At 39.7% G+C, this 57,671-nt stretch carries 49 protein-coding genes (1 of these 49 cut by a window edge); 9 read left to right on the top strand and 40 right to left on the bottom strand.

Translation table 11 applies throughout. The features are described 5' to 3' along the window. Positions 1 to 600: 600 nt before the first annotated feature. The 13 genes from MKX49_RS09160 to MKX49_RS09100 all read right to left on the bottom strand — a co-directional run bounded on the left by MKX49_RS09160 (position 601) and on the right by MKX49_RS09100 (position 16,632). A complete protein-coding gene (locus tag MKX49_RS09160) occupies positions 601 to 1,596 on the bottom strand; it encodes a 5-oxoprolinase subunit C family protein (RefSeq protein ID WP_340876183.1) in 996 nt (331 codons plus the stop codon). Then, the gene (pxpB, locus tag MKX49_RS09155; protein WP_340876182.1) at positions 1,593 to 2,351 is read right to left on the bottom strand and encodes a 5-oxoprolinase subunit PxpB; all 759 of its coding nucleotides are present in this window, start codon (positions 2,349 to 2,351) and stop codon (positions 1,593 to 1,595) included. The genes MKX49_RS09160 and pxpB overlap by 4 nt, the downstream gene beginning before the upstream one ends. A 22-nt stretch (positions 2,352 to 2,373) precedes the next feature. Then, complete coding sequence (locus tag MKX49_RS09150; protein ID WP_340876180.1) at positions 2,374 to 3,165, bottom strand: putative hydro-lyase; 792 nt, start codon at positions 3,163 to 3,165, stop codon at positions 2,374 to 2,376. A 90-nt stretch (positions 3,166 to 3,255) separates the two neighbouring features. After that, on the bottom strand, positions 3,256 to 4,395 hold the full coding sequence (locus MKX49_RS09145; protein WP_323598155.1) for an NRAMP family divalent metal transporter: 1,140 nt from the start codon (positions 4,393 to 4,395) through the stop codon (positions 3,256 to 3,258). Between the two features lie 121 nt (positions 4,396 to 4,516). After that, positions 4,517 to 5,275, bottom strand: a complete 759-nt coding sequence (gene pxpA / locus MKX49_RS09140; RefSeq protein WP_340876179.1) for a 5-oxoprolinase subunit PxpA — start codon at positions 5,273 to 5,275, stop codon at positions 4,517 to 4,519. Between the two features lie 257 nt (positions 5,276 to 5,532). Continuing rightward, positions 5,533 to 6,657, bottom strand: a complete 1,125-nt coding sequence (gene solA, locus MKX49_RS09135; RefSeq protein WP_340876178.1) for an N-methyl-L-tryptophan oxidase — start codon at positions 6,655 to 6,657, stop codon at positions 5,533 to 5,535. A 94-nt stretch (positions 6,658 to 6,751) separates the two neighbouring features. Then, complete coding sequence (gene hutH / locus MKX49_RS09130) at positions 6,752 to 8,311, bottom strand: histidine ammonia-lyase (RefSeq protein WP_340876176.1); 1,560 nt, start codon at positions 8,309 to 8,311, stop codon at positions 6,752 to 6,754. 82 nt (positions 8,312 to 8,393) lie between these two features. After that, on the bottom strand, positions 8,394 to 9,779 hold the full coding sequence (locus MKX49_RS09125; protein ID WP_251539159.1) for an MFS transporter: 1,386 nt from the start codon (positions 9,777 to 9,779) through the stop codon (positions 8,394 to 8,396). 214 nt (positions 9,780 to 9,993) lie between these two features. Next, entirely contained in the window at positions 9,994 to 10,146 is a 153-nt protein-coding gene (locus MKX49_RS09120; protein WP_174878728.1) for a hypothetical protein, read from the bottom strand. A 225-nt stretch (positions 10,147 to 10,371) separates the two neighbouring features. Further along, positions 10,372 to 11,670, bottom strand: a complete 1,299-nt coding sequence (gene hutI, locus MKX49_RS09115) for an imidazolonepropionase (protein WP_251539157.1) — start codon at positions 11,668 to 11,670, stop codon at positions 10,372 to 10,374. After that, positions 11,667 to 13,343 (bottom strand): urocanate hydratase, encoded by a 1,677-nt coding sequence (gene hutU / locus MKX49_RS09110; protein ID WP_340876171.1) that lies wholly within the window; start codon positions 13,341 to 13,343, stop codon positions 11,667 to 11,669. Before hutU ends, hutI begins: the two co-directional genes overlap by 4 nt. 196 nt (positions 13,344 to 13,539) lie before the next feature. Further along, entirely contained in the window at positions 13,540 to 15,009 is a 1,470-nt protein-coding gene (locus MKX49_RS09105; RefSeq protein WP_340876170.1) for a helix-turn-helix transcriptional regulator, read from the bottom strand. 303 nt (positions 15,010 to 15,312) lie between these two features. Continuing rightward, positions 15,313 to 16,632: an MFS transporter gene (locus MKX49_RS09100; RefSeq protein ID WP_340876169.1), complete on the bottom strand. Its 1,320-nt coding sequence runs from the start codon at positions 16,630 to 16,632 to the stop codon at positions 15,313 to 15,315. Positions 16,633 to 17,073: 441 nt separating this feature from the next. Between MKX49_RS09100 and MKX49_RS09095 the strand changes: the two genes are divergently transcribed. The 3 genes from MKX49_RS09095 to MKX49_RS09085 all read left to right on the top strand — a co-directional run bounded on the left by MKX49_RS09095 (position 17,074) and on the right by MKX49_RS09085 (position 19,830). Further along, complete coding sequence (locus MKX49_RS09095; protein ID WP_034312657.1) at positions 17,074 to 17,679, top strand: TetR/AcrR family transcriptional regulator; 606 nt, start codon at positions 17,074 to 17,076, stop codon at positions 17,677 to 17,679. A 154-nt stretch (positions 17,680 to 17,833) separates the two neighbouring features. After that, positions 17,834 to 19,276, top strand: coding sequence for an FAD-binding protein (locus tag MKX49_RS09090; RefSeq protein WP_445670120.1), 1,443 nt, complete (start codon positions 17,834 to 17,836; stop codon positions 19,274 to 19,276). Next, positions 19,273 to 19,830, top strand: coding sequence for an MFS transporter (locus tag MKX49_RS09085; protein ID WP_340876168.1), 558 nt, complete (start codon positions 19,273 to 19,275; stop codon positions 19,828 to 19,830). Before MKX49_RS09090 ends, MKX49_RS09085 begins: the two co-directional genes overlap by 4 nt. A gap of 242 nt (positions 19,831 to 20,072) precedes the next feature. Here MKX49_RS09085 and MKX49_RS09080 read toward each other — a convergent pair whose 3' ends face one another. Together MKX49_RS09080 and MKX49_RS09075 are read right to left on the bottom strand one after the other, a co-directional pair. Continuing rightward, positions 20,073 to 20,957: a DMT family transporter gene (locus MKX49_RS09080; protein WP_340876167.1), complete on the bottom strand. Its 885-nt coding sequence runs from the start codon at positions 20,955 to 20,957 to the stop codon at positions 20,073 to 20,075. Then, on the bottom strand, positions 20,957 to 21,913 hold the full coding sequence (locus MKX49_RS09075) for a DMT family transporter (protein ID WP_340876166.1): 957 nt from the start codon (positions 21,911 to 21,913) through the stop codon (positions 20,957 to 20,959). Before MKX49_RS09075 ends, MKX49_RS09080 begins: the two co-directional genes overlap by 1 nt. Before the next feature lie 115 nt (positions 21,914 to 22,028). Between MKX49_RS09075 and MKX49_RS09070 the strand changes: the two genes are divergently transcribed. Beyond that, complete coding sequence (locus MKX49_RS09070) at positions 22,029 to 23,372, top strand: aminotransferase-like domain-containing protein (RefSeq protein ID WP_340876165.1); 1,344 nt, start codon at positions 22,029 to 22,031, stop codon at positions 23,370 to 23,372. Between the two features lie 138 nt (positions 23,373 to 23,510). Here MKX49_RS09070 and MKX49_RS09065 read toward each other — a convergent pair whose 3' ends face one another. The 10 genes from MKX49_RS09065 to MKX49_RS09020 form a co-directional block, all read right to left on the bottom strand. After that, positions 23,511 to 24,110 (bottom strand): nitroreductase family protein, encoded by a 600-nt coding sequence (locus MKX49_RS09065; protein WP_340876164.1) that lies wholly within the window; start codon positions 24,108 to 24,110, stop codon positions 23,511 to 23,513. Between the two features lie 99 nt (positions 24,111 to 24,209). Continuing rightward, positions 24,210 to 25,187 carry a ring-cleaving dioxygenase gene (locus MKX49_RS09060; RefSeq protein WP_318291611.1) on the bottom strand — a complete coding sequence of 326 codons (978 nt, stop codon included), beginning with the start codon at positions 25,185 to 25,187 and terminating at the stop codon, positions 24,210 to 24,212. A 413-nt stretch (positions 25,188 to 25,600) separates the two neighbouring features. Then, entirely contained in the window at positions 25,601 to 26,524 is a 924-nt protein-coding gene (locus MKX49_RS09055; protein ID WP_340876163.1) for a DMT family transporter, read from the bottom strand. A 403-nt stretch (positions 26,525 to 26,927) separates the two neighbouring features. Continuing rightward, positions 26,928 to 27,371 carry a MaoC/PaaZ C-terminal domain-containing protein gene (locus MKX49_RS09050; protein ID WP_048682384.1) on the bottom strand — a complete coding sequence of 148 codons (444 nt, stop codon included), beginning with the start codon at positions 27,369 to 27,371 and terminating at the stop codon, positions 26,928 to 26,930. 196 nt (positions 27,372 to 27,567) lie between these two features. Further along, entirely contained in the window at positions 27,568 to 29,034 is a 1,467-nt protein-coding gene (locus MKX49_RS09045) for a GntP family permease (RefSeq protein ID WP_072272878.1), read from the bottom strand. Between the two features lie 249 nt (positions 29,035 to 29,283). After that, a complete protein-coding gene (locus MKX49_RS09040; RefSeq protein ID WP_340876161.1) occupies positions 29,284 to 30,078 on the bottom strand; it encodes an enoyl-CoA hydratase/isomerase family protein in 795 nt (264 codons plus the stop codon). Positions 30,079 to 30,254: 176 nt separating this feature from the next. Then, a complete protein-coding gene (locus MKX49_RS09035; RefSeq protein ID WP_340876160.1) occupies positions 30,255 to 31,808 on the bottom strand; it encodes an acyl-CoA synthetase in 1,554 nt (517 codons plus the stop codon). 361 nt (positions 31,809 to 32,169) lie between these two features. Continuing rightward, positions 32,170 to 33,540 carry a sigma-54 interaction domain-containing protein gene (locus tag MKX49_RS09030; protein ID WP_445670119.1) on the bottom strand — a complete coding sequence of 457 codons (1,371 nt, stop codon included), beginning with the start codon at positions 33,538 to 33,540 and terminating at the stop codon, positions 32,170 to 32,172. A 270-nt stretch (positions 33,541 to 33,810) separates the two neighbouring features. Next, positions 33,811 to 34,794, bottom strand: a complete 984-nt coding sequence (locus tag MKX49_RS09025; RefSeq protein ID WP_340876158.1) for an alpha-ketoacid dehydrogenase subunit beta — start codon at positions 34,792 to 34,794, stop codon at positions 33,811 to 33,813. A gap of 12 nt (positions 34,795 to 34,806) precedes the next feature. Continuing rightward, positions 34,807 to 35,802 (bottom strand): thiamine pyrophosphate-dependent dehydrogenase E1 component subunit alpha, encoded by a 996-nt coding sequence (locus MKX49_RS09020; RefSeq protein WP_072272874.1) that lies wholly within the window; start codon positions 35,800 to 35,802, stop codon positions 34,807 to 34,809. A 531-nt stretch (positions 35,803 to 36,333) separates the two neighbouring features. Between MKX49_RS09020 and MKX49_RS09015 the strand changes: the two genes are divergently transcribed. Genes MKX49_RS09015 through MKX49_RS09005 form a run of 3 tightly spaced genes read left to right on the top strand, consistent with a single transcriptional unit; the run spans position 36,334 to position 40,390 of the window. Beyond that, positions 36,334 to 36,813, top strand: coding sequence for a MarR family winged helix-turn-helix transcriptional regulator (locus MKX49_RS09015; protein ID WP_202310400.1), 480 nt, complete (start codon positions 36,334 to 36,336; stop codon positions 36,811 to 36,813). Continuing rightward, a complete protein-coding gene (locus MKX49_RS09010) occupies positions 36,810 to 38,534 on the top strand; it encodes an ABC transporter ATP-binding protein (RefSeq protein ID WP_340876155.1) in 1,725 nt (574 codons plus the stop codon). Before MKX49_RS09015 ends, MKX49_RS09010 begins: the two co-directional genes overlap by 4 nt. Beyond that, the gene (locus tag MKX49_RS09005; protein WP_340876154.1) at positions 38,531 to 40,390 is read left to right on the top strand and encodes an ABC transporter ATP-binding protein; all 1,860 of its coding nucleotides are present in this window, start codon (positions 38,531 to 38,533) and stop codon (positions 40,388 to 40,390) included. The genes MKX49_RS09010 and MKX49_RS09005 overlap by 4 nt, the downstream gene beginning before the upstream one ends. Before the next feature lie 52 nt (positions 40,391 to 40,442). Here MKX49_RS09005 and MKX49_RS09000 read toward each other — a convergent pair whose 3' ends face one another. Further along, positions 40,443 to 40,895 carry a MarR family winged helix-turn-helix transcriptional regulator gene (locus MKX49_RS09000; protein ID WP_048682413.1) on the bottom strand — a complete coding sequence of 151 codons (453 nt, stop codon included), beginning with the start codon at positions 40,893 to 40,895 and terminating at the stop codon, positions 40,443 to 40,445. Between the two features lie 122 nt (positions 40,896 to 41,017). Between MKX49_RS09000 and MKX49_RS08995 the strand changes: the two genes are divergently transcribed. Further along, positions 41,018 to 41,458 (top strand): GNAT family N-acetyltransferase, encoded by a 441-nt coding sequence (locus MKX49_RS08995; protein ID WP_340876153.1) that lies wholly within the window; start codon positions 41,018 to 41,020, stop codon positions 41,456 to 41,458. 345 nt (positions 41,459 to 41,803) lie between these two features. Here the strand turns inward: MKX49_RS08995 and MKX49_RS08990 are convergent, their stop codons facing one another. Together MKX49_RS08990 and MKX49_RS08985 are read right to left on the bottom strand one after the other, a co-directional pair. Beyond that, positions 41,804 to 43,072 carry an erythromycin esterase family protein gene (locus MKX49_RS08990; protein ID WP_340876152.1) on the bottom strand — a complete coding sequence of 423 codons (1,269 nt, stop codon included), beginning with the start codon at positions 43,070 to 43,072 and terminating at the stop codon, positions 41,804 to 41,806. A gap of 29 nt (positions 43,073 to 43,101) precedes the next feature. Continuing rightward, on the bottom strand, positions 43,102 to 43,455 hold the full coding sequence (locus MKX49_RS08985) for a hypothetical protein (RefSeq protein WP_323598157.1): 354 nt from the start codon (positions 43,453 to 43,455) through the stop codon (positions 43,102 to 43,104). A gap of 304 nt (positions 43,456 to 43,759) precedes the next feature. Between MKX49_RS08985 and MKX49_RS08980 the strand changes: the two genes are divergently transcribed. Continuing rightward, the gene (locus tag MKX49_RS08980) at positions 43,760 to 44,248 is read left to right on the top strand and encodes a divergent PAP2 family protein (RefSeq protein WP_134782410.1); all 489 of its coding nucleotides are present in this window, start codon (positions 43,760 to 43,762) and stop codon (positions 44,246 to 44,248) included. Between the two features lie 202 nt (positions 44,249 to 44,450). On the opposite strand, the gene MKX49_RS08975 is transcribed toward MKX49_RS08980, so the two are convergent. The 12 genes from MKX49_RS08975 to MKX49_RS08920 all read right to left on the bottom strand — a co-directional run. Then, complete coding sequence (locus MKX49_RS08975) at positions 44,451 to 45,158, bottom strand: GntR family transcriptional regulator (RefSeq protein WP_034312712.1); 708 nt, start codon at positions 45,156 to 45,158, stop codon at positions 44,451 to 44,453. A 251-nt stretch (positions 45,159 to 45,409) separates the two neighbouring features. Further along, positions 45,410 to 46,462 (bottom strand): YeiH family protein, encoded by a 1,053-nt coding sequence (locus tag MKX49_RS08970; protein ID WP_340876151.1) that lies wholly within the window; start codon positions 46,460 to 46,462, stop codon positions 45,410 to 45,412. Positions 46,463 to 46,495: 33 nt separating this feature from the next. Next, entirely contained in the window at positions 46,496 to 47,245 is a 750-nt protein-coding gene (locus tag MKX49_RS08965; RefSeq protein WP_340876150.1) for a PIG-L family deacetylase, read from the bottom strand. A 152-nt stretch (positions 47,246 to 47,397) separates the two neighbouring features. Then, entirely contained in the window at positions 47,398 to 48,750 is a 1,353-nt protein-coding gene (locus tag MKX49_RS08960) for an aminotransferase (protein ID WP_218013328.1), read from the bottom strand. A 144-nt stretch (positions 48,751 to 48,894) separates the two neighbouring features. Beyond that, positions 48,895 to 50,658: a sulfoacetaldehyde acetyltransferase gene (gene xsc / locus MKX49_RS08955; protein ID WP_054396365.1), complete on the bottom strand. Its 1,764-nt coding sequence runs from the start codon at positions 50,656 to 50,658 to the stop codon at positions 48,895 to 48,897. A gap of 174 nt (positions 50,659 to 50,832) precedes the next feature. Beyond that, a complete protein-coding gene (gene phnX, locus MKX49_RS08950; RefSeq protein ID WP_340876148.1) occupies positions 50,833 to 51,663 on the bottom strand; it encodes a phosphonoacetaldehyde hydrolase in 831 nt (276 codons plus the stop codon). Between the two features lie 69 nt (positions 51,664 to 51,732). Then, the gene (locus MKX49_RS08945; RefSeq protein ID WP_340876147.1) at positions 51,733 to 52,191 is read right to left on the bottom strand and encodes a hypothetical protein; all 459 of its coding nucleotides are present in this window, start codon (positions 52,189 to 52,191) and stop codon (positions 51,733 to 51,735) included. Between the two features lie 164 nt (positions 52,192 to 52,355). Further along, a complete protein-coding gene (locus tag MKX49_RS08940) occupies positions 52,356 to 53,768 on the bottom strand; it encodes an amino acid permease (protein ID WP_034312733.1) in 1,413 nt (470 codons plus the stop codon). A 368-nt stretch (positions 53,769 to 54,136) separates the two neighbouring features. Beyond that, a complete protein-coding gene (locus MKX49_RS08935; RefSeq protein ID WP_318290944.1) occupies positions 54,137 to 54,769 on the bottom strand; it encodes a YitT family protein in 633 nt (210 codons plus the stop codon). A gap of 544 nt (positions 54,770 to 55,313) precedes the next feature. Next, complete coding sequence (tatC, locus tag MKX49_RS08930; protein ID WP_439126777.1) at positions 55,314 to 56,015, bottom strand: twin-arginine translocase subunit TatC; 702 nt, start codon at positions 56,013 to 56,015, stop codon at positions 55,314 to 55,316. Positions 56,016 to 56,163: 148 nt separating this feature from the next. Then, positions 56,164 to 56,376 (bottom strand): twin-arginine translocase TatA/TatE family subunit, encoded by a 213-nt coding sequence (locus tag MKX49_RS08925; RefSeq protein ID WP_034312740.1) that lies wholly within the window; start codon positions 56,374 to 56,376, stop codon positions 56,164 to 56,166. 70 nt (positions 56,377 to 56,446) lie between these two features. Further along, a protein-coding gene (locus tag MKX49_RS08920; RefSeq protein WP_340876145.1) for an alkaline phosphatase D family protein crosses the window boundary here: on the bottom strand, positions 56,447 to 57,671 show its 3' portion. It continues 518 nt past the right edge of the window; the window shows 1,225 of its 1,743 coding nt (coding positions 519-1,743); its start codon lies beyond the right edge, outside the window; the stop codon is at positions 56,447 to 56,449.

The raw sequence follows: 57,671 nt of genomic DNA, 5'->3' as shown, positions 1-57,671 counted from the left end.
TAGACAAAAGGTCAACGATAATCCATATGTGTTTCAGCTTCTTCAATCGTTTTACACATAGAACGAATATCGAAGGTATAATGATTGAAAAATAACAGGATCAATAATTGGGCGTCCTACCTCTGCATACATATCTTTCACCAAGTCATAAATGAAAGTGAAGTCAAGGAAGCCTCAATTTTACCAACCAAATGGTTCGGTGGCACCAGTTGATCTAAAGTAATCATTTTAAGTTGATCTCGCTGAATAGAATCATGTTTAGAAAGCATCCTGATCACCTCAAGTTTTTATAGATCTATTTTAAAACAAAAACGACTCTAAGCAAAAGTGTTCTATCTAAAAGTTAAAACAAAGTTGATTGGAACGGAAGGTACGAGACTCCTGCGGGAAAAGCGTGTCCAGGGGAGACCCCGCAGGCGAAAGCAGAGGAGGCTCCCGGACCGCCCGCGGAAAGCGAGTGCCTGGAGTGGAAATCAACGTCCAAATTGTACAAGCTATAAAAAAATGTAGACAAACTCGACTTTCACCGAGTTTGTCTATAGTCTGAAGAAAGCACTCTTTAAGAGTACTTTCTCATCTTTTGCGATAATTGCAGAAGCATTATATATCCAGCCATTTTTTCAAGGCCAATGAAATTGAAATTTGCAATTCCTTCAATTGCCGTTCTTTTTGAAGGAACAGCCGTTCAGCCTCCTTTAAATTCACCCGTGAGAACTGAATCGATTCCCCTGGTTTAACCTGAGCGATAATTGGTAAATCCGCCGTAATAACCTGAGCTATCTTAGGATATCCGCCCGTTGTTTGGCTATCTGAAAGGAGGATGATCGGATTTCCATCTGGAGGAACCTGAACGGACCCATTTGTAACCGCTTCGGATAATAACTCCCCATTATTCTTTAATTTCAGTGCAGGGCCCGATATTCTATATCCCATGCGGTCGGATTGATTGGAAACTTTAAATAACCTCTCTACAAAACTATCTTTACTTGAGTCTGTGAAATATTCATATTGGCTTCCATCGATGAAACGGATGAGAGGTTTTCCTCCTGGCATGAACTCCTTCTCATTGACAAACCACTTTGGGAAGTAAAATGAACCTTTGAACGTTCGATCACCAAGATTTTTCGAAGGTTCATTCAACTCCAAGACATCGTCAGCCTTTAGTGCCCTCCCCAAATAGCCGCCAATCCCAGCCCTTAGATATGTGCTTTTACTCTCCATAACTTCAGGAATAGCAAAGCCTCCCGCTACAGTTAAGTACGCCCTGCATCCTGATTTACACCCTTCAAATCGAAGAATCGATCCATTTTTCACAAGAATGGGCTTCCACATCGGTACCACCTTATTATCAAGTGTAGGTGATAAATTTCCACCTGTTATCGAAATCAGGCAATTTTTCTCTACTTTAATGGTCGGACCCATTAATGTAATTTCCAAGGCCGCTTCTCCTTCTTCATTACCAACCAACATATTGGCAATTCGTAAAGAATGTGCATCCATCGCCCCGCTTACAATCACCCCATGTTGCTTGAATCCTTTTCTTCCAAGATCCTGTATACTGGTCAATAATCCCGGTTTGATTACGCGCAGGCTCACTGTACCCCCTCCTTAAGAATCATTTCTTTATATTCTTGATCCGTAATCGGATGGAACTTCACAATGTCCCCTGCTTGTAATAGACTTGGAGGATTTACATTTGGTAAAAATAGTTTGGTTGGCGTTTGTCCGATCAATTGCCATCCACCAGGCGTTGATATGGGATATACTCCCGTTTGCATACCGGCAATCCCTACTGCCCCTGCCGGAATGGTCATTCGGGGAGAGGAACGCCTAGGTGTCGCGATGTTCTCTGAAAGTCCGCCAAGAAACGGGAAACCCGGTGCGAACCCGATCATATAAGCCAAATATTCACCGGTTGAATGAATATGAATGACTTCATCAGTAGTCAAATCATTATAGCGGGCGACATATTCCAAATCGGGTCCATATTCATACCCATAGCACACGGGAATAGTAACCGTTCGATGTATCAGTTTCTTATCTTCTTTTAAATCCTGTAATTTCATTTCCAAGATGGAACGGACCACTTCAAAGGGAGATATGGTTTCATTACCATTGCTTTTATTTTGTTCCTTATAAATAACGAGTGGATCATAAAAAACCGTCAAATTGGTATAAGCCGGTACACATTCTATAAACCCTACAAAAGGTTCATTTTCCAGCAAATCCTTTAACAATTTTATTTTTTTGTGAACGCTGTATTCCATTCCATTCCCGAATGTTATCACGATTGCGGAATCGCCTAATGGAGAAAGTGTACATGCAGTTTTTTTCAAAAGCTTTTCCGGCATAGGAATCATCTCTTTCTGTCAGTTATAAAACTCCTAATTTTTCATCACGAATGTCCGTTATGAACATATGTCCAGGTGCATGCGTGATCATGATCTCCGGTTTAGTTTCCATAGCAATGGATTGAGGTGTTACACCACATGCCCAAAATACCGGGACTTCCCCTTCACGAATCGTTACTGGATCACCAAAATCCGGATGCTGAATGCTGGAAACACCGATCGCTTCAGGGTCGCCAATATGGATTGGAGCGCCATGAACGGCCGGAAACCGCGATGTCACTTGAGCTGCCCTCACCACATCCTTTTGTGGAATCGGCCTCATGCTAGCCACCATTTTCCCATGAAAAATCCCTGCTTCAATACAAGGGATATTGGTTTTATACATGGGTACATTGCATCCCTCTTCAATATGACGAATCGATATATCATTATTTAATAGGGCGTGTTCGAATGTAAAGCTGCACCCAATTAAAAATCCAACCATATCGTCTTCCCAGTAGTTTGAGATATCCGTTACTTCTTCCACTAATTCTCCATATTTATATACCCTATATTTCGGAATATCGGTGCGGATATCCCCAGACTTTGCTGCAAATGCGGGAATGGGTGAACCAATTTCCGTAACATCCAGCAATGGACAGGATTTAGGGTTACGCTGACAGAATAATAAGAAATCAAAAGCATGCTCTTTTTTTAAGATGGCTAGGTTCGCTTGTGCATAACCGTTAGCCATGCCAGCAGTAGGCTTTATCAATTCGTTGTTTCGAATCATTGAACGCAATTCAGCCGGGGTAGCTAGAGAAAGGTCGATCATTAGTATTCATCTCCTATTATGAAGTGGAAGAAAGTGACAAACTGGCACGCCACTTCCACCTTTATTTATTGGATTTTCATTCATTGATCATTAAAAAAGTGCTGGCAGTTGTTTCATTAATGTATATACGCCCATCAACGCCATGATGACTACCACGAATACACCGGAAATCGTTAACCATAAAGGATGCTTATAATCACCCACGATATTTTTCTTATATGCGGCAATAAGCAATGTTCCAAGAGCAATTGGTAAGATGAGTCCATTAATGGCACCAACTATAAGCAATACTTTAACCGGTTGACCAATCAATAGAAAGCAAATGGTCGATACGGCTATAAAGCCAATGATTATCCAGTTTGCCTTATTATTTATCTTTTCGCTGAAGGTTCTGACAAATGAAACCGAAGTATATGCCGCTCCAACAACGGACGTGATCGCTGCAGCCCACATGACGACACCAAAGATTTTATATCCTATATCACCGGCAGCGAGCTGAAAAACGGATGCTGCAGGGTTATCCGGATCAATTTGTAAACCTTTCGATACAACACCAAGTACTGCTAAAAATAACGCAACACGCATGACTGTCGTGATCAATATCCCCATTACCGAGCTCTTCGTGACCTGTGGTAATGAGTCAACGCCCTTCACGCCTGCATCCAATAGACGATGGCCTCCCGCAAAAGTAATGTAGCCGCCAACTGATCCGCCCACTAATGTAACGATGGCGATAATATCGATTTTATCAGGGACAAAGGTCTTCACTACCGCTTCCCCTACAGGAGGAGAGGTTGTCCAAGCAACGTAAATCATCAAACAAATCATGAAAAATCCAGCGATTTGCGTAAAACGGTCCATCGCTTTTCCTGCTTCTTTCACTACAAAAATCAGTACGGCGATGACTGCGCTTATTGCCGCCCCCGTAGTTGGGGATATTCCCGTCATCGCATTTAGACCTAATCCGGCTCCTGCGATATTTCCAATATTAAATGCCAGCCCGCCCATGACGATCAGTGCTGCCAGTACATAACCCAGCCCAGGAAGGACCATGTTTGCAATCTCTTGACCCCGCTTTTCGGATACAGCAATAATCCGCCATACATTAGTTTGGGCAAATATATCAAGAATGACCGAAATAAGGATAACGAAACCGAAACTTGCCGCAAGACTTTGGGTATAAACGGTCGTTTGCATTAAAAAACCTGGTCCTATTGCCGATGTTGCCATTAGGAATGCTGCACCTAACAATAAAGTGCGGTTCGTTTTTGGCTTAGTCAAATTCTTTTTCTGTGCTGTTGTATTTTTGATTGGCTCCAATGGAATCTGCCTCCTGATTGTTTAGTTTTTTTCAAGAAAAGGACTTGACTGTTATTTCAGATAATTGTAAAGATTCCCTAACATGCCGTGCAAAGGATAAAGCATGTGCCCCGTCCCCGTGAATACAAATGGTATCTGCTTTTAAAGCCACATCTGAGCCTTGCCGGGACAGTACCTTCCCTTCCTTCACCATGCGAATGACTTGGGCAACTGCAACATCATCGTTTTCAATCAGTGCGTCCTTTTCCAATCGGGAAGTCAATGAACCATCATGTTGGTAGGTGCGATCGGCAAATACTTCACTCCCTGTTTGCAATCCGATAGCCTGTCCGGCTCGTATTAATTCACTGCCCGACAAACCAAATAAGATAAGCTCGGGATTCACTTTATAAACCGCTTCGGCAATGGCCATGGATAACTCTTTGTTCTTTGCGGCCATATTGTACAAAGCCCCATGCGGTTTCACATGCTGCATACTTCCGCCTTCGGATTGCAGGAAGCCATTTAATGCTCCAATTTGATAGACGACAATATCATAAGCTTCCTGTGGAGAAATATTCATATTGCGTCTGCCAAATCCTATTAAATCCTGTAAACCTGGGTGGGCTCCGATTTTGACTTCTTTCCCTAAAGCAAGCTGAACCGTTTTTCTCATGACTGTCGGATCACCAGCGTGGAATCCACAAGCTACATTAACAGATGTTACATAATCTAAAATCTCTTGATCATTACCCATCCGGTAAGCGCCAAAACTTTCTCCTAAATCACAATTCAAATCAACCTTGTTCATACTACCCTCTCCTTTAATAACGGAAATTTTAGTAAACCATAAAAATATGTAATTACTCTTTCAATCATTCAAATGCTTATGTTCCGAAATTCGGAACCTTAGTTTCATATTTCGGAATATTCTCATTCTAGCATATTTTAATTATTTCGACAATATTTTGTTAGAAAACCTAACATTACAGTTTGATACAAAAAAGCCGTTGTTTCCTTTGAAAGGAAGCAACGGCCATGATTACAGTTTTTAAGTTTGGAGTTAATTCAAAATCGGTTAATCGAAAACAATGAAATATCTTCCTTGGTCGTACCGGAGATAATCAAGTCACTCAAAATTTCTCCCATGACACTGCTGAACTTAAAACCGTGTCCAGAGAAACCTGCCGCTATAGCAATATGTGGATAATAAGGATGTTTATCCACTATAAAATGCTCATCAGGGGTCATGGTATAGATGCAAGTTTTCCCATATTTCATTTTTTGATCAGCAGGCATAAATTGCCCTAAAAACCTCATCAAATCTCCCTCATCCTCATCCAATTCACCAAAACCCTTGATACAGCCATCAGGATTGATCCGCTGTCCTCCATCATGTCTCCCTATTTTCAGTCCAGAACCATTTATACTAGGAAAGCCATAGTATGTACCAAGTGAAGTATCAAAAGTAAAAGCCGGAAAATCATTATGATTATATAATTTTTCATTTGCATGAAACCAGGCAAATGTTTTTCTGATGGGTTCCAGCGGGAGATTCAAATCTAACATCGCCAATATTTTCGGTGCCCACGCCCCAACTGCAACCACTAAAGATTCCGAGTGGAATGTCTGTTCATCCGTTATAACCGTGACCCCGTTACTATGAGCAACTATATTCCTTACTTCACTGTTTACAATGATGTCGGCACCATGGGATTTCGCAAGTTGTTGATACGCCCTTAAGCACTCTTCACTTTTCAACACGCCCGAAGTCGATTCATAGCACCCAATGTAGTCTTCCGGCAGTGTTATTCCTGGCCACCTATCATGAATTTCATGGTAATCCAATATTTTCATAGGTAAACCATATTCCTTTGATCCTGCTTTCACTTGTTTAATGAAAGTGGAATTTTGGCTTCCAACATTCAGGACCCCCGTTGGAAGAAATAATGGTTGACCCGAAATTCTTTCCAATTCACCCCAAAGCTTTTGTGATTTTAGTGCCAAAGAAACATACTCCCTGCCTTCACCATAAGCATGCCTAATTATTCTTGTTTCCCCGTGATGGCTCCCCTTATTATGAGGAGGAGCAAAGGAATCCAATAATAATACTTTTTGTCCTTTTTTTGATAGATAATAACCTGAAGACATTCCCATGGATCCAGCTCCAATTACAATTACATCATAATGCATCTTTCATCCCTCCTTCTTTAAATATGGTCCTTCATTTTAAAAAAAGGAAGCCATTTTACCTTATAAAATAAAGTAAAACAGCTTCAACATGGTTTTAGAACTCTATTTCCCCAATCGCCCTTTCAACGAGCTTCACTATTTCCCCTTCATGAATTTGCCTATAAATCGCTTCAATGTCAGGATGAAAAAAGCGATCTTCTTCAACCATCGGGACTTCGCTCCGAACTAAATGATATACCTCCTCCGTAACCGGTGACGGTTTCAAAGGTAGATGAAAATCCATTGCTTGTGTTGCCGTCATCAGTTCAATGGCTAAAATATATTCAAGTTTCTTCGAAATCCGATATGCTTTCCTCGAAGCAAAATAGGCAAAACTTATCACGTCTTCTTGATTTGCACATGTAGGGATATTATCTATTGTCGCTGGATGCGAGAGCACCCTGATTTCATTTAATAGCCCGGCAGCTGTATATTGCGGAATCATGTAGCCACTATTTAAACCAGGATTAACCACTAAGAAATTAGGTAATGCACTAAGGTGATGGTTTACAAGGCGATCTATTCTGCGTTCTGTTATTTTTGCTAAGTTTGCTAACGCTATGGATATCGCATCCGCATAAATCCCAACAAATGAACCATCAAAATTCCCAGCCATCAGGCCAATTCCATCTTCCTCTTCAGGAAAAATCAGAGGATTGTCACTTACAGAGTTCATTTCATTCTCGATTGATACAGCAGCATCTTTCAATACTCTTTTTATGGCTCCATGGACTTGTGGAATGCATCGTAAGCTAAGTGCATCTTGTAATCTATGTTCCTTGTATGTATCAATGATTTGGCTGCCTTCAAGAATCCTTGATACATTTCTGGCTGTCTTAGCCTGTTCCTCATGTTTTTTCAATGAGTGGGGACGGGGATCAAATGCTTTTATAGTACCTTTCAGCACTTCTAAGGACATCGCTCCCGTAATGTCAGCGGTTTTCGCCGCCTGCATGCTATTGTATAAAGCCAGGACAGCCATCGCGGTGACGGAAGTAGTCCCGCTTGTAAGTGCCAATCCTTCTTTAGCACCCAACGTAACAGGTGCTAATCCCGCTTTCCCTAAAGCTTCCATGCCAGGTATGAGCTCATCTTCATACCATGCCTTCCCCTCTCCCATCACCACTAAGGCCATGTGAGCTTCAGGAGAAAGATACCCCACTGACCCATCACCTGGAACAAACGGAATGATATCGTGATTTAATAGTGAAGCAATAAGATTTAATACCTGTAAACGAACTCCTGAATACCCTTGGCCTAAATTTACTAGGATCATCAATTGAATGGCCCTTACGACTTCTTTTTCAAGAGTTTCCCCAACAGAAACGGCATGTGAACGAACAATATTCCGTTGAAGGGTTTCTGCGTCCTTTGGAGAAATCACCTCGGTCATATTACTGCCAAAACCCGTAGTTACACCATAAATCAATCGATTTTCATCTAAAAACTTGTCTATTAAGCTACGTGATTTATTCACCCTATCACAATATGTTTGTGTAAAGGAAACCATCGCCCCATATCTTGCAACCGCAATTACCTCTTGGATTGAGATGGCGTCATCCCCTAGTACAACCTCTTTAATATCCATAGGATGTAAACAATCGGCAGTTGTCATCCTTATACATCTCCTCTCTTATGACTCATCAAAGAAGGAGAAAAAAGTTTTGGTCCTTCTCATTTATTTACTGGAAGTTATCTTATGTTATTTTTTCATTTTTTGTAAAGGGAATAGCGGTTCCTTTCGGAGAATTCTCCGTTTCTAGCAATGGGTCACTTGCTTCATGTAATGAAAGATTCTTCGTTTCAGGTGCCCAGGCGATCGATACGATCAAGCCCACCAGTAGAATGGCTGCCATTCCTGCCATTGAGGCACTTAATCCGAATGAACTTAAAGAAACAGGCAGCAGAAATGTTCCAATTGCAGAACCAATCCGACTAATTGCCGTAACCATACCTATTCCCGAGCCACGGATTTCAGTTGGAAAAAGCTCTGCTGGGTATACTAATGTAAGGTTCGATGCTGCTGACATGAAAAAAGTAAAGATCAAGAAGGCTACCAACATTAAGAATTGAGAACCATTGTGTAAGATGCTGAGTGAAAACAATGAAACAGTAAGGATCGTGAAAGCCCCGATGGTAAATCCTCTACGAGAAAATTTTGCAAGCAGCCAAAGACCAATAATTGCCCCAACAAGCAAGAATAGATTTAACATGGTATCGGCAAAAAAGTTCTGTTCAAAACCCATTGTACTAAGTATGGAAGGCAGGAAAGTGTAAATGGCAAAGTAGGGAATAACAAGAGTCAATTTGAATATTCCACCAAAAGCCAACCGCTTACGAAGCCTTTTACTGAAAAGCCCACGAAACCCCAGAGTCTTTTGGTTTTCTGTACCAGTCGTCGTTTCTCCCATTTCAACGTTCGCTCCAAGGTGTTTTTTTACAATCTGGCGAGCTTCTTCGACACGCCCCATGCTGACAAGCCACCTTGGTGATTCAGGCGTCCCTATTCTTAAGATCAAAACCACAATTGCCGGAATGGCAGCGCTGACAAGCATCCAACGCCATGAATCTGAACCAATCTGGCCCAAGTAATGACCAACAAAGTTTGATGCAACATAACCAAGCGTCCACACTACGTTTATAGACGCGAGGAGCGAGGAGCGGTACTTTTTGGGAGAAAACTCGGCAAGCAAGGTCGTACCTACAGCGTAATCCCCTCCAAGTCCAAAACCAATCAGCAACCGTAAAATAAAAAGCTCTTCCGGGCTGCTAACAAAAAATTGTAAAATAGTAGCTACCGTGATGAGTAAAAAGTTTACGAGAAAGATTTTCTGTCTTCCTACACGGTCAGAAAGTCTTCCAAGTATTAAAGATCCCGCAAACAGACCGATTAAAGCAGAGCTGCCGATCAGCCCTGTCCACAATGAATTCATATTCATCTGAGGCCCGAATACTGTCAGGGCCATCGCAATGATTCCTAGAGAGTAGCCATCACAAAAGCTGGAACCGAATGTAAGTCCTGAAATTCGAAAATGAAACCTATTAAATGGGGCATCGTCAATCGTGAATTTTTGTTCGTTCAAAGAATCCCCTCCATATTTTGATTTATCAGATATATTGATTCAAAAAAAAACACTAGAACTGTAACACTCCGTGAGTGGCGCTGAAATTGAATGGAACGAATAAGCTTAATACTATAAAAAAATTGAGCAAAGAATATTATGAAATATACTCTTTTTATAAACTATATCAAATCATTCTACCTTTTAATTTCTATTTTATATATGAAAATATAGTTTAAGTTTCAATCAATTGTTTATCATTGAAATAAATGACTTCACTAAGGATTTTACAGCCTTCCATTACCTCAAATCTTTCCCTTGCTTCCTTTTCTGTGCTAAACTCAAACATTTTTATGCCTTTTTTCGAATGGATAGTGATTATCCACATAAAATTCCCTCCACATGGAAGATTCATTTCCACGAACTCCTTAAAATCCTTTCATTAAATCTCACTGTAAAGTGGTAAAGTGTTTAATGCTGAAAATGCGTAGGATGATAAATTTCATCCTACTATTCAGCACCATTACATTTGTTAATACTTCCAAAAGCCCATTCCATCCCCTGAATTTTTCAGCGGATGGAATGGGTAGACATTGATTGAGAATACTGATTTTTAAAGGCCCGTAAGGCTTTTGGAATCAGACTTCACTTTATCATTCACAACTTGAACACCGTTTTTCCATACTGTCTTAACATGGTTAACCCCAAATAAATATTGCAACTCCTGATAGTTTTCAACATTCCATAAAACGACATCCGCTTGTTTTCCCACTTCAAGTGAACCTATCTTTTCCTGTCTGTTGATTGCACAAGCAGCATTGTATGTTGCCGCGGTAAGCGCTTCAGCAGGGGTCAGCCGCATCGAGATGCATGCCAGGTTCATGACAAGCGGCATGGAAGTCGTCGGCGAGGATCCGGGATTGCAATCGGTCGAAATGGCAACAGCTACACCTTCATCAACCATTCGCCGTCCTGGGGCAGCATCTTCCCTTAAATACAAAGCTGTGGCTGGAAGCAAGCAGGCAATGGTTCCTGACTTAGCCATGGATTGAATTCCCTCTTCGGAGGCCTTTAATAAATGCTCGGCTGATATAGCCCCGATTTTAGCAGCTAGTTCGGCTCCCCCGTAAGGCTCAATTTCATCAGCATGAATTTTAGGGATCAAGCCGTACTTTTTCCCCGCCTTTAATATCCGCTCTGATTGTTCAGGGGTAAAAACCCCTTTTTCACAAAACACATCATTGAATTCAGCAAGCTTTTCTTCAGCGACGATTGGAAGCATATCATTAATCAGATGATCGACAAATTCATCCTCACGGCCTTTATAATCCTTTGGAACCGCATGGGCTCCCATGAAGGTAGGAACTAGATCAATCGGATGCTCTTCCTGTAACTTCTTCATCACCCGCAACTGCTTCAATTCGGTTTCCAAATTCATTCCATAGCCGCTTTTACCTTCTACTGTAGTCACACCATGAGCGAGAAACGAATCAAGGCGTCGTATGGTTTGTTCCATCAACTCTTCTTCACTTGCTTCCCTTGTCATGCGGGTGGTTGCATGAATGCCCCCTCCCCCGTTCATGATGTCCATATATGTTGCACCTTCCAGACGCATTTCGAATTCACGCTCACGACTTCCCCCATATACAACATGTGTATGGGGATCGACAAGCCCTGGTGTCACCAAATGGCCAGTAGCATCGAAAACTTCAGCTTCATGCATTCTATCAGCATAGAGTTTTTCCAATTCCTTGGTTGTCCCGACAGCTTGGATCAACCCTGACTCCATCCATATACTTCCATCCTCTATCAAACCAAGCTCCGACATTCCCTCTTTGGAACGCGGCCCTTTCCTTTCAGAGGTAAGGGTAGCAAGTTGAGTGGCATGTTTTATCCAAATTGGCTTTGTCATTTTTTATCAATTCCTTTACCAAGCATCGGGATATTAATACCTCTTTCACGGGCTGTTTCCTCTGCAAGTTCATATCCTGCATCAACATGGCGTACAACGCCCATCCCAGGGTCCGTTGTCAGCACTCGCTCAATCCTGGCTGCTGCTTCTTCGGTTCCGTCTGCCACAATTACCACGCCAGCATGCATGGAGTATCCCATTCCTACGCCACCGCCATGATGTACGGATACCCAGGTTGCACCGCCCACTGCGTTCACCATTGCATTTAAGATCGGCCAGTCAGCCACTACATCCGAACCATCCTTCATGGCTTCCGTTTCACGATTCGGCGAAGCGACAGATCCTGAATCCAAATGGTCACGTCCAATCACGATCGGAGCCTTCAATTCACCGCTTGCAACCATATCATTAAGGATTTTACCAAAACGGGCACGCTCCCCATAACCAAGCCAGCAAATACGGGAAGGAAGACCTTGGAACTGGATTTTGTCTTGAGCCATTCTAATCCAGTTACATAAATGCTCATTATCAGCGAATTCACGTAAAATGGCTTGGTCTGTTTTATAAATATCTTCTGGATCACCAGATAAAGCGACCCAACGGAATGGACCTTTTCCTTCACAAAATTGTGGACGGATATATGCTGGAACGAAGCCAGGGAAGTCAAAAGCATTTTCTACGCCTTCATCTTTCGCAACTTGACGGATATTATTGCCATAATCAAATGTCACGGCTCCTTTTTCCATCATTTCAAGCATCGCGCTTACATGTTTGGCCATTGAAGCTTTAGAGAGTTTAATATACTCTTCTGGATTGGCATTCCTTAATTCTGCCGCTTCCCCCATTGACATACCTGAAGGTGTATATCCATTAAGAGGATCATGGGCGGAAGTCTGATCCGTCAAGACATCCGGAATGAAGTTCCTTGCAATCATTTCTGGAAGAATATCTGAAGCATTCCCAATCAAACCAATCGATAATGCTTTTCCTGCAAGTTTAGCTTCTTTGGCTAAACGAATGGCTTCATCCAAAGAATCCGTTTTCACATCGGTATAACGAGTCTCGATTCTCCGGTCAATTCTTGTTTCATCAACATCAATTCCGATACAGACCCCGCCGTTCATCGTAACTGCCAGTGGCTGTGCCCCACCCATGCCGCCTAGACCAGCCGTAAGAGTGATAGTGCCTTTCAACGAGTTATTGAAATGTTGTTTTGCTAGCTCGGCAAATGTCTCGTATGTACCCTGTACGATGCCTTGAGAGCCAATATATATCCAGCTCCCTGCTGTCATTTGCCCATACATCATCAATCCCTTTTTATCAAGTTCATGGAATGTTTCCCAGTTCGCATACGCCGGGACGATATTTGAATTGGCAATCAGGACACGGGGTGCATCCGTATGCGTTTTAAAAATTGCTACCGGTTTCCCTGATTGGACAAGTAAAGTTTCATCTTCTTCAAGCTCTTTTAGTGATTTGACGATTGCATCAAAACATTCCCAGTTACGTGCTGCTTTCCCAATCCCTCCGTATACCACCAAATCCTCAGGACGTTCGGCGACTTCAGGATCCAAATTATTCATCAGCATTCTAAGCACTGCCTCTTGTTGCCAACCTTTCGTATTCAAATCAGTGCCTCTATAGCGTATAACCTTATTTGTAATCGTATTCATTTCTCATTTCCCCCTTGTTTTTGTTATATTTTCATTCTATAAGAAAAATTCAGAATAATTCATTATAATTTAATGATAATTTTATAATCTGTTTCATTCTTTTGTAGTTAACTTTATTTTTTTATGAATAATTCCATCAATTACATTGTTATGAAATAAATAAAAAAGGACGATTCATTTATTGAATCGTCCTTTTTTATAAGCCAGACCGATATGCTGATGGTGTACAGGCTTCAAGCAATTTGAATTTGGCATTGAAATAGGTTTGATGTGAATAGCCGGCCAATTGTGAGATTTCCTCCAATGATAAATCCGTTTCCTTTAATAAACGTTTAGCTTCCCTAATTCGAACTTGGTGCAGCGTATTTCGAAAAGACTCGCCGGATTCAGCCGCAAATCGACGGCTGAGTGTACTTTTATTGATTCGCAGAGTATCTGCACAACTCGCTAGATTCCACTGGGCGTCCCAATAGTTGGACTCGATCAGCTCCCTTGCCTTTTCGCTGATTGTGCGTGCCCCTTCCTGTAATTGTCCATGATCCTGCATAAGCATATGGGTGGTGAACGCATGCAGCTCTTTCACTATTTGATGTATGACAGGTTTATGTACAATTTGCTGAAATACATCATAGTATATGGCTTCCAGGGAAGCATTTTGCAAGTTGTATGATTTCATATGCCTGCGAATCTGTGCAAGTACGCTTGTAAGTCGGATACGAACGATTTCCGGGTCGGGGTATGGTCGTTCGAAGGTAAGGAATTCACGTTCAATCCAGTTCCTGATAGCCTTCGCATCCCGTCGTTCGAGCATTTCTATCCATAGTCTTTGTTCAAGAGGAGTGAGGAATGGATCCATCTCTCGATGCGAAGTCTGTTGACTTTCGGCTAAGATGATATCATATCCATCGAAAAAGATTTGTCTCGTAAATTCACGAGTTTGCTGATACATCCTTTTTAAAGACTCATCTGAAGTTGCCGCCTTTATTATGATGGCAAGGGGCTCATCCATTCTATCTTTCCAATGGGCAAGGAAGGCCTGATACTCTTCCTTATATATCTCCATTTCCTTTGTTTCCTGGACACATAAAATAAAATCCGATAAAGCGAAGATTTGATTCTTCCCAGTAAAAGAATATCGTTGCAGTTCATCATAAACTAATGGAAGGGTCTTGTTATCAGGTGTCAAGAAAGCGACCATGATTATCCGGCTTTCATGCTTCCGGTCTGTCAAGAAGAAATCTGGATAACCAATATCCAGAGCATTGTCATCATCCATGGTGTTTGACGAGATATGACCTGGACCATTTCTCAATTGAAAACGTAATTGTTGGATATGTTTTACCAAATCTGCCGAAGAAAAAGGACGGAATAAAACATCTTCAGCACGAAAACGTAAGGCTCGATAAGCGGTTTGAAAGATTCGCTCAGATGAAATCCCTAACCATCGAATTCCCCTCCGCTTTAACGAAACACCCATCGCCTCACTTTCATCCGTCCAAATATCCATATCCAAAATAACGAATTCAGGTTGCTGATTGCGTATGCCCTTTTCGAATTCTTCAATCGTTTTCCATAAAATCAGTCTAACTCCCGTTAGGTGGGACTCCACGATCCAACGAATTCCTTGAGCCTCAATCTCATCTTTTGCCACCAAATGAATTTCCACATCATCACCTCATTTCTGCTGTTATTCCACTAATGAATAATATAAAGTCAGCACATGAATAGAAAAGGGATCCCTGATCTTTTCGAAAGCACTTTCATCTCATCTCCATTCTAATCCCGCCGAAAACTACAAACAAGTCTTATTAGGCAGAACCTGCGATTTAGATTAAACTTTGACATTCTCAACTGGTATTTTCACCCCATATATATGTGCTTAAATAAAAAAAGAAACATCGTGGAAACGCTGTGATTTCCAATGATGTTTCTTTTTTTATCATTTTAATCTTCAATACATTTAGAACCTTTATAATCGATTAATATTGACATCAACTTCTTTACCTATGTTTTCATCCGAAGCATTCGTCAATTTTAATGATAATAGGGTGATGACACCTATTATAAGTAATCCAGATAAAATAAACATCCCTTGAGTAAATGCAACAGTTCCGAGAATCATCGGTCCTACAAAACCGCCTAAAGCCGCAAATGAATTGACTATGGCTATTCCAACTGGGGCAGTGGACTCAGTGAAGAAAAATGTCATATAGGCAAAGAAACATCCACTGAACCCGTATAACCCGAAAGATGTAATCGTTAACATAAGCACCATCATAAAAACACTATTTGAAAAGCCGCATCCGATAAATCCGACAATCGCTATCATGAGGCAAACGAGCAAATGTGTTTTATGTTCATTAGTCCGATCTGAATTCCAGCCTACAAACATAACGGCAGGTATACCGACTAAAGATGGAATCATCGCTAACCAGCCTATTTCTAAATTAGTTGTTGCGTTTTCCGATAAAGATTTTATGATGGTTGGCATCCAAAATGACAATCCATAGATAGATGTGTATCCTGCAAAATAAAAAAGGGCCAACTTCCAGATTTTCGAATCTTTCAGCATATCAAGCTTCGTGACTTTATTTATTTTCGAGCTAACTTTTCTTTCCGCATTCAATTCGCACTCTAACCAATCACTTTCTTCCTTTGATAACCATTTAGCGTTAGACGGTCTATTAGTTAAATAGAAAACAACAACAATTCCTATAATAATGGCCGGAATGCCTTCAAGAATGAACATCCATCTCCACCCAGCCATACCGAACCAGGAAATATTGTCAAGAATCCATGTCGACACAGGCGCACCAATCAATCCGCCAATCGGAAGGGCTAAAAGCAAAACCGCTGTTGCCCGTCCTCTTTCGCGGGCCCTGAACCAATAAGTTAAATACAAAATTATACCAGGAAAAAAACCAGCTTCGGCAACACCTAATAAAAAACGGAGAATATATAAATGCATCGTTGTTTGTGCAAAACCTGTTAATATTACCACAAGCCCCCACGAAATCATTATACGGGCAATCCATATCCGAGCTCCCACTTTATGCATGATCATGTTGCTAGGAACTTCAAAAAAGAAATAGCCGATGAAGAAAATACCAGAAAGCAATCCAAAAACTTCAGCGGATAAGGCTAATTCTGCATTCATTTGTAAAGCAGCATAGCCTAAATTGACCCTGTCCAAGTAAGCGATGATATACAAAAGCAGGATAAATGGAAGAATCCGTTTCATCGTCTTACTGATCGTTCGTTTCTCTATTTCACCACTGGAATGATTCAAGATTATTTCCTCCCTTTTCATGCTACTATTTCCCAAAAAAGGTTACCGTACAACTCTTTTCCAGCTTCCGACACTCTGGTTCATTCCTAGCTCTCAATTTATCCTGAAAACCACCACCCTCCATTTACATATACTGAATCCAACAATATTATAAATACAATCCATATACTTAGGGCTAAAGAGGAATAAGCCTTTCTGCAAGACAGTAACCGATTGTATAGGAATCCTTGAAAAACCTCCTATTTAAACTGAATTAACCTTCCCCATACTTGACCCTAATCCTTGTAAACGCTTTCTAAATGCACGAAAACCATTTAAGATAGCGTTGTGATTATTCATGATCTGCGTTAGATTAAATAGACCAGCAATCATTTAACTAGACTGTAGTCTGATATTAAACTATATAGGAATATTCTGTCAATTATCATTTGGAGGTTTTTTATGATTGAACCCAGAAAGAAACAACTTAGGGGAGAAAAGACTCGTGAAAAAATTTTACAAATATCTCTAAAGCTATTTAGCGAAAAAGGTTACGATAAAGTTACCGTTGACGAAATCGTGAAAAAAAGCGGCACATCAAAAGGGTCATTTTACCAACACTTTTCAGCGAAATCGGACATTTTTTTAGTGAGATTCATAGAAGTCGATGATTACTATCGCGAAGTCTTCCGTTCGTTCCCAGTCGATATGGACGCTACCGAGAAATTGTTTATTTTCATTCGCAAATTGATGCGTTTTCTGGAAGTAGAAATGGGCAAAGATTTAATGAAAGTGATTTACAGTTCCGCTTTAGATTCGAAAGAACATACTTACTTTTTAAATTCAAACCGCTCACTCTTCAAAATCATTCGTTCATTAATTGAAGAGGCGAAAGAACAAAACGACATTGGCACTGACCAATCAGTTAACGAAATTTCACAACTTATCATCCAAAGCCTGATGGGAATCATCTATCATTGGGGATTAAACAACTCAGAACAAAGCTTGGAATCACTATCCATACCGCTAACCAAAACAATCATTAATGGGCTTAAAACCAAGAACTAATACATAAATCAAAAGATCGATTTCTAAAAATCTGACATTTAATTCAATATTAACCCCAACCTTACTGAATAGTCAGGGAAACTCCATTAATATATAAGGTTCATACATTTTCTTTATTTCAATTAAGTGTCAAACAAAGTAAACGAGGAGTAGAATGCCAGATATCATGAAACAATTTTTATTTATCACCCTATATGCACTATTATTTGGATTATCGCTGCAGGCTTTTAATTTCAAGCTTGACCACCCTATTGCCAAAGATATAAGCCGTCTGATGCCAGTTAAAATGAAAGGGATAAAGGCAGAAGATAGTGAAGAAGAAATCAAAAAAGTCGTTTTGGATGCCGAAAAAAACGATGATCCCATTTCCATTGCCGGAATGCAGCATAGCCAAGGAGGGCAGACATTATATCCAAACGGGATCCTGCTCGATATGAAAAACTATGATAAAATACTTGATTTGGATGTAAAAGAAAAACGCATCACGGTCCAAAGCGGAGCAACCTGGGCTGCTCTTCAGGAATACATCAACCCATATGGACTTGCACTGCAGGTCAGTCAATCTCAAAACATTTTTACCATTGGCGGTTCTTTGAGCGTTAATGTCCATGGCCGGGATATTCGTCATCATGCCTTGATAGAAACCGTGGAATCTTTTAGATTTCTTGACGCAAAAGGACAAATCCTATCAGTGAGCCGCGAAGAAAATTCGGAGCTCTTCCATACGGTTATTGGCGGGTATGGATTGTTTGGAGTCATACTCGATGTAACACTCCACCTTACCGATGACGAACTTTATAACATTAAAACTAAATCACTTCATTATGATGAATATACGTCGTACTTTAAAAGAGAAGTTCTTCAAAACGATGATGTTAAAATGCATCTTGCAAGAATATCTGTTGCTCCTGGCTCCTATTTGGATGAAATGTATGTAACGGATTATTATAGGGCAAATGACCAAACAAGGCTATCTGACTACAATACTCTCAAACGGGAAACGATCATTGCCGTGCCTAAATTCTTTCTTGGCCTCTCACGTTTTAATGACTGGGGTAAAAAAAGGTTTTGGGAAACTCAAAAAGCCTACACGGCCAATATTGATGGCAACTTGGTTTCGAGGAATAATGTGATGCGGTCGGATTCAGCATTCATGGATTACAGCAACCCCACCAAAACTGAAGTGCTGCAAGAATACTTCGTTCCGATTGATCAATTTGCTGATTATATCGATGACTTAAGAAGAACCTTATCTGATGAGAAAGATTTTAATTTATTAAATATCACAATTCGTTATGTGGAACATAATGATGAATCACTCATGTCCTATGCCAAGGATGATATGTTCGCTTTAGTGATGCTCATCAATCAAGGGACAAATGACGAAAGCAAGGATAATACAGGAAGGGTCATCCGTAACATGATCGATGTGACGCTTGACCATAACGGCAGCTACTATCTGCCCTATTATGGGTATCCAACCAAGACACAATTATTTGAAGCGTATCCGCGTACTGAGGAATTCTTTCGATTAAAGAAGAAATATGATCCTGATAATCGCTTCATGAATCTTTTCTATGAGGAGTATCATCCATGAATTATAAACGTTTTGTTTTTTACCAAGGCACTGTTGGAATGGCTGCCAGCATGATTTTCCCCTTTTATATTTTGCTAATCAAAAATGTGGGCACCAGTTATTCAAAATTCGGGTGGGCATATGGAATATTCTCATTGACTGCAGCGCTTAGCTATCCTTTAATCGGAAAATTCACTGACAAAACAGGTGACAAAGCATTTCTCCTTACCTATTCATGGGGGATGGCACTTATCCTGCTTGCCTTTCCTCTCGCATATGAAATTTGGCATGTCTATCTCCTGCAAATCATTATGGGAGTACTTGGGGCAGTACAAAGAAACACTGAAAAAACAGTACTGGCAAGATATGTAACGAAGAAAACCGCGGGTGCGGAAATCGGGAACTACCATGTTTGGACATCCGTCGGTGCTGCAGCTGCGGTGATTGCAACCGGATATTTAGTCGACTTTTTAACGATCGGCAGCATCTTTTACATAGCCTCCCTTATGTTTGCCTGGAGTGGATTTATTATAATGAAGATGGAGAAAAATACATCACTATCTAATGCAGAATAACTAAAAATACAAGCATTTATTACTGGTTAGCGCCAATAAATCAGTTACCCCTTTTAAAAGAAGAAGCATCTGCATTAACCTCAGCAGATGCTTCTTTTACCATATATTCATTTGCGGGTCAAAAAACTAAAAATGATCTTACAAAAAATATTAAACCTGCTGCCCATTTTTCAATTCAGTTTCGTTATATATAAATATTAGTAGAATTAAAGATAACGGACATTAGCACATATAATGAAATACTACTTTCTTTTCAATTTGATAATTATTTTTTCGTCTAAAAAAACCAATGACATCATTATTATACCCATTCCAATCAATTGATGAATAGACAACGCTTCATGTAAAAAGAAAAAGCCTAAAATCATTCCGATGACAGGCACTATATAATTACTATATGAAGTAAATAATGCGCCTTCTTGCCGAATCAGCCTGTTAAATAATACATAAACAACACCTGCATGGAAAATGCCTAAAATCACTAAGTAGATAGATTGAGATCGTGCTATATCCAATTTGAAAGATTGCTCTAACAAAAGGGACATGGGTATGAGCAATGCACTGGCAATCAGTAATACATTTCTCATATGAATGACGGAAGATCCCTCGTTTAATTTCTCCATGAAAATCAATGATAATCCAAAACTCATAGCAGCCAATATCATGAGGATGTTCCCCTGAATACTGTTAGAAAGGTCTTGGATTCCTTGTGTCGGCCAGGAAAGGAAGACAATACCTGCAAATCCGAATAGGATACTTGTAATCTCCGTCCTTGTGCTTTTTCTTTTGAAAAATGCTAGTAAAAAAAGGATGGTAAAGATGGGAACCATTCCAATCAGCACCGCTGCGATACTGCTAGGCACCGATTTCTGGCCTTGTGCAATAAAGACGAATGGCAGTACAACCTCGAAAAAGGCAATGATTATATACCATTTATAATAACTCCTGGGTACTTTTCGCTCTTCTTTTGATAAAAACAAACCAAAGAAGAGTAAACAGATACCGCCGATGCATGCTTTGATGGCAGACAATGTAATAACCCCAACATTTTCTATGACTAATGCAATAAAGAAGAATTGAGATCCCCATATACCACTAATCAAGAGTAACAACACATATTTATTCATTACTTTCCCTCCCTTTTCAACAATGGGTCGGCAAAAGTCTTACTATTATGCTTGGATTGAATTCCACCAAAATAATTCGTGCCGATTACCCCAGCAAGAATGATCATTGCACCTATTACATGATAATAATGAATCGATTCATGTAAGAAAATCACGCCTGCCATTATCGTAATCAATGTCGCTAAATTACTAAAAACGCTCATTTTAGATGCTGGTAATATAGATAATGAATAGTTTGATAAAAAAGCAGTAAGCAGTGACGATAATACCCCAAGATATACGATTGAAATGAGGAATGCACTACTTGTGAAGGGTAATAAAAAGCTGCTGATAGATTGGTTAATTATATGGTTGATGACGGCCATACTATTAAAAGTCACAAAACCATAGAATGTCATCACATACGTTAACGTAAATAGTGAATATTGCTTTGTTACCTTCCTCGCTACCACATTATAGAGAGCGGCAGCAATCGAGGATAATAAGATCAGGATCGTTCCTTTCAAACTGTGAGCCGCATGTTGCAAGTCATTCATGACAAAGATAAAGATAACTCCCAACACAGATAAACAAAGAAAAAATTTCTGACCTCTACCTGCGTATTCTTTCAAAAATAATGAAGCTGATAATAATGTAAAAATTGGTATGGTCGCTTGGATAATACCCGCTTCTGAAGATGAGGTATAAATGAGACCAAACACTTGAAATGTAAAGAATAAAATTGGATAAAGGAACACCAACGGAAGAATTTTCACAGAATCCTTTGCACTCATTTTCACTGATGTCCTCCTAAATAGATTAATAATTATGGCGATCAACAAAGCCATCGTAAATCGATGTGCCAATGTATCTAGCGGACTAGCTTCCATTAATGATATTTTTGTAAAGAAAAATGAAAATCCAATAATAATGGCATATAGTATCGCCGCAAGATAGGCTTTTTTATTTTCTGGCATATTGAGTAATCCTCCTTTTCAACACCCGGCCGGTTGTTAGTATCGTATTAAAAGTTCCACTACGATACAATACAAATATGAAGCATCTGTAACGGTACAGTTTTAGGAGGTATTCATGCTAAAATACGTAGCTTTGTTTAATGAATTTGAATCTCTCATCCAGAATGGACGGCTCAAAGCGGGCTTTAAACTCCCATCTATTCGTCAATTAAGCGATAAACATCAATGTAGTAAAAGTACAGTCTTGAAAGCCCTGCAAGAATTGGAAAAGAAGCATTTAATCTACGCGGTTCCTAAAAGCGGATATTATGTCGTACAAAAAGAATTTGATGGTAAAAGCGAACCCGCAACGGACATCGACTTTGTTACCTCCGCTCCCGCTTGGCATCAATTTCCGTATCATGACTTTCAACATTGCATTAACAAAGCCATCGATACCTATCAGCAAGAATTGTTTATCTATGGTACTCCAAAAGGACTGCCCTCTTTAATTAAAGTGATACAAAAACAATTAGAGCAGTATCAGGTTTTCGCAAAAGAAGAACAGATTTTCATTACTTCTGGCGTGCAGCAAGCACTTTCCTTATTAACGTTAATCCCCTTTCCAAATGAACGTACTCATATACTTGTTGAGCAGCCTAGTTATCATCTATTTGTGGAGCAATTGAAAGCGTACAAGATTTCCGTGCTAGGAATCGAACGAACAGCAGAAGGTATTGATTTAGAGGAGTTAGAACGGATTTTTAGTGATCAGGAAATTAAATTCTTTTATACGATGCCACGTTTTCATAATCCGTTAGGGACTTCTTACTCTAAAATGGAAAGAGTGGAGATACTAAAACTTGCGGTAAAGTATGGTGTCTATATTGTAGAAGATGATTATTTAGCAGATTTCGAAGAAAATATGAAGGTAGACCCTATTTTTTCCGAGGACACCCATAATATGGTCATTTATTTAAAAAGCTTCTCTAAAATAATGTTTCCAGGATTACGCATAGGTGTTGTCGTATTGCCTAAACCATTAACGGACAGCTTCCAACTATATAAAAGAACAGCTGATATTGATAGTTCCATGATTTCACAAGCAGCCTTGGAAATCTACATAAAAAGCGGTATGTTTAAACACCATAGAAACAAAGTGCGACTTTCCTATTCATTGCGTGCAAACATGCTATATGATGCTCTAGAAAAGTACTCTGCTCCAGGCTTTTATCGCCCAGCATCCATATGTATGAACGCTCATATCGTACTGCCTCATCGTTTAAATAGTACTCACCTCATCAATAACTTACAGAATCAACAAGTACTGGTAGAGACGATGGGTCAAAATTATATAGATGGCTTTCACCAGGAAAAAATATTAAAACTAAACGTGTCCAATACAAATATACAAAAACTTGAGCAAGGAATAGCTCTTATTTTCAATGAATTGAATAAAAAGGAGAATTATTACTTATAAAACTTTTACATAAGGTAAAGTCACTTTCCACACAACAAAAAATAGTGAAAATATTTTTTCTTATTGTAGAACTGAAAAAATATGGGAAAATGAGCACAAACAAAAAAGAGCCAATTAGAATTGGCTCTCAACAAAGCTTTATTTATAAAATTTGATACGATCCTCAAGTGGTTTGAATTCTTTATCACCCGGTTGAGCTGTTGGATTTCCAAATGGCATTTGCGCAATCAATTTCCAATTGCTTGGAACATTCCATTCTTTTTTCACTTCATCATCAATTAGAGGATTATAATGCTGTAAAGTTGCTCCCAATCCTTCTGCTTCAAGTGCCGTCCAAACAACTAATTGATGCATGCCTGATGTTTGTTGTGACCAGATTGGGAAGTTATCGGCATACGTTGCAAATTGTTCTTGAAGTGATTTCACTACAGATTCATCTTCAAAGAATAATATTGACCCATATCCCGCTTTGAAGGAATCCATTTTTTGTTGAGTGCCAGAGAAATCTCCCTCACCAACCGCTTTCCTTAAAGCCTGCGTCGTAATATCCCATAATTTATCATGTGCCGATCCTGTTAAAACAACAAGGCGGGAGGATTGGGAATTAAAAGCCGATGGCGTGTGTTTTACCGCAAATTCAACTATTTCTTTAATTTTCTCATCCGATACATGGACTTCTTTATTGATTCCATAATATGAACGTCTCTCTTTAATGGCTGTGTAAAAATCTTTAGTCATGATTCATTCCTCCAGAACATTTTTTCTATTTCAAATAATTATTCCATTTTTTATTTCTACCTATTTTAGTATGGGCATAAACCAATATATCATTCGCAATTATTCTTTAATGTATTCCTTGGTGCTTCTTACTGTATCAATGGGACGGACCAACTTTTCGATTTGATCCCTTTTCGGTTCCAAGAACGGTGGTAAAGATAACTTTTCCCCAAGCGTTTCATACGGCTCATCCCCCATGAATCCAGGACCATCCGTGGCAAACTCGAATAAAATTTGCGGCGCCACTCTTACGTAAAGCGACTCAAAGAAGTGACGATCGACATAACCGGACGTATGAAATTGGAAGCTTTCCATTCGTTTGATCCATTCTTCCAGAACGGAACGGTCTTCAACACGGAAGGCTGTATGGTGAACAGTCCCAAAACCCTGCCGTGCCTGAGGAAGGATCGAATTATGCTCGACGATCACTTGTGCACCATTCCCGCCTTCCCCTACCTCAAATAGGTGAAATGATCCTTCCTTGTCTATTTCTTTGAATAATAGGACTTTTTCCATCATTTCTTTAAAGTAATCGAAATTGGCGATCCGAATGAAAATTGGTCCTAATCCTGTAATAGCGTATTCAAGAGGAATCGGCCCTTTTTGCCAAGGGATTCCAGCTGCAACCCCTTCATTATTTTCATCTGAGATCAATTGATATTGCTGATCATCAAAATCCACAAATGAAATGATCTTTTTACCAAATTGTTCTTGGATTCCTGTATTCTTTACCTCTAATCGGTCAAAGCGTTTAACCCAATACTCCAATGCCGCATCAGTCGGTACACGGAAGGATGTTTTGGAAATCTCATTAGTCCCATGCTCTCCTTTAGGAATACCAGGAAAATCGAAGAATGTCATGTCAGTACCCGCACCGCCAACATCGTCGGCAAAAAACAGGTGATAGGTTTGGATATCATCTTGGTTAACAGTTTTCTTGACTAAACGCATGCCTAATATATTTGTGAAAAATTCATAATTTTTTTCAGCACTACTTGTTATGGCCGTTACGTGGTGTATACCTTTTAAACCATTCATACATTATTCCTCCCATTAAAACGATTCAATTTATGGATATTCAGCGTTTTCCTTAATCCCCTATATTTTTCCTTCAAAAAAGAGTGGCTATTCATTAAAGGGGTTTGATAAGGTGTTTCTTATTATCTTGAATTAATATATCTTTATTTAAAGATAATTTATCATGAATACCCTTCACTGTCAATAACATTGTCTCAAATTAATATATCTCAAAATAAAAATAATTTCAGACAAAAAAACTTTTTTCCTTAAAGTAAAGACCATTCTGTATTGGGTTAATGTCATAGCTATAAATAGCGGCAAAGACAATCAATTCTTTGGCAATAATGAAGTAACACTATTAATGTGTTCCCATACGAAAGCCCCCAACATAAAGCAAACTCTTTACGTGAGGGCTATTTCGTTTTGATTACTTATTTTACTTGATGCAAATCAGCTTGTTTTCCAGATGAAGAGTTTGTGCCATCATTTTCTTTTGACCTCTTAGAGGAAAGATAAACTCCTGCGAAAATAATCAGCAGGCCAATGATTACATTAGGATTAATCGCTTCTCCAAGGAGGATATACCCCCAAACCATAGCGGTAGCAGGAATAAGGTATGTAACAGATGCGGCTAACTCAGGGCTGCCATTTTTATTGATGTAGAAATAGGTCAGCTGGCCGACCCCAGAGCCAAAGCAACCAAGTCCGACTATGGCGAAAATCGTCAGCGGTTCCATCAGCATCACTGGCTTAAACGGCTCTGTTAGTAGCATCCCGATCAAACCGATAACGGCACCCGTGAGCAGCGTAAACGTCGTAATGATCAATATGCTGGTACTGGAAAGAAATCTTTTCGTAAAATGACCGGCAAAACCATAACAGATGGACGCTAACAGCATTGTCCCAATCCCGATGAATTCCCTTCCGAAAAGCTGACCGATTTGAAAATCCATCAATACTAGAATTCCGAAGAAACCAATTAGAATGCCCATCCATTGTCGGGGGGTTAGAACGTATGAAAAAATGATAAATCCGATGATCCCCGTCCAGATCGGAGTGGTTGCATTTAGAATCGATGCCGTGCTGCTGTTAATCTCCGTTTCACTTAAAGGTATTAATCCCCATGCTAATCCGCAATTGAAGATTCCGACAACGACCAGTGCTTTCCATGGCAATTTCCAATTGATTTCCCTGCGCTTCCACCATAAGATGGGAAGCAGAACAACAGCACCCGCCAAACAGCGGAGAAATACAATCCCCCAAATGCCCGCAGGCGGTAGCAGCCACTTCATAAAAACAAACGATAAACCCCATATCAAACTAAGGCCGATTAAAGCCCCGTATAATCGAAGCATGATGCTCCCCCTTCCTACTTTCCTATTATGACAAACATTGTTAGGGATTTCATAAAAAAATCTTGCTATATAAGATGAACTTGAAATTTTTTTCAGCCAAAATGAAACAACACCCTATAAAGGCAAGATAAAGATGTCTAAAAAAAAAGTGGCTTGAGTTCATTAAAGAAGGCAAGCCACTGTGCAGGCTTGCCTTCATCTAAAAATGATGTAAAAAACGCAGCTTATTATTTCGTTTCTTCTGCCTACCGCCCGTTTAAATTTCTGTGCTAAAGTTTGGGATAATACCTTTTACTTAGAATTTTCTCTTATACCCATAAGCTAATTTGATATTGATATTAGTAATAAGTACGTTTTATCTGCTCAAATATTTACGTTTGTCGCCTAATAAATCAAGTGATTATTATATTTTTACATCGGCATCAGAATTGACCATTATTTTCATATTGGCGATGGCTACAGTTTCTCCATTTTGTTTTTTTATTTCTTGGTTGATTGTTACAACACCTTGATAGTCCTTTTCAAAAAGATCAATCACCTTTAATTCTACATGTATCGTGTCCCCGATAAAAGTAGGGTTTGTAAATCGTACTTTCTCCAAACCATAAAAGGCAACGACGATTCCTGGTTCAAATTGAAATAAGCCGGTTGCAGCCGAAAGTATAAGCATTCCGTGGGCTATCCTTTGCTTAAATTGGGTATTTGCTGCATACTCCTTATCAGTATGGAGAGGAAACCAGTCACCGCTAAATGCTGAAAACATTACTAGATCTGCTTCGGTTATAGTACGTCCTTTCGACACCCATGTTTCTCCGATTTCATATTGATGGAAATATTTATTAAACATTTTTCCAATCTCCTTCTACTTGGGCTTAAATTAGCAGGCGGAAAATTCAGATATTAAATACTATAGAATATATAATTTAGTGATAGTTTTTAAAATCAACAACTATAAAAAATGATTTTGAAGACGTACTATCTGATGTAAAAAGCGTTTAAATCTAGAAATCGAAACTTATTTTCCAATGCTCACCGGCAAATATTTAAACGATGGCAAACAAGCTGAATATACCAATTACAAAGAATACAGCAAGTGTCTTTATAATGGTAATAACAAAAATGTCTTTATATGCCTGGCGATGAGTGAGTCCCGTAACAGCCAGAAGAGTAATTATAGCTCCATTATGTGGCAAAGTATCAAATCCACCAGCTGACATAGCAATGACACGATGTAAAACTTCCAACGGAATGTCAAAATGAGCAGCTGTTTGTATATACGTATCCGCCATTAGGCTCAACGTAATGCTCATCCCACCAGATCCAGAACCAGTAATGCCGCACAAAACATTTGTCATGATCGCCCCATTAATTAAAGGATTCGAAAACATACCAGTAAGATAGTCTTGTATCACAGTAAAGCCGGGTAAAGCAGCAATCACACCCCCAAAACCATATTCGGTTGCCGTATTCATGGTTGCAAGCAATGCCCCACTAATCCCTATATTAATACTCGAATTGAAATTTAATTTGACAGCTTTTAAGTTTAATAAGACGGTTGCTATTATTCCGAGAATAAGAGCCATCTCTACAGACCAAACACCGATAACTTTAGACATATCAACATTTCCATAATCTTTTAACCCAATATTAGCAAAATCAAACCCTTTGGCATACCAAAGAGGAAACGACTCAGTAAAAAACTTATTCATTACTCCAACTAACACTAACGGAATAAAAGCAAGCCAGTCTTTTCTACTTATAGCTTTTTCAGAATCCATCCCCAACTTATTAGTCGTTTCAACCGATAAAGCAGAACTAGCTGCCATTTCTGCTTCAGCAGCTTCCTTATCAATAGCTTTATCCCCAATTCCAAAATACCCTTCACCATTTCTAGCTGCCTTATGTCGACAATGATTTAGATATAAAAGGCTCAAGGAAATGATAAATATTGCCCCAATAATCCCCAATGTCGGTGCAGCATAGATGTCAGTTTTAAAGAATCCCGTTGGAATGACATTCTGAATTTGCGGAGACCCTGGAAGTGAATCCATTGAAAAGGTAAAAGCACTAACTGCAATTGTCGCAGGAATTAAACGCTTTGGAATATTAGCTTCGCGAAACAGCTGAGCAGCAAATGGATATATGGCAAACACTGCAACAAACAAACTAACTCCGCTATATGTCAGGATTGCGCCCATTATCACTATGGCTAGAATGGCTTGTTTAGCCCCGATAAAACGGACAATAATTTTAGCTATGCTCTTTGCAACACCGCTTATTTCAACCAATTTCCCAAAAATAGCACCTAGTAGAAAAACCGGGAAGTATAATTTAACAAACTCAACCAACTTAACCATAAATATATTAGAGAAGAAAGGTAAAACATGTCCAGGATCCGTTAAAAATACAGCAAACAAAGCGCACAATGGTGCAAAAAGAATAACAGAAAATCCTCGATATGCTAGAAACATAAGTAATCCAAGTGAAATAATAATTATCATTACATCCATATTGATTTCCCCCTTTTTCTCAAAATATAATATGTTATCATTTGTTGCTGGTTAGAATGCATTGCCCCAAGACTTCTTTGGCATCATAGTTCACTTTTCTAGTGAACATAAAGTAAAGAACTCTAATTAATTTCCCGAATAGATTTTTTTAAAAATAACATTATCTATTTAGTTTATTAACTAAAATTAGTAACTGCACAATCTTCTTTTTTCAAAAATTGGACTTCACTCTGATTTTGTCATGCTGGATTACTGATCAACGAAGTTCGGCTCTCTTTTACTAATAAAGGCTTCAACGCCTTCCTTAACATCCTTCGTCTGAAAAACATGACCAAAGTTTTCAGCTTCAATCACGAGTCCATCTTCAAGTGTTTGTTCATAGCCATAATCAATGGAATGCTTTGCAAAAGTTAAAGATTGTAAAGAATAATTGCAAATACATTTTGCGATTTCCATTGCTTTATTTATGGATTCCCCCTTTGGCACGACATGATTAACAAGTCCTATTTGTTTGGCCTCTTCTGCATTCAGTGGCTCACCAGTAAAGATCAATTCTTTTGCTTTTGCTTTACCTATCAGTCTAGGAAGTCTTTGAGTCCCCCCTGCCCCTGGAAACAATCCCAATTTAATTTCAGGAAGGCCAATCCTAATTTGTTCCTCCGCAATTAGAATGTCACAACTTAAGGCAAGTTCACATCCTCCACCTAATGCTAATCCGTTGATTGCAGCAATGGTTGGACGAGATAGACGTTCAATTTTATTAAGTGGTTCCTGTAGCCAAAGTGATTTCCCCTTTCCTTCTTCGACTCCTTTTCCTATCCATCCTGGAAATTCTTTAATATCTCCACCAGCAACAAAAGCTCTTTCACCTTCACCTGTAAGGATAATGACCTTAACCTTGAAATCGCTTTCAATTTCATCCACCACAAGATTCAATTGTTCTATAACATCTGCGCTTAATACATTAACAGGTGGATTATCAATAATAATCAGTGCAATATTACCCTGTTTTGACCATGAAACAACTTGATTTTTATTCTTCATCGGCTTTCCTCCTTAACCTTATTTGAACTTTTGGTTCCAGATGTTCTTGTATTGTTGAAAACGTGCATCAGTGGGTAAACACAGATATCTTGATAGAATCCATAGTGGTTATGTGCATTTTTAAAAAATTGAAATAATGCATTTATAAAACCTGTACCTTTTTGGATATTTCTTATTTATTCCATACCACTAAACTGTTTTCGAAGAATAAACTTTTGAACCTTACCGGATGGGGTACGTGGAATTTCATCAACAAATGTGACCTTTCTAGGTTTTTTATAGCTAGCAAGATGTTCCTTACAGTAATTAACAACATCTTCTTCCGTAAGTTTGGATCCTTCTTTTTTTACAATAACAGCACATACAGCCTCAATGTATTTCGGATCAGGAATACCAATTATAGAAACTTCCTTCACCTCCTCATGGCGGTATAAGACGTCTTCAATTTCCGCTGAGTAAATGTTTTCACCACCGCTTCGGATCATATCTTTTTTTCTGCCTGCAATTGATAGATACCCATCATGATCGAATTTTCCCATGTCTCCTGTTTTACACCAACCATTCACAAATGTTTCCATTGTGGCATCAGGTTTCCTCCAATACCCCTCAGAAACCGCTGGACTTTTAATAGCGATTTCACCAATTTCACCAACAGGCATGGGCGTTCCATCTTCATCAATAATATTAATTTCTGTAAGCGGCATCGGCTTTCCAACGGTATTGCCTTTTGTAAAAGCATCCTGTGGTTCAAGCGATGCCGCAATTGGTTGTCCTTCAGTTAACCCGTAAACTTGAACAACTCCAATATGAGGAAACCTCTTTTTTAATTGTTCCAATGCCCATGGCATTAGCGGGTCACCACCTGTATATATAGTTTTTAAAGATTTTAGCTGATACTCTTCAATTTCAGGCAAATTTAGCATTTCATAAATCATAAAAGGGAATAAAAAAGCATCAGTCACATTTTCCTGTTCAATAACGGAAAGAATTCTTCCAATCTCGAATTCTTGGCTTTTTGTAATTATTACGCTTCCACCCATCATAAGAATAGGAAGTGCGATATCTTCCATCGCCCCAACATGGTATAGTGGTCCTGTCGTCATCGCAACTTCTATCCCTGTAAATTTCCATTTCAGCGCTTGAATCGTAGAAAACCAGAAAGTTGTATCATGAGTCCAAATCGCACCTTTAGGTCTTCCCGTTGTGCCTGATGTGTACATCAGCATGACCGGATCGTTTAATTTAATGTTATCGACTTTGACCTCATCTACCGAACCACTTTCTAAAACACTCCATGACTCAGACCAACCTGGGATTGAGCCATTTCTATGAGGAAGACAAAAATAACGCTCAACCGAAACATGATTACAAACTGATTCCAGCTGACTGGCTAAGTTCGAATGGAAGCACAATATTTTTGTCTGTGAATCATTTAATGCATACTCAAGCTCAGCACTTGATAGCCTAAAATTAAGTCGAACGGCAATTGCGCCGATTTTCGCAATGGCAAAATATAGACTAAAATATTCGAGACAGTTGTAAAGTAAAATACCGACACGATCCCCTTTTCGAACTCCTAATTCGTAAAACTTGTTTGCATACGCATTTGATATATGGTGGAGATCCATGTACGTCATTGACTTTCCTACTTCTTCTTTTATTGCTATTTTTCTAGGATTTAAATTATTTAAATCATTTGCCATTTTTCTTGTTATAAAACCGACATCCAATGAAATTCCTCCTTTTCAGTTTAAGCAGATTCAAATTATAGTTTACCGATTCCTTTCCTCCTTTCTTCAAATTTGAATGCAAGATTCATTCCAACACGTAACCCCTCTATACTGACTTACTTTTTCTAATTATCGAGGAATATTCAATTATTTATTTTCTGATTTTTCAGAAAAGAATTAAAAAAAATCAACTGAATTTAGATCAGTTGATTTTTTATTCATTAATTTTCATAATTTAAATAAAATTTAAATCTGTTCTATAGTCTTTTTCTCCTTTAATGTGAACTTTACCTACACTAATATTGAAATTAAAATATTTATCCGGGATTTCGGAATGAATTCTGAAATCCCGGATTAATTTTTATTGGTCAGAAATCTGATATTTTTTTATTTTATCGTAAAGGGTGGAATTCCCTATTCCAAGAGTTTCCGCAACCCGTTTTTTATCAAACTTAAACCTTCTTAACGCTCTTTCGATTGCCTTCTTTTCTGTTTCCTCCACAATATCCTTTAAACTTTCTTCTTTCATTTTAACGTTATGACGTTTTAGATAATCAGGTAAAGCATCTTTTCCGATTACTTCGTCATTTGATAGGTGAACACCTGCATCAATCACATTCTCTAGTTCTCTGATATTCCCTGGCCAGTTATATTGCTCTATTACTGAAAGCACCTCAGGATGTACAGAAGTTACTCGTTTTCCTATTCGAGCTGTGACTTTTTTTAAAAAATAATCAACAAGTACAGGGATATCTTCAATTCTATCTCTTAAAGGGGGAACAAATAATTGGACTGCATTAATTCTATAAAATAGGTCTTCACGAAATAGCTTTTCTTCCACCAATTTTTCTAAAGGGCGATTTGTTGCAGCAATCACTCGAACATTTAGTTTTTTTGGATAAAGCGAACCTACAGGCTCAAATTCCTTTTCCTGAAGAACCCTTAATAACTTGACTTGCATATGCTGAGGCATATCACCAATTTCGTCAAGGAAAACAGTTCCACCATCAGCAAATTGAAACTTTCCTATTTTCCCTCCCTTGTTTGCCCCTGTAAAGGCACCTTCTTCATAACCGAAAAGTTCAGATTCTAATAAGTGTTCCGGAATTGAAGTACAATTTATTTTCACAAGTGGTTTGTCACTTCTCCCACTTAACTGATGAATGCTATGTGCTATTATTTCCTTGCCTGTACCGCTTTCTCCTCTAATTAGTACAGAGATATCACCTCTAGCAACCCTTTTCACAAGTTCTTTTAACTGTTGTATTTCTTGTGAATTTCCAATTAAATTGTGTAAGGAATACTTTACTCCATTTGTAACATCTCTTTCATTTTTGTAAAAATTATGTTTTGTCAGTATCTCCTTAATGTGGCTATTCATTTTGTTCCAGTCATCAAGATCACGAAACATTATTGTCCCAATCGCACCAATTATTTCCTTATTCTCGATAATAGGAATGCGATTAGCTATAACAAAATCACCCCGAAGAAAATGTATATCAGCGATTTCCGATTTACCTATTTGCACCACTAGGTGTAGCCTTGTATTTTCAATTATATTCGTCACATGTTCACCAATCACTGTACTGCGTTCAACATTTAAAAATTCACAATATTTATTGCTAATATATTGAATTTTTGCGTGACTATCGACAATTACAATTCCATAATATGTACTTTCAAACACCATATCTAATAGTTTATTATTGGATAATTGTCCAGTATTCATCATTAGTTCTCCTTTACCTAGAATGCTTTACCATATAATACCACGCAATCCATTCAATATATATTTACGAAGTGAGAATTCCCCAAAAATCACTGAGTTTTATATGCCCTCTCTAGCCTAGGAATATTTTTTCAATATAGATGATTTATTTACCGCAAAAAAAAAGCCTGGCAACCTTTTTTATAGTTGCTAGACTTAAGTTCATTTTAAGATCAATCCCAATTAACAGCAATTTTAACGGATGCGAAAGGTTCGTTCCTCCACGCAGACCATTTAATAGGCAGCCAGGTCCCGCAGTGCCTTTTCCACTTTTTCAGGATTCACCATGAATGATTTCTCTAATGATGGTGAATATGGCATAGCAGGAACATCCGGGCCCGCGAGTCTCATGATTGGGGCATCAAGATCGAAGAGGCAGTTTTCTGCAATGATCGCCGATACTTCACTAATGATGCTTCCTTCCTTATTATCTTCAGTAATCAATAGGACTTTTCCTGTTTTAGATGCAGCTTCCATTATGGCTTCTTGATCTAATGGATAAACGGTTCGTAAATCAAGTATATGAACGGATATGCCATCACTGGCCAGCCTTTCAGCTGCCTGAAGCGCAAAATGAACACAAAGGCCATAAGAAATCACTGTAACGTCCTCGCCTTCACGTTTTACATCCGCCTTACCAATCGGTAAAACATAATCATCATTCGGCACTTCTTCTTTAATTAGGCGATAGGCTCTTTTATGTTCAAAGAAAAGGACAGGGTCATCATCGCGAATGGCGGCTTTCAATAACCCTTTCACGTCATAGGGTGTAGAGGGCATGACAATTTTAAGTCCCGGTTGATTGGCAAAAATGGCTTCAACGGATTGTGAATGGTATAACGCCCCATGTACACCACCGCCGTATGGAGCTCTGATGACGATAGGACAATGCCAGTCATTATTGGAGCGATAACGGATTTTTGCAGCTTCCGAAATGATTTGGTTGATTGCTGGCATGATAAAATCAGCGAATTGCATTTCCGCAATTGGCCTCATTCCATACATGGCCGCGCCGATGCCGACTCCTGCGATTGCGGATTCAGCAAGCGGTGTATCAATGACACGCTGTTCACCGAATTGTTCGTATAACCCTGAAGTCGCTTTAAACACGCCGCCCTTTACCCCTACGTCCTCACCTAATACAAATACACGGGAATCACGTTCCATTTCTTCCCGCATCGCCATTATCACGGCATCTATATAAGATATCACTGCCATCTTCTTTCCTCCTTACCTTTCTGCGTAAACGTATTTTGAGAGCGTGTCTTCATTTGCAAATGGAGCATTTTCCGCATAATCCGTCGCTTCGTTCACAACTTCCATTATTTCCTCGTTCAATTGTTTCTCCATTTGATCATCCATGATTCCCACTGCTTTTAAATAGGCACCAAAAGTAATGATTGAATCTATTTTTTTTGCCTCCGATACTTCATCAGGCGACCTGTATTGACTATCATCATCATCGCTTGAATGTGGTGTAAGCCTGTATGAAACCGTTTCGATTAAGCTTGGGCCCTCACCACGCCTTCCTCTCTCAGCAGCTTCTTTCACCACCCGGTATACTTCGATCGGATCATTTCCATCAACCGTTACCCCTGGCATGCCGTAACCAATGGCCCGGTCGGACACTTTCCCGCAAGCCAATTGCTTTTCAATAGGGACGGATATGGCATACTGATTATTTTCGCACATCAAGATGACCGGAAGTTTATGTACACCTGCGAAATTCGCTCCTTCATGAAAATCACCTTGGTTTGATGACCCCTCACCGAATGTAACGAATGAAACAATATCTTTTCCTTCCATTTTTGCAGCGAGTGCAATCCCCACTGCATGTGGCACTTGAGTCGTAACTGGCGAAGATCCCGTCACGATTCGATTCTTTTTTTGCCCAAAATGCCCAGGCATTTGACGCCCGCCTGAATTTGGATCTTCTGCCTTGGCAAAACTGGATAACATTAAATCCCTGGCGGTCATCCCAAACGCGAGCACCACTCCTAGATCCCTATAATAAGGAAGGACATAATCATTTTCACGATTCAACGCAAATGCTGCACCCACTTGAGCTGCTTCTTGCCCTTGACAAGAAACGACAAATGGAATTTTTCCAGATCTGTTCAACAGCCACATCCGTTCATCCACTCTTCTTGCCAACAACATAATTCTATACATCTCAAGCACCTGCTCATCACTAAGACCTGCCTGTAGATGGCGGTTTTCAACCATATGTTCATCCCTCCTAATAATTAAAACGGTTTTCTGTTAAAACCAGAATGTTCTCCTCACGCTGTCACCCAATATATAAATGGGTCTATATATCACAAATTACTAACCTTTCTTATTAGCTGTTTGTTTATCTCGCAAACTTAAATCCTGTTATGTATCTAAGGAAGGGAAAGCTCTTTTATGTATGCATGCTTGCCATTTAACACCCTCAAATGCGTTATCATCTACTATTATTACCTGGTACTAACTCAATGCAATATTATCCTACCACTTTTCATCTCACATTTTCAAGTTAATTTCACTTTGTATCGTTGTTTTCACGAGAAAACCTTTCTTTAACAAAAATACAATGGGTTTAACAGTTTTGGCCTGACCTGACTTTAACTCATTTCCATATACGCACCAAGACTAGATAAAAGCCGGTGGGTTGAAGTTATTGACTAAGCGGAAGAATAGCTGTAAATTAAAATGATTCATAAAATTAAATGTTCGAAATGGAACAGTTCAATACAGAAAGAATGGTGATGTTGAGTGGAGAATGAAAAACAATTAATGCGTTCCGTACAACTATTGCGTTCATTTTGGAACGTACAGAAAAATATCATGCGGTTCGTTCAAAAGACAGCCGCAGAAAATGGATTAACAGTTCCTCAATATTCCATTTTGATGACCATTACCCTTTACAAAGAGACCTCCCAAAAAAATGTTGGGGAGAAAACATTTCTTCCAAAAAGCACCTTGAGCCAAGCGGTCGATGGTCTAGTTCGCGGAGGCATGCTCCATCGTGAGCATGTGGAGGGCAACCGGCGTGAGATTCAATTGTCAATCACCGATAAGGGGGAAAATTTATTAAAAACGATTCATTTTCACGAAGGAAGCATTCACCAAGTCTTTCAAACGGCCATTGAAATGCTTTCCGAAGAACAGTTTGAAGAGTTGCTAAAAACGCATCTGCAAATTACAAACTTTTTAGAAGCACAAGCAACCGAACAGGGAGAGTGTACAAAATGATAAAAATACTGAAAAATTTATCCGTATATAAGTGGATTATTTTAGCAGTTATCGGTCTGGTCTTTATTCAGTCCATGTCGGACCTCTTTTTGCCTACACTAATGGCTGATATTATTGACAAAGGCGTTGTTCGAGGAGACACTTCTTATATTTGGAAAATCGGTGGTTTTATGCTGTTGGTTTCCGCACTTGGCGCTTGTGCATCCATAATCGCAAGTTACTATTCGTCCAAAGCAGCAATGGGAATGGGACGCGATCTCCGCCTGAAGGTCTTTAATCACGTTGAAAAGTTTTCGTTACAAGAATTTGATGAAGTCGGTACGGCGTCATTGATTACACGAACGACCAATGATATAACACAAGTCCAGCAAGTGGTTATCATGATGCTTCGTATGGTTATCAGTGCACCTATCATGTTAATCGGCGGAGTAATCATGGCTGTATCCATGGATGCAAAATTATCACTTGTCATTGTTGTCACAATGCCTTTTTTGATTGGGTCAATCTTGCTTATTCTATATAAAGGTGTGCCGCTCTTTCAAACGGTGCAAAAACGATTAGACCGGTTGAACCTTGTATTACGAGAAAATTTAACTGGAATTCGCGTCATTCGTGCCTTCAATCGTGAAACACAAGAGAAAGAACGTCTAAAGAAAGCGAATAAAGAATTAACGGATATCTCAATCAAAGTCAATAAAATCATGGCCTTCATGATGCCTGTAATGATGCTTGTCATGAACTTGACTGTTGTTGGTATCATTTGGTTTGGTGGAGTCCGTATTGATAACGGCGGTATGCAAATCGGGGACTTAATGGCATTTATCCAATATGTTATGCAAATTATGTTCGCTCTCGTTATGGCTTCCATGATGTTCGTTATGGTTCCACGCGCTGCCGTGTCGGCAACAAGGATAAACGAAGTCCTTGACATGAAACCTTCATTCCTGGATGAGGGGACAGAAAAGGCAGATCGTGTACACGGTACCCTTGAATTTGAACATGTTACGTTCAGTTACCCAGGAGCAGAAGAACCTGCATTATCGGATATTAGTTTTTCTGCAAGTCCTGGTGAAATCACCGCAATAATCGGTGGAACTGGTTCCGGGAAAACGACGCTTGTCAATTTGATCCCTCGCTTCTATGATATTTCAAGCGGAACGATTCGCGTCAATGGTGTTGATATACGTAAGTCATCACAAGATGAAGTCCGTTCAAAAATTGGCTTTGTACCACAAAAGGCCTCCCTCTTTACAGGTACTATCTCTGAAAACATTTGCTTTGGAAAACAAACAGCCACACAAGATGAAGTTGAGCATGCCGCTCGGATCGCGCAAGCGGAGGATTTTATCAGCAGCATGAAAGGCGGCTATGAGGCAGAAATCGATCAAGGCGGTTCAAACCTATCAGGAGGGCAAAAACAACGGCTTTCTATTGCAAGGGCACTCATTCGAAAACCGGATATTTATATATTCGATGATAGTTTTTCTGCACTGGACTACAAGACGGATGCCAACCTTCGCGCAGCCCTGAAAGATGAAACGAAAAATTCGACGGTACTACTCGTTGCCCAGCGTGTCAGTACCGTCGTAGACGCTGACCGAATCCTTGTGTTAGACGAAGGCCACATTGTAGGCATGGGAACACACCAAGAGTTGCTTAGCACAAACGACATTTACCGTGAAATTGCCTTATCACAGCTTACAGAGGAGGAAATTGCATGAGTAATCAAAAGAAACCTCAAGGCGGCGGTCAGGTCGGGCATGGTCCTGGTGGCGGTAACATGATGATGATGGGTCAAAAAGCAAAAGATTTTAAAGGAACACTAAAACGTCTATTGACCTATTTAAAACCGAGGCGCAACCAATTGATTTCCGTGTTCTTCGCTGCAATCATGAGTACGATTTTTATGATTGTAGGACCGAAGATCATGGGAAATGCAATTACAGAATTATTCGAAGGAGCATATGGAAAGTTCCAGGGAATACCAGGAGCAGCCATTAACTTTGATAAAATTGGCCAGATCCTTCTACTCCTTGCCGGACTTTATGCTTTAAGCAGCCTTTTCAACTATGTACAACAATACATTATGTCAAGTGTTGCACAAGACACGGTATATGACCTTCGAGAAGATGTGAACAAAAAGTTCGAGAAACTTCCACTCAAATACTTTGAAGGACGTCCAAATGGTGAAACACTTAGCCGAATGACAAATGATATTGATACAATCGGGAGCACACTTCAGCAAAGCTTAACGCAATTCATAACATCAATCGTAACGATTGTGGGGATTATCATCATGATGCTTTCGATAAGCCCGTTATTGACATTAATCTCGATAATCAGCTTACCTTTGTCAATATTTGCAATCCGGCCTATTTTAAAAAGATCCCAAAAACATTTTGCCGATCAACAGCGTAAACTCGGACAATTAAATGGCCACATTGAAGAGATATATACCGGCCATCAAGTCGTTAAAGCATTCGGATATGAAAAAAAGGCGAGTGCCCAGTTTACTGAAGTTAATGAAGAATTGTATAAAGCGGGAAGCAAAGCCCAGTTTATATCGGGTATCATCATGCCCGTAATGTTCTTTATCGGAAATTTGAGCTATGTCATCATCAGCGTTGTCGGCGGAATATTGGTAACTCAGCGTTCGATTTCAATTGGTGACATTCAAGCATTCATCACATATTCAAAGCAGTTCACCCAGCCAATCACACAAACGGCTAACATCGCTAACATTATTCAGTCGACGGTTGCAGCCGCTGAGCGTGTTTTTGAACTACTTGATGAAGAAGAGGAAATGAAAGAACAAACCACAGTTAATATAAAAAGGGCAAATGGTGCTGTCTCTTTTGAACATGTGGACTTTGGATATGGGGAAGAAATGTTAATTGAAGATATGAACATCGATGTCTTGCCTGGACAGACGGTTGCAATCGTTGGACCGACTGGTGCGGGAAAAACGACCATGATAAATCTCTTGATGAGATTTTATGAACTCATCGGCGGAAAGATTACGATTGATGGTCTTGATACACGGAATATGTCACGTAATGATCTTCGAAAGAATTTTGGTATGGTACTTCAAGATACCTGGCTCTTTAATGGTACGATTAAAGAAAATATCGCTTATGGCAAAAATGGAGCAACTGATGAAGAAATTTTTGCAGCTGCTCGCACGGCACATGCCGACCATTTCATTCGGACACTGCCAGATGGTTATGAGACAATCTTAAACGAAGAAGCTTCGAACATCTCACAAGGCCAAAAGCAGCTTTTGACAATCGCCCGGGCTGTTCTAGCAGATCCGCCAATCATGATATTGGATGAAGCGACATCTAGTGTGGACACTCGGACAGAAGTCTTTATCCAAAAGGCCATGAACCGACTGATGGAAGGAAGAACCAGCTTTGTCATTGCCCATCGTCTCTCAACGATTAAGGATGCAGATTTGATTCTTGTTATGGATCAAGGAAAAGTGATAGAGAAAGGAACGCATTCAGACCTTTTAAGGGAGAATGGTTTCTATGCAGAGCTATACAATAGTCAGTTCACTGAAAATGTAGCTGGATAATAAGAAGGAGGCTCAATTCCTAAACGGAGTCGAGCCTCTTTTTTATTATGTATCAATACCCCCTTTTATTTCCCTTTTTCACAAATTCCCAATCTACCTCAATATTTTTTCTAACCCTTTGAAGAAGATGAAGCATCGTTTCCGTTTCTTCCAAAGAAAATCCAGATAACGCAACCTTGTCAGTATACTCCCCTTCTTTTTTCAAATAAGGATAGACCTTTTCACCTTTATCGGTTGCATATAGCTTTTTAATTTTTTTGTTTTCCTCATCATTTTTCTTCTCGATTAACCCTTGTATTTCAAGTTTTTTAATGGCACGAGCTGCTGTCGTTCGGTCTACCTTTATCATTTCTGCTAACTTTTCCTGAATGATACCTGGGTTTTCACATATTCGAACAAGATACAAATACTGCCCTTTTGTAAGGTCAAATTCTTTAAATTCGATATTACTTATAGAGTCCAATGCCCTTGCTATCATTCCAATTTCACGGAGTATTTCCTTCATACAAAAAGCCCCTGACTTTTTTGTTGTATTTACAACAAAAATAATTTCATTTATACTAATATAGGATATACATTTATTATGACTTGTCTTTTTAAATAAATCTAGAAAAGGGATGAAGAACATTGGATTCAAAAAGAATAACTACTGAAAATGATTTAAAAATAGCCTTTCATATCAGAAAAGAAGTATTTGTCGAGGAACAAGGTTTCCCATTAGAATTTGAATTTGATGAATTCGATACACTTAATGCTTTATCTGAACACATATTAGTCTATTATAATGAAAAGCCAGTCGGAACTGGAAGATTAAGAGTTGTTGATGGGTTAGGTAAATTGGAGAGAATTTGCATCTTGGAGCCTTACCGTAAATTTGGTCTCGGGAAAATAATACTTAAAACGTTGGAAGAAATTGCAAAGGAACAAGGTATTACTCAGGTTAAATTACATGGGCAAACACAGGCAGAGGGCTTTTATAAAAAACTCGGCTATCGGACTTCATCCGAAGTCTTTATGGAAGATGGCGGTCCACATCTATTAATGATAAAGGAATTGGTTAACGAATAAGTGTTAAATGTGAGTGAACAAAAATAACCTTTGATGGGGATCATACTATTAACACTAGGTTGTTCTTTAACCATCCAACAGACAATTCTCTTTTAAAAGGGCAAAGAACAGAATGATTACTCTATTAACTTTGTATTGTGAATTATACCCCGGATAAGGGAAATACATAAAAAGTGTCCCTTATCCCACACTTTTCGGCTCTTCTAAATAAAAGGAAAGTTTGGTTTACAAGTTTCAGATTTACATTTAACCCCAAAATTACTCGGCCATATTTTTCATTTTATGAGAGATATACACGAACAAAAAGACGAAGCTGTTTATAACATAAACGGCTTCGTCTTTTTGTTACAGAACGGGTGCTTTTTCTTGAACGAGCGGGTGAAGGGCCTGGGTTTCATCAATATAAATAAAAGCATCGTATCTATCTGACATTACAGAAGGAACATAGTTACCATATTGTTCATATTCCGGTCTGTATACAACCCCAATCGCCCGATGTCCAATCCTCCCTTGGAATAGCTGACGATTTTCATCGGTGAAAATGAGCAACTTATCATAAGCCCCCGAAAGGTGCATCGCCTCCTCCCAACTTCCCTTCATTGCCGGGGGGACCGTTTTTATTTCGAAATCCATGCCCCACTCCTCTGCTGCTATAACAGTTCCTCTATAGGTTCCGAAACCAGTGATAAATACATCTTCAGACGGGTTTTGTTCACGAATGACCTGGCCGACATTAATCATCCCGGAATCTTTCATATCAGTAGCGCTGGCGTCACCAACATGGGTATTATGTTCCCATACAATGGCCTTGCCTTCAGAGCCGTAAAAATCCATAATTTCATTAAGTGCATCAACCATATGCATATCTCGAATATTCCATGATCTATCATCATGGACGACCATGGTCCTGTAATAATTTTCGGCATTGTATGCTACCAATGCATTTACTTGAAGATTCAAATTCAATTCTTCGTGATGGGGGTATTTTTCTTTTTTTCGTTGAATAGTCGTCAGTAATTTGGCTACTTCCTCTATACAGTCTTCCGAAAAAATGCCTGCAGAAACTGCATACTCCTCGTTATTCCGATTGAATGGCTCAAAACAAGTGAACGCCTGTCTGGCTGCTTCAAGGTCAGTTGAATCAATTTGTTTTAAGTAACGGATAACTTCATCCATGGATTCCCAAAGACTGTAGATATCTATCCCATAAAATCCAACTTTCGTTTGATTTTGTCCAGACTCATTGTATTCTTTCATCCATTCAATCAGGTCGATCATTTCCTCGTTTGCCCACATCCAGGTCGGCCAGCGGTCAAAACTTTTTAGCACATCCTTTGCGGATTTAGTCACTAGGTCATAGCCTTTAACATACCTATTTATTGCCTGGCAAGCGGGCCAATCGCCTTCAACTGCTACAAAGGTGAACCTTTTTTCTTGAATCAGCTTTTTTGTTATTTCAACTCGGGCCGTGTAAAACTCGGATGTCCCATGTGATGCCTCACCCAGCAAAACAAATTTTGCATTATGAACTTGTTGAATGAGCTTATCCCAATCTGCTTCACTTGTAAGCATGACTGATTGTTCGACTATTGACTGAACAAGATTATGTTTCACCGTTTATCCTCCTTATTATCTTACGAACATTATCGTTTGTACTCGGCATTATAAGAATTGGAACCTGCGTGTACGGACAGTAAAGTATCAGCGTATCCCACTAGACGATTTATAAGTTCATCACAAATAGAGTAAACCAGCTGAAAATTTTCTTCCTCAAATAGAACAGGGTCATCCAGTATGATCGTGGTGTTAATGAACATATCTTTGTTTCCATATAGATTGTAGTGAACTATAGCCTTTCCAGCAGCTCCCCCTGTACCTGGATCATTGAAGCCAGGTATGAAAACGAACCATTCTTCTGCAGTAGCGGACCTGAAGTTTTTTGTGAAAGACATTCTCTCGGTTACCGTCATGATCTTTTTTATCTCTTTCGGATTCATATCCTTGATCTTGTTCATTCCATTGCCACCTTAAAACCATGTTAATTATCTTCCGTTATATATTTTCCTTAAGGTTCCCATCCTATAAATATTAATATGAAATAGTGACCTTTTCCTAAAAAAACAAGCCTGAATCCACCTCGGATATGATGCTTCAGCTGAACTCGAACACAGCAAAAAGTGATATCATGATTCATTCATCATGGAACTGTGCATATAAAAAATATTTTTGGGGTATCAAAAGAGGGAAGATAAATTCCCGGATTGGGTTGGGTTGGACTGGTCTGGAGTGGAGGAGTTGCTCATGGAAAAGATGAATCGGGGAATTTTAACGGCGCTGTCGGCGATTGGCATTGCGCAAGGGCTGAAAATTTTAACGCATTATAAGCTGACGGGAAAGTGGGACTCGAAACAGGCTTTCACAACAGGTGGCATGCCTAGTTCGCACTCTGCGGGAGTGGCCGCCCTGGCATCGTATGTGGCAGCGAATAAAGGATGGCTGCATACGGAAACATCGCTTGCGACAGTTTTTGGCGTGATTGTGATGTACGATGCTCAGGGGATTCGCCGCCATACAGGCGAAATCGCTAAGCTCGTGAATGATCTTGAAGATAATATGGCCAAATTTTCCGGAGAGTTTCCGAGCTTTGAGTATGTTGAGCGTGAGAAGGAACTGAATGAACTGCTCGGACATCAGCCTGTGGAAGTGGGAGCAGGTGCGTTGCTGGGAGTTGCCCTTGGGCTTATTTCGGCTAAATTGGAGGATGGCAAGCCCTCAAAACCGAACGGCTGAAAACGGTGGGCAAGCCTTAATCCTTTAGCTCTTGAGGTAAGTACATAATTTGAATATAACAATAGGTTAATTTAAAACATGCCTATATCATTAACATCGGCATATTCTACAATAAAAATCGTATTATTGGAACCCGGTAGATTTGAAAATGACCTAGGCCTCTCAACTCTCTTAGAAAGGCTTAGGTCATTTTATGCGGAATTCAATTCTTCCGGGACATTTTCATTGCGAATGAATACATATCCGATCGGAATAACCCTTTATAATATTCTACTAAGTTACCATCAGAATCAAAAATCATTCGTTCTGTAATCAGTAAGCACATCGTTTCGGCTATACCCAAATGTTCTGCATCTTCTTTTGTTGGAAAGCCGCAGGTTATGATTTGTTCCGCTTCACAAAAGTCAATGTTCAATTCACCTTCGAGTGCATCATACAATACGGTTGTACTTAAATCGAATTTCGTCAATTTTTTTCCTAGGTCCAAAGAATAATAATGCAATTCAATGGCTATTGGGACATCCCCCTGTAACCGCAGCCTTTTAATATGGTAAGATTCATCCTCAAACCCATTTGCATCAGCTATATTTTCAGGTGTCATTACACGGCCATGATCTAGCAGTTTAATCCCCATGCTTTTAGTGGTTTCCGTAAAACTTATCATCTTAAGCCATTCTTGCACAGGTTTAAGGGAGACGAACGTTCCCTTCCCATGCCTCTTTTCCAATATTCCCTCACGAACCAGGATGGAAACGGCTTCCCGTACAGTGCTCCTGCTGACAGAATACATATCCATCAGTTCCCTTTCACTCGGGATTTTGTCTTTATAATAACCTTCCAAAATTTGATTTTCCAATATGGTTTTCAATTGAGCATGTAAAGGGATTGGATTTTTAAAGTCTAGCTCCATAAAATTTCCTCCAAACAGAAAAAGACATCATAATGTTCGTATCAGTTCTTATATTGTAAACCAAATAGTTATAATATTCAAACATGCCAGCGTTCAATTTTTCCCTTAAATTAGGATTATGTTGAGTTTCCAGCGTTCATATACCGTTTTCCTTCGAGTGAATAAAAAAAACCTGAATAGCTCTATGTATTCAGGGCTTATCCTATATGCAACCTTCATCACATTTTCAGGCATATATGAAAGCTTATATATTAAATGATAAAGTACGAAATTATGGAAAGCAGCAAAGAGGTAATGGTCATGGCCAAAAGAGGACGCATGGCTTTTGTTCGCAGTGCCTGCAGGCTAACATTCAGTCCAAGACCGATCATGGCCATAGTCAATATAAATGTAGTAGCTTTGGAAATGCCATCCATTACGAGAGGTGAAACCGTAATGTAACTTCCAAACACATAACTTCCTATTAGGCTCATGAATATAAAACCAACGAGGAACCATGGAAAATCAATTTTGGCATCATGGCCCATTTTCCCGGATGTTCGCTTTTTCATCCAATACATAAAAATGAAACATAAAGGGATGAGTAAAAAGACACGGCCCAATTTGGCGAGGAGTGCAATCGCTAGCGCATCTTCACCAGCCGGTGCTCCTGCCAAAGCAACATGGGCGATTTCATGAAGACTGATTCCAGACCAGATTCCATAATCCAAAGCAGATAGCGGAAGGATCGGACGTAAAAGTGTATAAACAATGGAGAAAAGGGTTCCCATTAAAGCGATTATCCCGACGCCTATGGCTGTATCCTCTTCCTTCGCTTTCACGATTGGAGATATTGCCGCGATGGCTGCTGCACCGCATATCCCGGTTCCTACAGCAAGAAGAAGGGAAATGGAAGAATCTGCCTTAATCCACTTTGCAATCAGGACCATCACGACTATGGCGAATGTTACTGTCCCTATGTCACGTACCAATAATGGCAGTCCCTGATTAAAAATCACATCGATATTTAATTTCAATCCGTATAAAATAATGGCAAAACGCAAAAGTTTTTTTGCGGAAAATTCGATTCCCGTCCGGAACTTTTCTGGATATCCCGCAATTTGACGATAAATCACGGCAATGATGATCGAGCATGCAAGTGGACCGATTCGATCGAATCCTGAAATCTTCGACAGCCCCAAGCCTAAGAGGGCAATGAAAAAAGTGAAAGCGATACCGCTCAGCCACAAAAGCACCTTATTTTGAAGTGGGTTTTGCTGCACCTGAGGTGTTTCTTCCAATGGCTCATATTTTTCTAATTCCATACATTCCTTCCCCCTTTCCAGATAAACTAAATATCATCCCATCCTTTCAATCGTTTGAAAAAAATCGGTTTCTTCTAGATTAGGAAGTGAATTCCCTTTGATAAAATACTCGGATTCCTTTAAAAAAGGCAAGCTTGGATTTTGATTCGTCCACAATTCAGGAACCGCTAAAGTCTGGGAACGATGTGACCTTAAGGCACGGATTTTTTTCTTTAAAGTCCCTGCTATATTAACTTCTGTGACACTGCCCGGCCCGTTTTCCTTTAACCATTCATCATAAAAAGCATGCCAAAGGACAAAGTACAAACTATGAACCTTAATAGCTGGAAATAATGGATCTGGATAAAAATCGGGATCACCGGAGTTTAAGAAAGCAAATGCGGCAGCACGGCCAATCGCACAATGGTCTGGATGCCCCCCGTATTTCTCATGGAATGTAATTAGTGCATCCGGTTGAACATCACGAATCACCTTTACGATTCTCTCCGCCAATAAATCGAAGCTTTCAAATTCAATCGTTTTATCCCTTACGTTTAAAAATCGCAGGTCACTGATCCCCAATTCTTCACAAGCTCTTTTTAACTCCTCCACCCTTAGTTCTGGCAATGCCTCCCTTGTTGTTACAATGGGATTTCCCATTCGTCTGCCCATTTCACCTTTTGTCGCACATAGTAAAGTTATCTGAACACCTCGCTCAGACATTTTAGCAATGGTTCCCCCACACAGGAATGACTCATCATCGGGATGTGCCAGAACCACCAATAACCTTAGTTGTGATTGCATATTTCCTCCTGTTTTGGATTCCCCAGTTTTCCCACACTGTTAGACTCAAAATGAAAAAATGGACATGGATGTCAAATCAGCTAGACATATCATGCCCATCTTCATTTTTTTCTTCTATATAGATAGCACCCTAAACCTTATCCTCTTTTTGATTAGCATAATTCACATAAAACGGATTTAACCGTTTCTATGACAAAGCGTAAATCTTCAACGGTCGAAGATAAAGGCGGTGCAATGATGAGTACATTACCATATCCAGGAACCGTATCACCATTACGTCCGATGATAAGTCCCTTTGCCTTGCAAGCCCCGATTATTTTACCCATGAACTCTTCGGAAACAGGCGTTTTTGTCTTTTTATCTTCCACTAATTCAATGCCATATAAAAACCCAACTCCCCGAACTTCCCCTACTTTATCCAGGGCTGTCAATTCAAAGAGCGCGCTTAGTGTCGATTCACTAAGTTCAGATACTCGTTGAACGATGTTTTCATTTTCCAAGATTTCAATGTTCTTTAGCGCAACTGCACAAGATGCAGGGTGGCCTCCATATGTTGACACATGCCTGAAATGATTTAAATTTCCGTTGTCTTTGAACTTCTCATAAATCCTGGAATTCACTGCCGTTGCTCCAAGTGGAAGATAACCGCTGGTCAAACCCTTTGCCATCGTAACAATATCCGGTTGAACCCCATCTGAGTGCATGAACCCAAACATTTTTCCGGTTCTTCCAAAACCTGAAACCACTTCATCCACAATTAATAGAACATCATGCTTCTTACAGATTTCCGAAACCCTCGTTAAATATTCTTTTGAAGGAATAAGGACCCCGCCACCAGAGATGAATGGTTCAAGGATAACACCCGCTACCGTTTCAGCTCCTTCAAAGTTAATGACCTGATCGATATATTCAGCTGCAAGCAAATCGGAGTTTTCAACGTTTTCCCCAAACGGGCTTCGATAACTGTACGGGGGTGGAACATGCAGGAAACCTGGAACCGCCGGATCATATTTCACTCTCCGATTAGCCTGTGCAGTTGCGCTGAGCGCGCCAAAAGTATTGCCATGATAAGCTCTATACCTTGAGATGAACTTGTATTTACCCTGATTTCCATTTTGGGAATGATATTGCCTGGCTATTTTAAAAGCTGTCTCATTCGCCTCAGAGCCGCTGTTCGTAAAAAAAGTTGTATAAGGGCCCTTTAAATGTTCACTTATTTTTGCAGATAATTCGATTGCCGGCCTATGACTTAATGTTAAAGGGAAGTAAGATAAGTTAATCATTTGTTCATAGGCTGCCTGGGCAATCTCTTTTCGTCCGTGACCAAGGTTCAAGCACCATAATCCGGAGACACCATCTAAATATTTATCCCCTTTAGTATCTGTGAACCATGAGCCGGATCCTTCTGTAGCCATCATGGGAGCATCCTTCTCATTATAGCGATGCATCGCATGCCATAAATGGTCTTTATCCATTTGAACAAGGTCTTTCGTTTCAGTTTCCATCTTCACTTTTGAAACCCCCTTATTATTCATTGAATGCAACTAAGTTAAGTTCCCATGCTGTTACAGACCTTTTAAAGTGAATTGGTGATGGTGCGATGACCCAAATCGTTCATCAAGTCATCGCAGCTGTCCTATCACCTTTTCTTATTTATCCCAGTTTTTATGATCTAAATGAGAATATTTTTCTAATAATCTAGTAGGCATTTTTAATGCATCTTTTCTAAATGGCGGAGCCAATTGTGTTCCATCCACTTGTATATCAATGACAGTCGGTTTGTTTGATTTTATTGCTTTTTCAATGACAGCGCCTAACTCGTCTGCTTTTTCCACCCTAATACCTACAGCACCCATTGATCGGGCAACTTCTGCAAAATCAGGATTTTGGATATCGGCCCCTACAAAACGGTTATTATAAAAATCGACCTGATTCTTTTTCTCTGCGCACCAAGCATTATTATTGAAGACACATGCTATGACCGGTATGTTTTCTTCAACGGCCGTACTCACTTCATGTAAGCTCATGCCCCACGCGCCATCTCCAACAATGGCTATAACAGGCGTATTCGGCTCAGCTAATTTGGCACCTAGTGCAGATGGGTATGCAAATCCAGTATTCCCGAATGTAAGCGCAGCGATATGCCTGCGTCCCTGATTGAATTTCAAGTAAGCGTTTGCAGTTGAAGATACATTACCGATATCTGTAGTAACGATGGCATTTTCAGGCAACACTTTTGTCAATTCCAATAGGGCCCGACGCGGATTGATCGGGGTTCCATCGATCATCGCAAGATTCACCAATTCTTCTTCCCATTTTTGTTTTTCATTCGTAACTTCTACTATCCGCTCTTTTTCTTGTTTTAGGTTTGGTTTATTAGCCTTCAACCGTTTCAAGATTTCACGACTCGCTTCGCGGGCATCTCCGATGATCCCCACTTCCACAGGGTGCGTCCTCGCTATTTGCCTTGGGTTAATATCAATTTGGATGATTTGCGCATCTTTAGGGAAATAATCAATGTCATAGCATGGTAACGTTCCAAATACCGATAATCTTGTGCCTACCGCCAATATGACGTCCGCTTTCTTAAGTGTATTCATGGCAGCCTTTGAACCCATGTAACCGATTGGGCCGACTGACAATGGATGATCAGCAGGAAAAGCATCATTATGCATATATGAGACAGCTACCGGAGCCGTTAAATATTCTGCCATATTCTTAATTTCCTCAATGCCATCTGAATCAACCGTTCCCCTACCGGAAATGATCACCGGATACTGTGCCTCGGCTAAAATTTCTGCCGCTCTATCCAAGGATTCAGAAGACCCGCAGCCCCTTTCATCCACGCGATATTGATGTGGTTGAAGTATTTGATCTTCCACTTCACCATAGAAGTAATCACGAGGGATATCGAATAAAACCGGTCCCCTCTCGGCATAGGCAATCCGAAACGCTGTCCTTAGGCAATCAGCGACCCGTCCTGGGTGTGTCACTCTAACCGTTTCTTTCGTGATTGCCTTGAAGATGGAAACCTGATCGCATTCCTGAAAACCATCCCATCCAACTGTTGGTGTACCAGCTGAAGGTGATATGACCACCATTGGAGTATGAGCTTGATTGGCCGCTGCGACAGAGGTGACCATATTCGTCATTCCAGGTCCGTTTTGCCCGATGACAACTCCTGCAACACCAGAGACACGACAATAAGCATCTTCCATATGTGCTGCACTTTGTTCATGGCGGACACCAATGAAACGAATGCCTGCAGTTGGCAATAAATCAAGCATATCCATGAAAGCAGATCCCAAAATTCCCGAGATATGTTTAACTCCCTCGGCCACTAATGTCTCAACGATGGCTTCACTTGGTGTCATTTTTACTTTCGTACCTCTTAACATTTTTGTTTCGACCATAGCACATTCTCCTTAATTAAATTTATTTCTGATAATGACGTTACGACGTCCGTACCAGTTATAAGATGTATAATACTACCATTATGCGTAACAGTCAATAAATAATTTGAATATTTAGAATTAATTTAAAATCTCTGTCTGTCATAGGCACTAACACATGTATTTGACTCTTTTTTAACCAATAAATATATCCTTTTTTTCAGTCAATCTGTAGTTGATTCTATCGATGATCTCCAATAAATCACCTATTTCATCAATTACGAAATCGGCACCTGCATTCAAAAAACGGTTTTCTGCATGCTTCATCCGTTTTTGCAGATCATAAGGATCCATTTCACTGATTTCTGCTTCTGAAAGGCCGATCTCACTGCCGCCCTTCAATACGGCAACAGTCCACATTCCCGCAGAAATTCCTTCTTTGATGTCACTGATCGTATCACCCACTTTAACGATTTTGCTGAGTGGATACACTTGGAGATTCATCGCCGTCTTAAAGCACATCCAAGGAGCAGGCCTACCTGTAGGCACTTCGGTGGACGCAACGATGGAATCGGGTTGATAGCCCCATTTTTCCGCCTCTTCTTTAACAACATCAATCATTTCACGAGTATACCCCGTTGTCGAACCGATTTTTATTCCTTGCTGCCTTAAACGGCTGACTAATTCAATTACCCCGGGTATTGGCTTGGCGTTATCCTTTAGAACCTTAAAAAGCAAAGCCTCAAAGTCATTATATAATGAATTTAGATCTCTTTCGTCCGGTTCTTTCCCGAATTTAGCACTCCACAAATTAGAGATTCGTTTCATTTTCAGGAGTTCCATAATATGATCCATTTTCAATAAACCCATAGGTTCCCTTGCTTCCTTAACGGTAATATCTATCCCCCTTATCCTGAATATCTCGACAAATGCTTGGACCGGTGCAAAACAACCATAATCCACCGTCGTTCCTGCCCAATCGAATATCACTGCTTGAACCTCTTTGCATTCTTTTGCCCTTTCCATCTATGCTCCCCTCCTCATCTTACCTCCTCCAAAATCACCTAACTTGCTAAACCAGGGTATAAAGAGAATTCAATTAACTTCTTCCAAAAATAACTGTAAATCTTCCTTTGTAGCTTCAGAGAGTCGTTTAATCTTTTCAAGGTCCTTTTCCGGATTCCCTGACTCCCCAATTAATGGGTAAAGGTTTTTCTCAATCCTTTCATACCAATCCGGGTATTCATCTTCCACTTGCTTTTCTATCGAATCCCAAACAGAACTCATTTCTTTTCCCATTTCTTGAATTCTCTCTGGATCCGCTTCCGCACTTAATTCTGATTCCAATCCTTTTATGGATTGAATCACATCGCCGACACCTTTTTTAATGACCTCCGCATTTTGGGCTTCACCCGTATTTGATTCCGGATTTTCATTCATGACTGGACTTTTTTCTTGTTGAGCCTCGTCCGGTTCAGCTGAATTGCCACAGCCTGACAGCAACATGGCTCCAAGGACAACTCCACTGGTTATTACACGGAAATCATTCAACATAATACCTCCTTCATGATTTAAAAGACAGATGGCACCAAGCACTTATTGGCACAATTCTCTTTTTCTATTGGAATCATATTCTAGCTGATTAGTGAATTGAAGAATTTTGTCTGAGGAATTCCATAGAAGTAACCTTAAATTAAACCAATGGTGTAGAGCCAAAGCTATAACTTTTCAGAATTAGGGGAACCAGAAGCAATATTTAATTCATTCTCCAAATACTTCGCTTTTTTTCGCCGAATGAAAAAGAATGAACAAATAACGATCAAGCTAAATAGCATGGTAAAGATGAACTGCGGACGCTGCGAATCGATAAAAGCCATTAATATTAACACGGAAATCATGGAAATGATGGTTGCATAAGTCAAATACGGGAATAACCACATCTTGATCTTGAATATTCCGGGATTCTCTTTCTCCATTCTCTTCCTTAATCGGAGATGGGAAACCGCAATGGCCAGATAAACAAGAATTCCGACTCCGCCCGAGGAATTCACTAAAAAGAAAAAGATTTTATCTGGTGAAACATAACTGAAAATGGTGCTGATGAAGGCGAATATAGTAGAGCCGACTACAGCAAATATAGGGACACCGTTCTTGCTCACTTTAGAAAATAGCTTTGGGGCGTCACCCTTTTGTGCAAGTGAAAATAACATGCGTGAACTCGTATATAATCCCGAATTCAAACAAGATAGCAATGCAATGAGAATCACTATATTCATGATCAGGGCAGCAGAAGGGATTCCCAGCATTTCAAGTACGGCAACAAATGGACTTTTCAGCAAAGAAGCCGAATTCCAAGGTAATAGCGTCACCAGTATGGCGATGGACCCGATATAGAAAATCAGGATTCGCCAAACCACACTATTCAATGCACTTCTAACTGATTTAACCGGATCACTGGTTTCACCCGCGGCAATCGCTGGTATCTCCACTCCAACAAATGCATGAAAAACGATTGCAACACCAACAAGCACAGAACTTAGCCCATTTGGAATAAACCCGCCAAAGTTTAAAAGATTGGAAGTGCCAGGTGGTTTTATCGTAGGGATAAACCCTAATATCACGGCCACCCCCAGGCACAAGAATAGTATGATACTGATTATTTTAATGATTGAAAACCAGTATTCGAACTCACCAAACGATTTTACGGAAAAAATATTCGTCATTTTCAATAGGATGATCAATGATAGACTAATGACCCAGACGGGAACGGAAGGAAGCCAGCTGTGAATGATTGCTGCTCCAGCCGTTGCTTCCAAAGCAATTACGATAACCCAAAAGAACCAATATAACCAACCTGTTGTAAAACCGGCCCATTCACCTATCCCCTCTCTTGCATAAACCGCAAAAGATCCAGTATTAGGATTCACTGTGGCCATTTCCCCAAGCATCCTCATGACTAACACAACGATCAAGCCTGCCAAAACATATGATAATATCGCCCCGGGGCCCGTTTGACCAATAATGATACCGCTTCCTACGAATAAACCAGCTCCTATGACACCACTCAAAGATATCATCGTTAAATGTCTTTGTTTCAGACCTGGTTTCAGTTCTTCCTGTTGATGTTTCATACCCTCCACCAACTTTCAATAATTTGGGGAATCAACTAAGATAATCGCTACTTAAATGTAAAGCAGGCTTTTCAGCTGCCTGTCCTTTACACTTTCACAAAGATAGTGGGAACTGGAAACATGGCATTTTCAAACAACACAGGGTATGACGCTATGAACTTAAGATTCTATATCACTAATCCTCCTTCCTTAAGGCTATTTTGAAAAACGAAGCGGATCTAACATCACTACGTCATGATGTTAGTACCACTTTCTATGTGTATAATACACTCTGATTTTTTTAAAGTCAATTTAAAAATCAGAATATTTAGATAACAAAATGAAAATTTTCAAATAAAAAACGATGTCCATTAAGTCTCCAATTTTAGTTATTTTACTTCATTTACCTTTGGTGTTTCATCCAACACACTTTCCGTAGCTGACGTTACTGCCTTTTGCTTCCTATCCAGCATTTTCTTTAAAAGATATGAAAAAAGCAATGTAAAAGCAATTCCCTTAACAATCGATGCATAACCATAAACCAGAAGGCCCAATATCAGTACGATAAGATTAATAATCCTTATTGTCGCAGCAATATCTATTTTTTCATTTTTGTGATGTAAAATTAAGGCGATCACGTCAAAGCCAACAGTGGAGGCATTTGCAGTTATACATAAATAATATCCTATCGCTATCAAAATCGACGAAATGAAGATCACTAAAACGATATTCATATTAAACTGAATGTTCAATGAATAAAAAAAATTAAAAAATACCATATAGCTAAGGGAACTTACGATCGACTTAAAAAAGTACTCTTTCCCTAGAAAAACTAAACAAATGATTAACAGTAATCCTGTAACCAAATTGGCGAGCATGGCAATGTTATAACCCAATAACGCATTCAATAATAATGCCGAGCTAGTTACCCCGCCATTGATGATTTCATTGGGGACGATTAAATAAGCATAAGCAAAGGTCATGGAAATGTTTCCTGCGATAATTTTCAATAAATCCTTCATACATTCTCACCATCCTGTTCGATATTTTGATAATGCTCTTCCCCCCCCTAAATATATATTTATACTTGAACGATAATAAGATTCGAACCTTTCACCTTTCGATATTTTGGAATGCTAATACGAAGAATCCATTATTCTGTTCAAGTGATTACAATTATTCGCTAACCAGAATCCTCTCTCCTTCAAAATAAAAAAATAAAACATCCCCTTAAAACTTGAAGATGTTCATGTCTACTACATAATCATTTAGACATTGCAGAGTTTCTGTACATGTAACTTGTGATTACCTTGAAACCCCAAAACCTTTGATTTAAATGATTAAAATTCCTCAGGGTTGGACAAGTAGAAGGCTTTTACATAGTAAAACTACGTCCCCTTACATAATCACATTGGTTAGAAGGCAAATATGCAAAAGCATACCCCCTATCATTCCCAAAAAGTATTATCCCACAATAAAAAGCTGAGGGGACCCCCCTCAACTTTTTATTGTTCCATTAATTATTTCCCAAGAAATGTTACTTTCAATAGGCTGTGATTATCCTTTTCATGTCACGGATAATGCTGACTCATCTTTCATAAGCCTTTTGCGATAAACCATATTGGACAGCTGTACACTCACCTCATAAAGCACAAGCAAAGGGACGATAACCAAAATGTCCGAAATTATATCTGGAGGCGTAATCAGGATCGAGATGATGACCAGGACGAAATAAGAAATCTTGCGAGACTTTTTCAACACTGTTGGATTGATGATGCCTAATCTGGTCAGGAACATGACCACAAGCGGCATCTCGAATAAAATTCCGAAAGGTAAGATCAAATTAATCATGAAGCGAAAATACTTTTCCGCAGTGAACATCATCTCGAACTGCCCGGCCGATAGGGAAGTTAGGAAACCCAGCACTATTGGAAACAACACAAAATATCCAAATGAGATACCTGTGATGAATAGAATGAACAGTCCGGGTATGAAGCGAAATGTAACCCTTCTCTCTTCCGGTTTCAAAGCTGGAGCCACAAAGCGCCATAACTGATAGGCTGCTAACGGAATCGTTGCAGCAATTGCGCAAACCCCAGCGATAATCATATATACCCATAGGATCTCACTCGGGCCGAGTACGGCAAGCTTTCCTTCCAAATCTTTAATAAGTAAATTATAAATATCCTGTACGAATATGAAGCTCATTATGAAAAAAGCCACAAAACCTATCAGTGTTTTAATGATTCTGCTTCGGAGTTCCTCCATATGCTCAATAACGTGTAAATCCTTACTCTCCACTTTCACTCCCCCTTTTTAGACATATTATTTGCCATTTTGCAAATAGCGCTTCCCCTCTAACCATTATCATGAAAAGAAGCAGGCGAGTCTTTCCGCCCGCTCTATCTCATTTACTTCATCCCTCTTTTTTAACAGCTCTTAATGCAGCTTTATTCTCATTTTCTTCTTCTTTTTCTGTATCATTCACCAATCCTTTGGTTGCACTTTTGAATTCGGACAATGTCCGGCCAAATGCACGGCCTATTTCCGGCAGTTTGGACGGTCCAAAAATAATCAGTGCAATCACAAGGACAATCACCAAACCGGGTATTCCTATATTTGAAAGCATTCTTACTCACTCCTTTGATCTTCTCATTTTTCTTCACTATATTCCTGTCAAGCATCATAAGGATTCCCTATCAATTAGTCACTTTCCCCTGACTTTTCATTCTTTGTTTTTCATGTGCGCGATTATGGGCACGTGTTCGATCTTCCTCAACTTCGTTCGTTTTTTGTACACCTTCCATAACCGCTGCTGAAGCAACCTTTCGCAGCCCTGTTTGATCCTTATCAAAAACAAAAGATGCTCTTGTCGATATATCCGCACCTGGTTCTGTCACGAATGGGACTACACGGTAATCCGCCTTCCATTGTTCTGGTGTTACTTTGCACCGTACATATCCCCTGTAATCATTAAAGAACTTTATATGCGGATTCTGACTTAGTATTTTATCCGTGTCCGCACGCTTATCCGCACCATTTCCACCAGATGTGATCGAAGTGCCGACAAACTCCACTCCGAAAATCTTTGAATTTGGATCATCGAAATCCACCTTTAAATTGGCGGCCCAGCTTGCATGTACATCACCGGTCAATACGACCAGATTTTCCAGGTGGTTGCTTTTGATTACATCAATTAAGCGATCGCGTGCAGCCGGGTAACCATCCCAGGAATCCATGCTGAATTTTGGGGCGGTTGGTGTTCCATAATTTCGTTGTGCAAAGAAAATCTGCTGAGGCAGAACATTCCACTTCGTTTTTGAATTTGATAGATTGTCAGTTAGCCACTGTTCCTGCTCTGGACCTAGTAATGTCCGTTTCGGATCAAGTGACTCAGGCGTTTGCGGTGAACTTCCATCACCGTTTGCCTGATCATCCCGGTATTGACGTGAATCCAATACAAAGAAAGAGGCCAGGTCGCCATATGTGAAATTTCGGTATAACCTCATATCCGCTCCCTTAGGCAATGATGATTTACGAAGGGGCATATGCTCATAGTAAGCCTGATAAGCGGCGGCCCTTCTCTTGATGAAAGCTTCTACCGATTGTCCTTTTTCCGGTATGACATTTGCATAATTGTTTTCAACTTCATGATCATCCCAAGTCACCACCCATGGGAAAGCTGCGTGTGCCGCTTTTAAATGGGTATCAGAGCGATATTGTGCGTATCTATTCCGATAATCTTCAAGTGTAATGATCTCTGGTCCACTATGTACACGGACATTACCTGTAGAAGAAACATATTCATTTGGTCCATATTCATATATATAATCGCCAAGGTGGAAGACAATATCCAGATCTTCCTTTGCCAAATGTTTATAGGCCGTATAATAACCATGCTCAAATTGCTGACATGAAACAAAC

Source organism: Peribacillus sp. FSL M8-0224 (assembly GCF_038003055.1).
Taxonomy (GTDB): Bacteria; Bacillota; Bacilli; order Bacillales; family DSM-1321; genus Peribacillus; species Peribacillus frigoritolerans.
This window is presented reverse-complemented; position numbering and strand designations above follow the sequence as displayed.

What these genes read in the sequence shown, in the direction of transcription:
- pxpB (WP_340876182.1), bottom strand. Translation starts at nt 2,351, where the DNA reads ATGCCGGAAAAGCTTTTGAAAAAAACTGCATGTACACTTTCTCCATTA.
- MKX49_RS09150 (WP_340876180.1), bottom strand. Translation starts at nt 3,165, where the DNA reads ATGATCGACCTTTCTCTAGCTACCCCGGCTGAATTGCGTTCAATGATT.
- MKX49_RS09145 (WP_323598155.1), bottom strand. Translation starts at nt 4,395, where the DNA reads ATGGCAACATCGGCAATAGGACCAGGTTTTTTAATGCAAACGACCGTT.
- pxpA (WP_340876179.1), bottom strand. Translation starts at nt 5,275, where the DNA reads ATGAACAAGGTTGATTTGAATTGTGATTTAGGAGAAAGTTTTGGCGCT.
- solA (WP_340876178.1), bottom strand. Translation starts at nt 6,657, where the DNA reads ATGCATTATGATGTAATTGTAATTGGAGCTGGATCCATGGGAATGTCT.
- hutH (WP_340876176.1), bottom strand. Translation starts at nt 8,311, where the DNA reads ATGACAACTGCCGATTGTTTACATCCTATGGATATTAAAGAGGTTGTA.
- MKX49_RS09120 (WP_174878728.1), bottom strand. Translation starts at nt 10,146, where the DNA reads ATGTGGATAATCACTATCCATTCGAAAAAAGGCATAAAAATGTTTGAG.
- hutI (WP_251539157.1), bottom strand. Translation starts at nt 11,670, where the DNA reads ATGACAAAGCCAATTTGGATAAAACATGCCACTCAACTTGCTACCCTT.
- hutU (WP_340876171.1), bottom strand. Translation starts at nt 13,343, where the DNA reads ATGAATACGATTACAAATAAGGTTATACGCTATAGAGGCACTGATTTG.
- MKX49_RS09095 (WP_034312657.1), top strand. Translation starts at nt 17,074, where the DNA reads ATGATTGAACCCAGAAAGAAACAACTTAGGGGAGAAAAGACTCGTGAA.
- MKX49_RS09090 (WP_445670120.1), top strand. Translation starts at nt 17,834, where the DNA reads ATGCCAGATATCATGAAACAATTTTTATTTATCACCCTATATGCACTA.
- MKX49_RS09085 (WP_340876168.1), top strand. Translation starts at nt 19,273, where the DNA reads ATGAATTATAAACGTTTTGTTTTTTACCAAGGCACTGTTGGAATGGCT.
- MKX49_RS09080 (WP_340876167.1), bottom strand. Translation starts at nt 20,957, where the DNA reads ATGAATAAATATGTGTTGTTACTCTTGATTAGTGGTATATGGGGATCT.
- MKX49_RS09075 (WP_340876166.1), bottom strand. Translation starts at nt 21,913, where the DNA reads ATGCCAGAAAATAAAAAAGCCTATCTTGCGGCGATACTATATGCCATT.
- MKX49_RS09070 (WP_340876165.1), top strand. Translation starts at nt 22,029, where the DNA reads ATGCTAAAATACGTAGCTTTGTTTAATGAATTTGAATCTCTCATCCAG.
- MKX49_RS09065 (WP_340876164.1), bottom strand. Translation starts at nt 24,110, where the DNA reads ATGACTAAAGATTTTTACACAGCCATTAAAGAGAGACGTTCATATTAT.
- MKX49_RS09060 (WP_318291611.1), bottom strand. Translation starts at nt 25,187, where the DNA reads ATGAATGGTTTAAAAGGTATACACCACGTAACGGCCATAACAAGTAGT.
- MKX49_RS09055 (WP_340876163.1), bottom strand. Translation starts at nt 26,524, where the DNA reads ATGCTTCGATTATACGGGGCTTTAATCGGCCTTAGTTTGATATGGGGT.
- MKX49_RS09050 (WP_048682384.1), bottom strand. Translation starts at nt 27,371, where the DNA reads ATGTTTAATAAATATTTCCATCAATATGAAATCGGAGAAACATGGGTG.
- MKX49_RS09045 (WP_072272878.1), bottom strand. Translation starts at nt 29,034, where the DNA reads ATGGATGTAATGATAATTATTATTTCACTTGGATTACTTATGTTTCTA.
- MKX49_RS09040 (WP_340876161.1), bottom strand. Translation starts at nt 30,078, where the DNA reads ATGAAGAATAAAAATCAAGTTGTTTCATGGTCAAAACAGGGTAATATT.
- MKX49_RS09030 (WP_445670119.1), bottom strand. Translation starts at nt 33,540, where the DNA reads ATGATGAATACTGGACAATTATCCAATAATAAACTATTAGATATGGTG.
- MKX49_RS09025 (WP_340876158.1), bottom strand. Translation starts at nt 34,794, where the DNA reads ATGGCAGTGATATCTTATATAGATGCCGTGATAATGGCGATGCGGGAA.
- MKX49_RS09020 (WP_072272874.1), bottom strand. Translation starts at nt 35,802, where the DNA reads ATGGTTGAAAACCGCCATCTACAGGCAGGTCTTAGTGATGAGCAGGTG.
- MKX49_RS09010 (WP_340876155.1), top strand. Translation starts at nt 36,810, where the DNA reads ATGATAAAAATACTGAAAAATTTATCCGTATATAAGTGGATTATTTTA.
- MKX49_RS09005 (WP_340876154.1), top strand. Translation starts at nt 38,531, where the DNA reads ATGAGTAATCAAAAGAAACCTCAAGGCGGCGGTCAGGTCGGGCATGGT.
- MKX49_RS09000 (WP_048682413.1), bottom strand. Translation starts at nt 40,895, where the DNA reads ATGAAGGAAATACTCCGTGAAATTGGAATGATAGCAAGGGCATTGGAC.
- MKX49_RS08985 (WP_323598157.1), bottom strand. Translation starts at nt 43,455, where the DNA reads ATGAATCCGAAAGAGATAAAAAAGATCATGACGGTAACCGAGAGAATG.
- MKX49_RS08980 (WP_134782410.1), top strand. Translation starts at nt 43,760, where the DNA reads ATGGAAAAGATGAATCGGGGAATTTTAACGGCGCTGTCGGCGATTGGC.
- MKX49_RS08975 (WP_034312712.1), bottom strand. Translation starts at nt 45,158, where the DNA reads ATGGAGCTAGACTTTAAAAATCCAATCCCTTTACATGCTCAATTGAAA.
- MKX49_RS08970 (WP_340876151.1), bottom strand. Translation starts at nt 46,462, where the DNA reads ATGGAATTAGAAAAATATGAGCCATTGGAAGAAACACCTCAGGTGCAG.
- MKX49_RS08965 (WP_340876150.1), bottom strand. Translation starts at nt 47,245, where the DNA reads ATGCAATCACAACTAAGGTTATTGGTGGTTCTGGCACATCCCGATGAT.
- MKX49_RS08960 (WP_218013328.1), bottom strand. Translation starts at nt 48,750, where the DNA reads ATGGAAACTGAAACGAAAGACCTTGTTCAAATGGATAAAGACCATTTA.
- xsc (WP_054396365.1), bottom strand. Translation starts at nt 50,658, where the DNA reads ATGGTCGAAACAAAAATGTTAAGAGGTACGAAAGTAAAAATGACACCA.
- phnX (WP_340876148.1), bottom strand. Translation starts at nt 51,663, where the DNA reads ATGGAAAGGGCAAAAGAATGCAAAGAGGTTCAAGCAGTGATATTCGAT.
- MKX49_RS08945 (WP_340876147.1), bottom strand. Translation starts at nt 52,191, where the DNA reads ATGTTGAATGATTTCCGTGTAATAACCAGTGGAGTTGTCCTTGGAGCC.
- MKX49_RS08940 (WP_034312733.1), bottom strand. Translation starts at nt 53,768, where the DNA reads ATGAAACATCAACAGGAAGAACTGAAACCAGGTCTGAAACAAAGACAT.
- MKX49_RS08935 (WP_318290944.1), bottom strand. Translation starts at nt 54,769, where the DNA reads ATGAAGGATTTATTGAAAATTATCGCAGGAAACATTTCCATGACCTTT.
- tatC (WP_439126777.1), bottom strand. Translation starts at nt 56,015, where the DNA reads ATGGAGGAACTCCGAAGCAGAATCATTAAAACACTGATAGGTTTTGTG.
- MKX49_RS08925 (WP_034312740.1), bottom strand. Translation starts at nt 56,376, where the DNA reads ATGCTTTCAAATATAGGAATACCCGGTTTGGTGATTGTCCTTGTGATT.